The organism is Streptomyces sp. NPDC018000 (assembly GCF_044328025.1).
GTDB lineage: Bacteria > Actinomycetota > Actinomycetes > Streptomycetales > Streptomycetaceae > Streptomyces.
Map to the genome: position 1 here is coordinate 133002 of NZ_JBIRGM010000010.1, position 57262 is coordinate 190263.

Consider the following 57262-nt stretch of genomic DNA (forward strand, 5'->3'; position numbering starts at 1 on the left):
CGCTTCCACGGCGCCGACTTCGCCGCCCAAGCGGCCGGCCTCGGCGCGGCGACGATCCTCACCGACCCGGACGGCGCCGAGCGCGCAGCCGCCACCGGGCTGCCGGTGCTGGTCACCGAGGACCCGCGCGGCCGGATGGGCGAACTCGCCGCCGAGATCTACGGACGGCCCGGCGCCGACCTCCTCCAGATCGGCATCACCGGAACCTCCGGCAAGACCACCACCGCGTACCTCATCGAGGGCGGCTTCCGGGGCGCCGGGCGCGCCACCGGGCTGATCGGCACCGTGGAGACGCGGATCGGCGACGAGCGCATCAAGTCCGAGCGCACCACCCCCGAAGCCACCGACCTGCAGGCCCTGTTCGCCGTCATGCGCGAACGCGGCGTCGATTCGGTGACCATGGAGGTTTCCAGCCACGCCCTGGTGCTCGGCCGGGTCGACGGCTGCGTCTTCGACGTCGCGGTCTTCAACAACCTCAGCCCGGAGCACATGGAGTTCCACTCCGGAATGGAGGACTACTTCCAGGCCAAGGCGCAGCTCTTCACCCCGCTGCGCAGCCGGCAGGGCGTCGTCAACTTCGATGACGAGTACGGCCGCAGGCTGGTCACCGAGGCATCCGTCCCGGTCGTCACCTTCTCCGCCGAGGGCCATCCGGACGCCGACTGGCGCGCCGAGGACGTCGAAGTCGGGCCGCTGGGCTCCACCTTCACCGTCGTCGGCCCCAAGGACGAGCGGATCACCGCCAGGGCCCCGCTGCCCGGCCCGTTCAACGTCGCCAACACCCTCGCCGCGATCGTCACGCTCGCCGTCGCTGGCCTCGACCCGCAGACCGCGGCCGACGGTGTCGCCGCCGTTCCGGGCGTCCCCGGCCGGCTGGAACGCGTCGACGCAGGACAGCCGTACCTCGCAGTCGTCGACTACGCGCACAAGACCGACGCCGTCGAATCCGTGCTGCGCTCCCTGCGGAAGGTCACCGAGGGCAGGCTGCACATCGTCCTCGGCTGCGGCGGCGACCGCGACACCACCAAACGCGGCCCGATGGGCGCCGCCGCGGCCCGCCTCGCCGACACCGCCGTACTGACTTCCGACAACCCCCGTTCCGAGGACCCCCTCGGAATCCTCGCCGCAATGCTCGCGGGCGCCGCCGAGGTGCCCGTCCACGAGCGGGGCGACGTCCTGGTCGACGCCGACCGGGCCGCCGCCATCGCCACCGTGGTCGCCCGCGCCGAGCCCGGTGACACGGTGCTGATCGCCGGCAAGGGCCACGAGCAGGGCCAGGACATCCACGGCGTGGTACGCCCCTTCGACGACCGCGTGGTCCTGCGCGCGGCCATCGAGCGCTCCCTGGGGCACAGCGGCACCGAGAGTGCCACCCACCGCGCCCACACCCACGAGAACAACAGTCAGGGATGACCAAGTGATCGCCCTTTCCCTCGCCGAGATCGCCGAAATCGTCGGCGGGCAGTCATACGACATACCGGATCCGGCAGCGACCGTCAGCGGGCCTGTCGTCATGGACTCCCGAGAGGTGAAGCAAGGCAGCCTGTTCGTAGCCTTCACCGGCGAGCGGGTCGACGGCCACGACTTCGCGCAGGGCGCCGTCGAGGCGGGCGCGGCAGCCGTGCTGGCCGCCCGCCCCGTCGGTGTTCCGGCGATCGTCGTCGACGACGTCGTGGCCGCGCTCGGCGCGCTCGCCCGCGCCGTCGTCGGCCGCCTGGGCACCACCGTCGTCGCCCTCACCGGCTCCGCGGGCAAGACCTCCACCAAGGATCTCATCGCCCAGCTCCTCGAACGCAAGGGGCCCACCGTCTACCCGGCGGGCAACCTCAACAACGAGATCGGCCTGCCGCTCACCGCACTGCGCGCCACCGAGGACACCCAGCACCTCGTTCTCGAAATGGGTGCACGCTACATCGGCGACATCCGTTACCTCACCGGCCTCGTCCCGCCCCGGATCGGCCTCGTCCTCAACGTCGGCACCGCCCACATCGGCGAGTTCGGCGGCCGCGAGCAGATCGCCGAAGCCAAGGGCGAGATGGTCGAGGCACTGCCCGAGGACGGCCTCGCCGTCCTCAACGCCGACGACCCGCTCGTGCGCGCCATGTCCTCCCGTACGAAAGCCCGGGTGCTGCTCTTCGGCGAAGCCGCGGAAGCGGACGTACGGGGCGAGAACGTCCGTCTCACCGACGACGGCCGCCCCGCTTTCAAGCTCCACACACCCACCGGGTGCAGCGACGTGACCATGCGCCTGTACGGTGAGCACCACGTGTCGAACGCGCTCGCCGCGGCCGCCGTCGCCCATGAGTTGGGACTGTCCGCAGACGAGATCGCCGAAGGGCTCTCCGAGGCGGGCACCCTCTCCCGCTGGCGCATGGAGGTCACCGAGCGTCCGGACGGCGTGACGATCGTCAACGACGCCTACAACGCGAACCCCGAATCCATGAGAGCGGCGCTGCGTGCGCTGGCCGCCATGGGGAAGGGCCGGCGTACGTGGGCGGTGCTCGGCCCCATGGCCGAGCTGGGCGACGCCTCGCTCGCCGAGCACGACGCGGTCGGGCGGCTCGCCGTCCGGCTCAACGTCAGCAAGCTCGTCGCAGTCGGGGGCAGAGAGGCCTCCTGGCTGCAACTGGGCGCATACAACGAGGGTTCGTGGGGTGAGGAGTCGGTGCACGTGTCCGACGCACAGGCTGCGGTCGACCTGTTGCGCAGTGAACTGCGCCCGGGAGACGTCGTGCTGGTGAAGGCGTCCCGGTCGGTCGGCCTGGAGCAGGTCGCCATGGCACTGCTGGGGAACGCGTCCGAGGGCGAGGTCGCCGGCCGATGAGGCAGATCCTGTTCGCGGGGGCCATCGGGCTCTTCCTGACCCTGGTCGGAACTCCGCTGCTGATCAAACTGCTGGCCCGCAAGGGATACGGTCAGTTCATCCGGGACGACGGCCCGCGCACCCACGGGTCCAAGAAGGGCACACCCACCATGGGTGGTATCGCCTTCATCCTGGCGACGATCATCGCGTACATTCTCGCGAAGGTGATCACCGGCGAGTCGATGACGTTCTCCGGTGTACTGGTGCTCTTCCTGATGGCCGGGATGGGCCTCGTCGGCTTCCTCGACGACTACATCAAGATCGTCAAGCAGCGTTCGCTGGGCCTGCGGGCCAAGGCGAAGATGGCGGGCCAGCTGATCGTCGGTGTCGCCTTCGCGGTGCTCTCGCTCCAGTTCGCGGACTCCCACGGCAACACCCCGGCCTCCACCAAGCTGTCGTTCGTCACGGACTTCGGCTGGGCGATCGGCCCGGTGCTGTTCGTCGTCTGGGCGCTGTTCATGATCCTCGCCATGTCCAACGGCGTGAACCTGACGGACGGCCTCGACGGCCTGGCCACCGGCGCCTCGGTGATGGTTTTCGGCGCGTACACCTTCATCGGGCTGTGGCAGTTCCAGGAGTCCTGCGTCAACGCGGAGACCCTGACCAACCCCAACGCCTGTTTCGAGGTACGCGACCCACTCGACCTCGCCGTCGTCGCCTCCGCGCTGATGGGCTCCTGCTTCGGCTTCCTGTGGTGGAACACCTCGCCCGCCAAGATCTTCATGGGTGACACCGGCTCGCTCGCCCTCGGCGGCGCGCTCGCCGGTCTGGCGATCTGCTCCCGTACGGAGCTCCTGCTGGCCGTCCTCGGCGGTCTCTTCGTGATGATCACCATGTCCGTGGTCATCCAGGTCGGCTCCTTCAAGATGACCGGTAAGCGGGTCTTCCGGATGGCGCCGCTCCAGCACCACTTCGAACTCAAGGGGTGGTCCGAGGTCCTTGTCGTGGTCCGCTTCTGGATCATCCAGGGCATGTGCGTGATCGTCGGACTCGGTCTCTTCTACGCAGGATGGGCAGCCGAGAAGTGAGCAACCAGGACTGGCAGGGCAAGCGCGTCACCGTCGCGGGACTCGGAGTCTCCGGAATCCCGGCGGCCAAGGTGCTGCACGGCCTCGGGGCCGTCGTCACGGTGGTCAACGACGGGGACGACGAGCGTTCCCGTACGCAGGCCGCGGAGCTGGAGGCGCAGGGCATCACCGTGCGCCTCGGCGACGGGGCGACCCTGCCCGAGTCCACCGAGCTCATCGTCACCACCCCCGGCTGGAAGCCCGACAAGCCGCTCTTCGTCGCAGCCGCCGAGGCGGGCGTCCCGGTCTGGGGCGACGTCGAACTCGCCTGGCGGCTGCGCGGCCCCGATGCGGCACCCTGGCTCGCGGTCACCGGCACCAACGGCAAGACCACGACCGTACGGATGCTCGCCTCGATCCTGGAGGCGGCCGGGCTGCGCACCGCCGCCGTCGGCAACATCGGCGTCTCCCTCCTTGACGCCGTCCTCGGCGACGAGAAGTACGACGTACTCGCCGTCGAACTGTCCAGCTACCAGCTGCACTGGGCGCCCTCGCTGCGCGCCCACTCCGCGGCAGTCCTCAACCTGGCCCCCGACCACCTCGACTGGCACGGCTCCATGGAGGCGTACGTCGCGGACAAGGGCCGGATCTACGAGGGCAACCGCATCGCCTGCGTCTACAACGCGGCCGAGAGGGCGACCGAGGACCTGGTCCGCGAGGCAGACGTCGAAGAGGGCTGCCGCGCCATCGGCTTCACCCTGGCCACACCGGGCCCGTCCCAACTGGGCGTCGTCGACGGCATCCTCGTCGACCGCGCCTTCGTGCCGAACCGGCAGAAGCAGGCTCAGGAGCTCGCCGAGGTCACCGACGTCAACCCGCCGGCCCCGCACAACATCGCCAACGCCCTGGCGGCCGCGGCCCTGGCCCGCGCCTTCGGCGTCGAGCCCGCGGCCGTACGGGACGGACTGCGGGCCTTCCGCCCCGACCCGCACCGCATCGAGCATGTCGCGGACGTCGCCCAGGTCGCATACATCGACGACTCCAAGGCCACCAACACCCATGCCGCCGAGGCCTCCCTCGCGGCCTACGACCCGATCGTCTGGATCGCCGGTGGCCTCGCCAAGGGAGCCACCTTCGACGAGCTGGTGACCGGGGCGGCCGGGCGGCTGCGAGGCGTCGTACTGATCGGCCGCGACCGGGCCCTGATCCGCGAAGCCCTCGCGCGACACGCCCCCGAGGTCCCGGTGGTCGACCTCGACCGGACCGACACTGGGGCGATGGCCGAGGCGGTCCGCGAGGCGGCACGGCTCGCCCGGCCGGGGGACACCGTACTGATGGCCCCGGCCTGCGCCTCGATGGACATGTTCGTCAATTACAACAAGCGGGGCGAGGCGTTCGCGGACGCGGTCCGCGAGCTCGCCGCCGAGAGCGCCTGACGGGCCCGGCCCCCGCGCCGTACTGTCCCGGAGGACCAGGTGCGGGCGGCCGCGCCACGGGCCCCGGCCCTTGGCAGCAGCCCCGGGCACGAGCAGTGGAGGGGACAGCGACTATGCCGGCCGAAGAGAGCTCTGCCGCGCCCCGTGGGGACCGCTCACGGGCCACCGCAGCGATCAGCCGGGCGCTCACCCCGCCCCTGCTCGCGGGTGCGGGCTCCCCGGCGCTCCTCGGTCCCGCCCTGCGGGTCCGGTCGGTCACCGGCTCCCGGCGCCCCCCGGCGCCACGCTCCAAGGGGCGCTCCACCGGCAGCCCCCGCTCCCCCCGCGGCGGCGGCGTGCGGCGGATGTACGAGCAGGCACGCCGGACCTGGGACCGCCCTCTGACCGCGTACTACGTGATCCTGGGCGCCAGCCTGCTGATCACCGTGCTCGGCCTGGTGATGGTCTACTCCGCCTCGATGATCAAGGCCCTGGAGCTGGACAAACCCAGCACCTACTTCTTCCGTAAACAGTTCCTCGCCGCCGTCATCGGCGCCGGACTGATGGCGCTCGCTGCCCGGATGCCCGTCAAACTGCACCGGGCGTCCGCCTATCCGCTGCTGATGGGAACCGTCTTCCTGATGGTGCTGGTTCAGGTGCCGGGGATAGGGGTGTCGGTCAACGGCAACCAGAACTGGCTCTATCTGGGCGGCCCCTTCCAGCTCCAGCCCAGCGAGTTCGGGAAGCTCGCCCTGGTCCTGTGGGGCGCGGACCTGCTCGCCCGTAAACAGGACAAACGGCTGCTCACGCAGTGGAAGCACATGCTCGTGCCGCTCGTCCCGGTCGCCTTCATGCTCCTCGGGCTGATCATGCTCGGTGGTGACATGGGCACTGCGATCATTCTCACTGCGATCCTGTTCGGACTGCTCTGGCTGGCGGGGGCACCCACCCGGCTCTTCGCCGGGGTGCTCGCCTTCGCCGGAGCGATCGCCTTCGTACTGATCAAGACCAGCCCGAACCGGATGTCCAGGCTCGCCTGCATCGGCGCCAGCGAACCCGGCCCGGGGGATTCCTGCTGGCAGGCAGTGCACGGCATCTATGCTCTGGCGTCCGGCGGATGGTTCGGTTCCGGACTCGGTGCAAGTGTGGAAAAATGGGGTCAACTGCCCGAACCGCACACCGACTTCATCTTCGCCATCACCGGGGAGGAACTGGGGTTGGCGGGGACGCTGTCGGTACTCGCCCTCTTCGCGGCTCTAGGCTATGCGGGTATCCGCGTGGCCGGACGCACGGAGGATCCCTTCGTGAGGTACGCCGCGGGAGGTGTGACCACCTGGATCATGGTTCAGGCCGTGATCAACATTGGTGCGGTGCTCGGCCTGCTGCCGATCGCCGGTGTCCCGCTCCCGCTGTTCTCCTACGGAGGATCGGCCCTGCTGCCGACCATGTTCGCTGTGGGGCTGCTGATCGCGTTTGCGCGAGAGGATCCCGCCGCGAAGGCGGCCCTGGCCATGCGGAGGCCCGGGGTGAGATGGAAGACGATGAGACGGCGCGTCAAGAAGCGTCCGTCCGGAGAGCGGTGAATTTCGGTGCATGTCGTACTCGCCGGTGGGGGGACCGCCGGCCACATCGAGCCCGCGCTTGCCCTCGCGGACGCCCTGCGCAGGCAGGACCCGACCGTGGGAATCACTGCCCTCGGCACGGAGCGCGGACTCGAGACCAGGCTCGTACCCGAGCGGGGGTACGAACTCGCCCTGATCCCGGCCGTGCCGCTGCCGCGCAAGCCCACTCCGGAACTGATCACCGTCCCGGGACGGCTGCGCGGCACGATCAAGGCCGCCGAGCAGGTCCTGGAACGCACCAAGGCGGACTGCGTGGTCGGCTTCGGCGGCTATGTCGCCCTGCCCGGCTACCTCGCCGCCAAGCGGGCAGGTGTGCCGATCGTCGTCCACGAGGCCAACGCCCGGCCGGGCCTGGCCAACAAGATCGGCTCGCGGTACGCCCACGGGGTCGCCGTCTCCACCCCCGACAGCAAGCTGCGCGGTGCCCGCTACATCGGCATCCCGCTTCGCCGGACCATCGCCACCCTGGACCGGGCCCGGGTCCGCCCCGAGGCGCGTGCCGCCTTCGGCCTCGACCCCAACCTGCCGACGCTGCTGGTCTCCGGCGGCTCGCAGGGCGCCCGCCACCTCAACGAGGTGGTCCAGCGGGTCGCCCCGCTGCTGCAGCGCTCCGGGATCCAGATCCTGCACGTGGTCGGCCCGAAGAACGAACTGCCGCGCGTCGACAACATGCCCGGAATGCCGCCCTACATCCCGGTGCCGTACGTGGACCGGATGGATCTCGCGTACGCCGCGGCCGACATGATGCTCTGCCGCGCGGGTGCGATGACCGTCGCCGAACTCTCCGCGGTCGGGCTCCCCGCCGCCTACGTACCGCTGCCCATCGGCAACGGCGAACAGCGGCTCAACGCCCAGCCGGTGGTCAACGCCGGCGGCGGTCTGCTGGTGGACGACGCGGCGCTCACCCCCGAGTGGGTGCAGGGCAACGTCCTTCCGGTGCTCGCGGATCCGCACCGGCTGTACGAGATGTCCCGCGCGGCCGCCGAGTTCGGCCGCCGGGACGCCGACGACCTGCTCGTCGGCATGGTGTACGAGGCGATTGCCGCACGTCGTAACGCGTGAGGCGGACGGGTTCGGGGGCGATCGCCCCCGAACCCGGCGTAAGGAGCGAGCGTGGCCGGACCGACGACCGCCAAGCGCGGTGCAGCGCAGCAGAAGGGCACCCCGGCCCGCCCGCCGCGCCCAGGCTCCGAAGGGCGTAGGCGGCCCAGCCGCAGACAGCTGATCGTGATCGGCGTGCTCGTGCTGCTGCTCGCCTCCGGCGCCGTCTGGGCGCTCTACGGCTCCTCCTGGCTCCGGGCCGAACAGGTCAGGACCACCGGTGTCGACGTACTGACAGCGGCCGAGGTGGAGGCCGTCGCAGCGGTCCCGATCGGGGCCCCGCTGATCTCCGTGGACACCGACGCCATCGCCGACCGGTTGCGCCAGAAGTTGCCTCGTATCGACTCGGTGGATGTCGTACGGTCATGGCCGCACGGAATCGGACTCAAGGTGACCGAACGACAGCCGGTCCTGTTGGTGAAAAAGGGCACAAAATTCATTGAAGTGGATGCGAAAGGCGTGCACTTCGCAACGGTGGACAAATCGCCCGGACATGTACCTCTGCTGGAATTGACGCCTGATCAGTCCGCGAGTCTGCGCCGCTTCGGCAGTGCCCGGCTGGTGCGGGAAGCGGTCCGGGTCGCGGGCGAACTTCCGAGCAGCGTTGCCAGGGACACCAAGGTCGTACGGGTCACCTCGTACGACTCGATCTCCCTGGAACTCACCCGGGGTCGCACGGTGGTCTGGGGCAGCAGTGGAGAAGGTCCTGCGAAGGCAAGAGTCCTCACCGCTCTCATGAAAGCCGCTCCCAAAGCGGGACACTTCGACGTGAGTGCACCCACCGCCCCTGCGGTTTCGGGCAGTTGACGCGCATTTGGCCTGGCCAGCACCCTGGTTGGTCAGCGCTACGGTTGATCACATAGGGTGAAAAGAAAAACGGGAGGTTCGGCGTGTTCATTGAACGCGCACCACTTGTCGACTTAGTGTCCTGTTCGGAAGAGTCCACGAAGCAGACACACTGGTAACCCTAAACTTCAACGTTAGGGTTCGGGTCGGCGTTTCGGACCGTCCCAATCGGCATCCGTCGTCGCGGCGGTACTACCGCAGAGCGACGACACGTAACTCGAGGCGAGAGGCCTTCGACGTGGCAGCACCGCAGAACTACCTCGCAGTCATCAAGGTCATCGGTGTCGGCGGCGGTGGTGTCAATGCCATCAACCGAATGATCGAGGTCGGTCTCAAGGGCGTCGAGTTCATCGCGATCAACACTGATGCGCAAGCCCTGTTGATGAGCGACGCCGACGTCAAGCTGGACGTCGGCCGCGAACTCACCCGCGGCCTCGGCGCCGGGGCCAACCCGGCCGTCGGTCGCAAGGCGGCAGAGGACCACCGTGAGGAGATCGAGGAGGTCCTCAAGGGGGCCGACATGGTCTTCGTCACCGCCGGAGAGGGCGGCGGCACCGGCACGGGCGGCGCACCCGTCGTGGCCAACATCGCGCGCTCGCTCGGCGCCCTGACGATCGGCGTGGTCACCCGCCCGTTCACCTTCGAGGGCCGTCGACGCGCGAACCAGGCGGAGGACGGCATCGCCGAGCTCCGCGAAGAGGTCGACACCCTCATCGTCATTCCCAACGACCGGCTGCTGTCCATCTCGGACCGCCAGGTCAGCGTGCTCGACGCGTTCAAGTCGGCCGACCAGGTGCTGCTCTCGGGCGTCCAGGGCATCACCGACCTCATCACGACCCCGGGTCTGATCAACCTCGACTTCGCCGACGTCAAGTCGGTCATGTCCGAGGCTGGATCGGCACTCATGGGCATCGGTTCCGCCCGCGGCGACGACCGCGCGGTGGCAGCCGCGGAGATGGCGATCTCCTCGCCGCTTCTGGAGGCGTCCATCGACGGCGCCCGCGGTGTCCTGCTCTCCATCTCCGGCGGCAGCGACCTCGGCCTCTTCGAGATCAACGAGGCGGCCCAGCTGGTGAGCGAGGCCGCGCACCCCGAGGCGAACATCATCTTCGGTGCGGTCATCGACGACGCACTGGGCGACGAGGTACGCGTCACCGTGATCGCAGCGGGCTTCGACGGCGGGCAGCCGCCGGCCCGTCGGGAGAACGTCCTGGGCGCGAGCGCCACCAAGCGCGAGGAGCCGGCCCCGCCGGTCCGCGCTGCCGAGCCCGTGCGCCAGACCGGCGGGCTGGGCTCCCTGCCTCCGCGCGAGGAGCCCCCGGCCCAGGCCGAGTCCATTCCGGCGGCCAACGAGAGTCACCTGCCGCCGGTCGCTCCGCCGCACATCCCGCCGGCCCGTCCCTACCAGGACTCCCAGGCCGAAGAGCTGGATGTCCCGGACTTCCTGAAGTGATAGGTCCGCACCACGCAGTGCCCGCAGTGTCCTCCGTGGGGCGCGCACACTTCGCCTTCACCGACAGGTGGGGCGGGGTGAGCGCCGCTCCGTACGAGGAACTCAACCTCGGCGGCGCGGTCGGAGACGACCCCGTCGCCGTTCTGGCCAATCGCGGGCGCGCCGCACGGACCCTCGGTCTGGACCCGGCGCAGGTCGTCTGGATGAACCAGGTGCACGGGCGGGACGTCGCGGTCGTCGACGGCCCGTGGGCAGACGCTTCGGAGATTCCCGCGGTGGACGCGGTGGTGACCGCACGGCGCGGGCTCCCGCTCGCCGTCCTCACCGCTGACTGCACCCCCGTACTGCTGGCCGACCCGGTCGCCGGGATCGCCGCGGCAGCGCACGCGGGCCGTCCCGGTCTGGTCGCCGGAGTCGTCCCCGCCGTGGTCGAGGCCATGACCGGGCTCGGCGCCGAGCCTTCCCGGATCACCGCCCGCACTGGACCGGCGATCTGTGGACGGTGCTACGAAGTCCCGTCCCGGATGCGCGCCGAGGTCGCCGAGAGCGTCCCGGCCTCCTGGTCCGAGACCAGCTGGGGTACCCCGGCTGTGGATGTCACTGCTGGAGTCCACGCCCAGCTCGAAGCCCTCGGGGTCCAGGACCGGCAGGCATCTGCGGTCTGCACCCTCGAATCGGGCGACCACTTCTCGTACCGCCGCGACCGCACCACCGGGCGGCTCGCCGGATATGTCTGGTTGGACTGATAGGGCATGACGGACCGTAAGACTCAACTCGCCGAAAATCTGGCACGGGTGGAGGAACGCATTGCTTCCGCCTGTATCGCCGCCGGCCGCAAGCGGGAAGAAGTGACCCTCATCGTGGTCACCAAGACCTACCCCGCGAGCGATGTGCGGATTCTGCATGAACTCGGTGTGCGTCATGTCGCAGAGAATCGTGACCAGGACGCGGCACCCAAGGCAGCCGAATGTGCGGATCTGTCGCTCGCATGGCATTTTGTTGGTCAATTGCAGACGAACAAGGTTCGTTCTGTGGCGAGTTACGCCGATTTTGTGCAGTCGGTGGATCGGGCCAAATTGGTCACGGCTCTCTCGGCGGCGGCCGTGCGAGAGGGGCGCGAACTCGGCTGTCTCATCCAGGTCGCACTCGACGCGGAGAGCGGCGAGCGGGGCGACCGGGGCGGCGTCGCGCCGGACGGGATCGAGGAGTTGGCTGCCGCGGTCGAATCCGCGCCCGGACTGCGGCTCGGGGGTCTGATGACCGTCGCACCGCTCGCCGGACCGTACGCGGGACGGCAACGCGCCGCCTTCGACCGGCTGATGGAATTCTCGTCCCGCCTGCGCGGAAACCATCCGGCTGCGAACATGGTCTCCGCAGGGATGAGCGCGGACCTCGAGGAAGCGATTGCGGCCGGAGCGACACATGTGCGCGTCGGTACGGCGGTACTCGGAGTCCGACCGAGGCTCGGGTAACGTCGCCAAGCAAGTCGGACCACAGCAGAAAATATGGTCATTCCCGCCTTTGGCGGGCAGGCCTCAGTGGATCGCGGGGCACTTGGTGACAGATGCCGATCCACCACAGAGCGGAGGACTCAGAGCATGGCCGGCGCGATGCGCAAGATGGCGGTCTACCTCGGCCTCGTGGAGGACGATGGGTACGACGGTCCGGGGTTCGACCCCGACGACGAATTCGAACCCGAGCCGGAGCCCGAGCGTGACCGGCGGCGGCACCAGCCCGCGCATCAGGTGGAGCGGGACCGGGAACGGGACGAACCGGTGCGAGTGGCGCAGCCTCCCGCACAGCGGGAGCCGGTTCAGATCCCGGTGGAGAGGGAACGACCCGCCCGAATCGCACCCGTGGCATCCATCACACCCGAACGCCCGAACATGGAGAAGAACGCACCGGTGATCATGCCCAAGGTTGTGTCCGAGCGGGAGCCCTACCGCATCACGACGTTGCACCCCCGGACCTACAACGAGGCCCGTACCATCGGGGAACACTTCCGCGAGGGCACTCCGGTGATCATGAATCTCACTGAGATGGACGATACGGACGCAAAGCGACTTGTCGACTTTGCTGCAGGGCTCGTCTTCGGTCTCCATGGCAGCATTGAGCGCGTGACGCAGAAGGTGTTCCTGCTGTCGCCTGCTAACGTCGATGTCACGGCGGAGGACAAGGCCCGTATTGCTGAGGGCGGATTCTTCAACCAGAGCTGAGAACACGACACCGGGAACGACCCGGCCGTAGGGCCGGAGCTACGAGAGCCAGGGGAGAGGGAAGCGCGAAATGGGCGTCGCACTGCAGGTTGTCTATATCGCGTTGATGTGTTTCCTCATCGTGCTGATCTTCCGGCTGGTCATGGACTACGTCTTCCAGTTCGCACGTTCATGGCAGCCCGGCAAGCCGATGGTGGTCATACTCGAGGCCACCTACACGATCACCGATCCGCCGCTCAAGCTTCTGCGGCGGTTCATCCCGCCGCTGCGTCTCGGGGGCGTGGCACTCGACCTGTCCTTCTTCGTTCTGATGATCATCGTCTACATCCTGATCAACATCGTGATCAAGCTGTGAGCGATACGGTCTTGCCGACTGCCGACGACTACGTAGAGGTGAAGAAGAGATGCCGCTGACTCCTGAGGACGTGCGGAACAAGCAGTTCACGACCGTCCGCCTCCGAGAAGGCTATGACGAGGACGAGGTCGATGCCTTCCTCGACGAGGTCGAGTCCGAGCTGACCCGCCTGCTCCGTGAGAACGAGGACCTGCGCGCCAAGCTGGCCGCCGCCACGCGTGCCGCCGCGCAGAACCAACAGCAGCAGGGGATGCGCAAGCCGGAGCCGCAGGACCGGCCCGGGGCACCTGTGCCCGCCGCCATATCGGGTCCGCCGGTCCAGCAGCAGCCCCCGCAGATGGGCCCGCCCCAGCTGCCCGGTGGTGCTCCGCAGCTGCCCGCCGGTCCCAGCGGTCACGGTCCTGGTCCCCAGGGCCCGCACGGCCCCGGTCCGATGCAGGGCGGCCCCATGGGTGGCCCGATGGGCGGCCCCATGGGCGGTCACGCCCCGCAGCAGCAGATGCAGCAGCCGCCGCAGATGCAGCAGCCCGGTCAGGGCCCCGGTGGCGACAGCGCCGCCCGTGTCCTCTCACTCGCGCAGCAGACGGCCGACCAGGCGATCGCGGAGGCCCGTTCCGAGGCCAACAAGATCGTCGGCGAGGCGCGCAGCCGCGCCGAGGGCCTGGAGCGGGACGCGCGTGCCAAGGCGGACGCGCTGGAGCGGGACGCGCAGGAGAAGCACCGCGTGGCGATGGGCTCGCTGGAGTCGGCCCGCGCGACGCTGGAGCGCAAGGTCGAGGATCTGCGTGGCTTCGAGCGCGAGTACCGGACCCGGCTGAAGTCCTACCTGGAGAGCCAGCTGCGCCAGCTGGAGACCCAGGCCGACGACTCGCTGGCTCCGCCGCGGACCCCGGCGACCGCTTCGCTGCCGCCGTCGCCCTCGCTGGCTCCGGCCGGTGCGGGTGCCATGAGCCACACCATGGGCGGCAACCACGGCGGTCACGGCAACCAGCAGATGGGCGGCAACCCGTCCATGAGCGGTGCGCCCTCGTACGGTGGCCAGCAGCAGATGTCGCCGGCGATGACCCAGCCGATGGCGCCGGTGCGGCCGCAGGCGCCGCAGCCGATGCAGCAGGCTCCTTCGCCGATGCGTGGGTTCCTGATCGACGAGGACGACAACTGAGCCGGGCGCGCGCGGTGAGCGCGTAGCCGTCGGCAGGCTGAGGGCCGGGCCCCGGGATTTTCCCGGGGCCCGGCCCTTTTGCCGTGGGCGGCGGGTGGGGTGCGGGCGGGATGCCTGCGGCGGGCTTGTTCCCTTGCCCGCCCCTGTCCGTAACCGGGACTCTGCCCCCGGGCCGGACCCCTGCTTCTCAAACGTCGGAGGGGCTTGAGTGTGCGGGGTGGCTCGGGTTTGCCGGGAGGACGACGGAGGCCCGCCCGGAACACTTGTCCGGGCGGGCCTCCGCCGGGTTTGGGCTACTGCTCCGTCCGGCTACTGCTCCGTCTTGCGGAGCCGGAACGTCAGGGACAGGCCCTCGTCCTCGAACGGGGTGCCGTATGCCGTGTCCGCATCGCCCTGCGCGTAGTCCAGCGCCAGGACCTCGTCCGCGATCAGGGCCGCGTGTTCGGTCAGGGCCTCCACCGTGGCGGGGGAGGTGGACGTCCAACGGACGGCGATGCGGTCCGCGACGTCCAGGCCGCTGTTCTTGCGGGCCTCCTGGATGAGCCGGATCGCGTCACGGGCGAGGCCCGCGCGCCGCAGTTCCGGGGTGATCTCCAGGTCCAGGGCGACCGTCGCGCCCGAGTCGGACGCCACCGACCAGCCCTCGCGCGGAGTCTCGGTGATGATCACCTCGTCGGGGGAGAGGGTGACCGTCTCGCCGTCCACCTCGACCGATGCCGTGCCCGCGCGCAAGGCCAGCGAGAGGGCCGCCGCGTCGGCGTTCGCGACCGCCTTGGCAACCGCCTGGACGCCTTTGCCGAACCGCTTGCCGAGCGCACGGAAGTTCGCCTTCGCCGTCGTGTCGACCAGCGAGCCGCCGCCCGCTTGACCGGCGGAGGAATCAGTGAGCGAGGCCAGCGAGGAGACGTTCAGCTCCTCCGTGATCTGGGCGTGCAGTTCGGGGGAGAGGGACTCGAAGCCCGCCGCCGCGACCAGGGCCCGGGACAGCGGCTGGCGGGTCTTGACGCCCGACTCGGCGCGGGTGGCGCGGCCCAGCTCGACCAGGCGGCGGACCAGTGCCATCTGGGTGGAGAGTGTCGGGTCGATGACCGCGAGGTCCGCCTTCGGCCAGGCGGACAGGTGGACCGACTCGGGGGCGTCCGGGGTGACCGGAGCCACCAGGTCCTGCCAGACCCGCTCGGTGATGAACGGAGTGAGCGGGGCCATCAGCCGGGTCACCGTCTCGATGACCTCGTGCAGGGTGCGCAGCGCCGCCTTGTCGCCCTGCCAGAAGCGGCGGCGCGAGCGGCGTACGTACCAGTTGGACAGATCGTCGACGAACGCGGACAGGAGCTTGCCGGCGCGCTGTGTGTCGTAACCCTCCAGAGCCTGAGTGACCTGATCCACCAGCGCGTTCAGCTCGCTCAGCAGCCAGCGGTCCAGGACCGTGCGGTCCGCAGGGGCCGGGTCGGCCGCGGAGGGCGCCCAGTGGGACGTACGGGCGTACAGGGCCTGGAAGGCAACCGTGTTCCAGTACGTCAGGAGGGTCTTGCGGACGACCTCCTGGATCGTGTTGTGGCCGACGCGGCGCGCCGCCCACGGAGAGCCCCCCGCCGCCATGAACCAGCGCACCGCGTCAGCGCCGTGCTGATCCATGAGAGGGATCGGCTGAAGGATGTTCCCGAGGTGCTTGGACATCTTGCGGCCGTCCTCGGCGAGGATGTGGCCCAGGCAGACCACGTTCTCGTAGGACGACTTGTCGAAGACCAGCGTGCCGACCGCCATCAGTGTGTAGAACCAGCCGCGGGTCTGGTCGATGGCCTCCGAGATGAACTGCGCCGGGTAGCGGCTCTCGAAGATCTCCTTGTTCTTGTACGGGTAGCCCCACTGCGCGAACGGCATCGAGCCCGAGTCGTACCAGGCGTCGATGACCTCCGGGACGCGGTACGCCTCCAGCTGGCAGTTCTCGTGCGAGCAGGTGAACGTGATCTCGTCGATGAAAGGGCGGTGCGGGTCAAGACCGGAGAGGTCGGTGCCGGCGAGCTCGCTGAGTTCGGCGCGCGAGCCGACGCATGTGAGGTGGCTGTCCTCGCAGCGCCAGATCGGCAGCGGGGTGCCCCAGTAGCGGTTACGGGACAGCGCCCAGTCGACGTTGTTGTTCAGCCAGTCGCCGAAGCGGCCGTTCTTGACCGAATCAGGGAACCAGTTGGTCTTTTCGTTCTCTTCGAGCAGCCGGTCCTTGATGGCGGTCGTACGGATGTACCAGGACGGCTGCGCGTAGTAGAGCAGCGCGGTGTGGCAGCGCCAGCAGTGCGGGTAGGTGTGCTCGTAAGGGACGTGCCGGAAGAGCTTGCCGCGGGCGGCCAGGTCTTCGGTGAGCGCCTCGTCGGCCTTCTTGAAGAAGACGCCGCCGACCAGCGGCAGGTTCTCCTCGAAGGTGCCGTCGGGGCGGACCGGGTTCACGACCGGGAGGCCGTAGGCGCGGCAGACGACGAGGTCGTCGGCGCCGAAGGCGGGGGACTGATGGACCAGACCCGTACCGTCCTCGGTCGTCACGTACTCGGCGTTGACCACGTAATGGGCCTCAGCCGGGCTGCGTCCATCGCTTCCCTCGCTCACGCTCGGGCTGCGTCCATCGCTTCCCTCGCTCACGCTCGGGAAGTCGACCAGGGTGAACGGGCGCTCGTACTTCCAGCGTTCCATCTCGCGGCCGGTGAAGGTCTGGCCGGTGGTCTCCCAGCCCTCGCCCAGCGCCTTCTCGACGAGCGGCTGCGCGACGACGAGCTTCTCCTCGCCGTTGGTCGCGACGACGTAGGTGACGTCGGGGTGCGCGGCGACGGCGGTGTTGGAGACCAGGGTCCAGGGGGTGGTCGTCCAGACGAGGAGCGAAGCCTCGCCGGCCAGCGGGCCGGATGTGAGGGGGAAGCGTACGAAGACCGACGGGTCGACGACGGTCTCGTAACCCTGTGCCAGCTCGTGGTCCGAGAGACCGGTGCCGCAGCGGGGGCACCAGGGGGCGACGCGGTGGTCCTGGACCAGCAGGCCCTTGTTGAAGATTTCCTTCAGCGACCACCACACCGACTCGACGTACTCGGGGTCCATCGTGCGGTACGCGTCGTCGAGGTCGACCCAGTAGCCCATCCGGGTCGTGAGCTCGGTGAACGCGTCAGTGTGACGGGTCACGGACTCGCGGCACTTGGCGTTGAACTCGGCGATGCCGTACGCCTCGATGTCCTTCTTGCCGTTGAAGCCCAGCTCCTTCTCGACCGCGAGCTCGACCGGCAGTCCGTGGCAGTCCCAGCCGGCCTTGCGACCGACGTGGTAGCCCTGCATGGTGCGGAAGCGGGGGAAGACGTCCTTGAAGACGCGGGCCTCGATGTGGTGCGCGCCGGGCATGCCGTTGGCGGTGGGCGGGCCCTCGTAGAAGACCCACTCGGGGCGGCCCTCGGACTGTTCGAGGCTCTTGGCGAAGACCTTGCTCTCGTGCCAGAAATCGAGCACGGCGTGCTCCAGCGCGGGCAGGTCGACCTGGGCGGGTACCTGGCGGTACTGCGGCGATGTCATGGGCGGACTTCCTCCGGCGGACGTTTTCCACTTCCGTCGGAGGGACGAGAGCCTCATCGACTCCCGCGGTACCACCCTCCTTGGCCCCGGGTGTGCACCCGTGGCCCCCTCATTGGGTCGCGATGCCGGTTCTACTCGCCTTGCGGCTTTCTTCCGACGGCTCCGGGTGATCTTCACGACGCGCTCGCCCCCGGGCTCGCACCGTCCCCGGGTCGCTCCTGGCTGCGTACGACGCTACTCGTCCCATCCACGCCTCTCGCTGAGGCCAGTGTACGGGCCCGTACGGGCGACGGCCGACCGGTTTAACCCATGGGGCGGGGCATGACCCGAATGGGCAGACGCGGACGTACGCCTTCCGGCGGGGGGCCGGAAGGCGGATTACCCGGCGGGGAGCTGGGCACAACCGATTCAGGCACGTCGGTATCCGGACACGGGGAGGGGCGGTTCGGCGGCGTGCCCCGTTGCCGCGGGGCTGGTGTCGATTTATCGTCCCAGCACGATTCGCGTGCAAGATCACAATATGTGAAGGGGCCGCGGCCATGGTGGCGAAGAAGACCGCCGCAAAGAAGTCGGCGTCAGCGAGACCCACGGGTGCAGCGGCCGGGAGGACGAGCGGAGAGGCGGGTACGGAGGCCGTCCCCGAGGGTGGCCGGACGGTGGCGGCGAAGAAGACCGCGGCGAAGAAGACCGCAGCCCGGAAGCGGGCGGCGCCTGCCGAGCACGCGGCGCAGGCCAAGAAGGCACCTGCGAAGAAGATCGCGGCCAAGAAGGCTTCGAAAAGGGCCGCTGCGGCGGCCACGGTGGCGGCCGAGGCCGCCGAGCAGACGGGAGCCCACACGGTGGTAGCCAAGAAGAGCGCGGCCCGGACCCGCACGGCCGGCAAGGGCGCGGCGCCCGTGCCCCCGGCCCGCGGAACCGCCACGACGGCCTCCGGCGAGCTGGCGGTCCGGCCGGGTGAGGACCCGTGGACGCCGGAAGAGGTCGAAGAGGCACGGGCCGTGCTGAGCAGCGAGATCATGCGGCTGCGCAGCGAGCTGGAGGCCGCGAGTGCCGCACTCGCGGGGCTGATGCGCGACCCCGGCGACGGGGCGGGTGACGACGAGGCGGACACCGGCACCAAGAACATCACTCGCGAGCACGAGATGTCGCTCGCCGCCAACGCCCAGGAGATGCTCGACCAGACCGAACGCGCGCTGGCCCGGCTCGACGCCGGGACGTACGGACTGTGCGAGGTCTGCGGTAATCCGATCGGCAAGGCGCGGATGCAGGCGTTCCCCCGCGCCACGCTCTGCGTCGAGGACAAGCAGAAGCAGGAGCGACGCACTTGATCCGTGGCTGGGTGTCGTACTCTCGTCCTCAGTCAGGAACCTAGGTTGAGGGACTCACGTGGCAGACGCGGAGCGCATCATCGGTACGCCGGAAATCCCCGATGCTGAGGGGACCGAAGGAGGCGAGGCCGCGGACCGGGTCGAGGAGACGGCCCCGAGCACGGGCAAGCGGAAGGTCATGGTGCTCTTCGTCGTGGCCGTCGTCGCCTATCTGCTCGATCTGATCAGCAAGATAATCGTGGTCGAGAAACTCGAACACCACCCGCCGATCGAGATCCTCGGCGACTGGCTGAAGTTCGACGCGATCCGCAACCCGGGCGCCGCGTTCGGTATCGGTGAGGCCTTCACGGTCATCTTCACCTTCATCGCGGCGACCGTCATCGTCGTCATCGCCCGCCTCGCCCGCAAGCTCTACAGCCTGCCGTGGGCCATTGCGCTCGGCCTGCTGCTCGGTGGTGCGCTCGGCAACCTCACCGACCGCATCTTCCGTGCTCCCGGCGCCTTCCAGGGCGCGGTGGTGGACTTCATCGCCCCCGCGCACTTCGCCGTCTTCAACCTCGCCGACTCCGCGATCGTCTGCGGCGGCGTCCTGATCGTGATCCTTTCCTTCAAGGGCCTGGACCCCGACGGCACCGTGCACAAGGACTAGCGGGCGCAAGGCATACTCGACAGGTGAGTACGTATCCCGAGGTCCGCACCCTGCCCGTACCCGACGGTCTGGAGGGCGAGCGTGTCGACGCCGCCATTTCCCGGATGTTCGGTTTCTCCCGCACCAAGGCCGCCGACCTGGCAGCTGCCGGGAAGGTGCAGGTGGACGGCGCGGTGGTCGGGAAGTCCGAGCGGGTGCGGGGCGGCGCCTGGCTGGAAGTGGAGATGCCGCAGGCACCCGCTCCGGTGCAGATCGTCGCCGAGCCCGTAGAGGGTATGGAGATCGTGCACGACGACGACGACATCGTCGTGATCGTGAAGCCGGTCGGGGTCGCCGCCCACCCGAGCCCCGGCTGGACCGGCACGACCGTCATCGGCGGTCTCGCCGCGGCCGGGTACCGGATCTCGACGTCCGGCGCCGCCGAGCGCCAGGGCATCGTCCACCGTCTCGACGTCGGCACCTCCGGCCTGATGGTCGTCGCCAAGTCCGAGCGGGCCTACACCCTGCTGAAAGCGCAGTTCCGCGACCGGGTCGTCGAGAAGAGGTACAACGCGCTGGTGCAGGGCCACCCCGACCCGATGAGCGGCACCATCGACGCCCCCATCGGGCGCCACCCCAACCTCGACTACAAGTGGGCCGTCACGGCCGAGGGCAAGCCCTCCGTGACGCACTACGACCTCATCGAGGCCTACCGCGCCGCCAGCCTCCTGGACATCAAGCTGGAGACGGGCCGTACGCACCAGATCCGGGTGCACATGTCGGCCCACCGTCACCCCTGCGTCGGTGACCTCACCTATGGCGCCGATCCGACGATGGCCAAGCGCCTCGGCCTGACGAGGCAGTGGCTGCATGCCGTCCGGCTCGGCTTCGAGCACCCGTCCGACGGCAGCTGGGTGGAGTTCTCCAGCAACTACCCGGACGACCTCCAGCAGGCCCTGGACAGGGTCGCGGCGGAGAGCGAATGACCGGCACGTCTGCTCCGTGCACCACCCGTACCGTCGTCGAGGAGCAGGACCGCGCCGCCTGTTTCCAGCTCCGCAAGGAGGTCTTCGTCGGTGAGCAGAACGTGCCCGAGGAGCTCGAGTACGACGCCTACGACACTGACGCGGTGCATGTGATCGCCGTCGCGGCGGACGGCTCCGCGCTCGGTACGGGGCGGCTGCTGCACGGCCCGGACGCCGCTGCCAAAACCGGCGGCGACCTCACCGTGGGCTCGCTCGGCCGACTGGCGGTGATCAAGGAGGCGCGCGGTCTCGGCGTCGGCGTGGCGCTGGTGCGGGCCATCGAGGACGCGGCTCGTGAGCTCGGTCTGGCCGCCGTCGATCTGCACGCCCAGACCCATGCGCTCGGCTTCTACGAGCGGCTCGGGTATGTGGCGTACGGCCCCGAGATCCCGGAAGCCGGGATCTCGCACCGGGCGATGCGCCGCGCTCTGTAGCGAGGGGACAAGGCCGGATACCGGCCCGGCGGACGCAGTACGTTCGTCATCCCGTCGTTCTCCGTGTTTCCGGCCGTAGCTGGCACCATTGGCCCCATGAACATCATGCTTTTCCACTCGACGTACGGTCTGCGCCCCGCGGTGCACGCGGCCGCAGACCGGCTGCGCGCAGCCGGGCACGAGGTGCAGGTGCCCGATCTCTTCGAGGGGCGCACCTTTGAAACCGTCGAGGAGGGCATGGCCTTCAAGGAAGAGGTGGGCAAGGACGAGCTGCTCAGGCGTGCCGTGCTGGCGGCTGCGCCCTACTCCGACCGGGGCCTGGTGTACGCGGGTTTCTCTTTCGGGGCGTCCACCGCGCAGACCCTGGCGCTCGGTGACGAGAAGGCGCGCGGTCTGCTGCTGTTCCACGGCACCTCGGACATCGCCGAGAACGCCTCGGTGGACGAACTGCCCGTACAGCTGCATGTCGCGGACCCGGACCCGTTCGAGACGCACGACTGGCTGAACTCCTGGTATCTGCAGATGCAGCGGACCGGTGCCGATGTCGAGATCTACCGCTATCCGGGCGCGGGTCATCTCTTCACGGATCCCGAACTGCCGGACCACGACGCGGCCTCGGCCGAGCTGGCCTGGAAGGTCGCGCTCGGCTTCCTCGCCACGCTCTGACCGCGCCAAGGGCCCCGCCCGGTGCGGGGCCCTTCGGACGGACAGGGCGGATCAGCCCCGGTAGGCGATCCAGCTGTCGCTCATCCGCTGAACCTGGCCCGCGGTGAACTGGTACATGCACGAGTCGTACGTGTAGTCCATGAAGTTGTGAATCGGGTCGACCCCTGTCTTGTTGGTGCAGGTGTCGCGCCCGGTCGGGCACTCGAACGCCGCGCTCTTCTCGGCGGGAGTGTCGGAGACGTAGTCGCCGCTGCCGCTGCAGCCGCCCTGGAAGGTGTGGTAGAGACCCATCCAGTGGCCGACCTCGTGGGTGGCGGTGTCGCCCTCGTTGTAGTTGGCGGCGGAGCCGCCGGGCAGCGAGGCGTCGAGGATGACGACGCCGTCCATGCTCGGGCTGGAGGCGTACGAGCTGGGGAAGGTGGCCCAGCCGAGCAGGCCGCCGCCGAGGTTGGCGGTGTAGATGTTGAGCGCGTTCTTGCCGCCCCTGCGCAGCGTCGACTTCATCGACTTCTCGGCGGCGGAGCCCGATGAGAGGTTGTACCAGGTGGCGTTGTCCGTGTAGTCGGTGCCGGCCAGCGAGAACTGGAAGCCGGAATCGGTGTTGCCGGTGCCCTGGCCGCTGTAGGCCGCGTTCAGCACGTTCATCTGGCTGCTGACGTCGCCCGCGGTGAGCTTGCCGGTGGAGCCGGAGTGGATGACGTGGAAGTAGACCGGGATGGTCGCTCCGGCGGCGAGCGTGGAGCCGCTTCCCCGGCGGTCCGCGAGTCTCTCCTTGAGCTTTGTGTCCATGGCCTTGGCCTGGGACGCGGTGAGTTCATTGGGGTCTGCGGCGTGCTCGGTGCCCGAGGGGCGGGCCTCGCGCGCGGCGGCGTTGGTACCCGCCTCGCTCGCGCACTTCTCGGCGGACGCGGCGGACGTGGAGGAGGTGGACGCCTTTGCGGCGGCGGAGCCGGTGGAAGCGGAGAGCGGTGCCAGGGCCAGGGTTCCGGCCAGGACGGCGGTGCCGATCGCACGGTTACGTATACGCGGCGATATACGGGCAAGAGCGCGCACAGGGACTCCTCGCGGATGTGTGGGGAGGGATTTCCTCACCCGCCGCCCGGAGATTACGTGTGCATGTCATATCGGGACGAGAATCGATCAAGCCCAATCGATCGTGGGGCAAACCGGGGAAACGGGAAGAAATAATTCTGTGCGCTCCAGAGTTTGAGACGCGGACGTAACGTCCCGCGTTGCCCCGGCGGGCGGTCTGTCCCCATTGGGGCCGGGAGACGCACCACCCGCCGTAGCGATGTAATACACCGTCAACATGCACCGGATTGGCTGAAAATAGACCCTCAGCGCACCGGACGGTCCACCCGCTCGACTTTCTGCGTCCCACTGAGCGTCCGGTACGAACGCGTCCAGGTGGAGGTCGCGTCCCGCTTCCTCTTGTCGGAGACCGTGTAGTAGTCCATCTGCGAGCGCTCGGCGGTCACATCGAGGACGCCGTAGCCGTGCGAGTCCATGTCCACCCACTTCACATGGCGGTTGGCGGCCTTGACCGCCGTGGCGGCGACCACCGAGAGGGTCTGCGGCGCGACGTGCAGGACGTCGTCGAGATTGTCCGACGTCACCGACGTCACCACGAACTCGGTGGCGGCCGACGCCGAGAGGGGATACGTCGCCGCCTTCACCGGTACGTCATTGGCCCACGCCATGTGGATGTCGCCGGTCAGGAAGACCGTGTTGGTGATCGACCGGTCCCGCAGATGCGCGATCAGCTCCTTGCGGTCGTCCGTGTAGCCGTCCCACTGGTCGACACTGACGGCCAGACCCTCCTTGGGCAGCCCCAGCAGCTCGGCCAGTGGCTCCAGCAGATGCGCGGGTACGGAACCGAACGCGACCGGCGAGATCATCACCGACGTGCCGACCAGCTTCCAGGTGGCGTCCGAGCCGGCCAGGCCCGACTTCAGCCAGTCCAGCTGCGCCCGGCCGGTGATCGTGCGATCCGGGTCGTCGACCGAGCCGTTGCCGATCGTCGACTGCTGGGAGCGGAAGGTGCGCAGATCGAGGAGGTGGAGATCGGCCAGGTTGCCGAAGCGCAGCCGCCGGTAGACGGTGCCCTCGGTGGAGGCGCGGACCGGCATCCACTCGAAGTACGCCTGCTTGGCGCCCGCGACCCGGTCGGCCCAGGAGCCCTCCGTGTCCGGTGTGTGGTTCTCGGCCCCGCCCGACCAGGTGTCGTTGGCAACCTCGTGGTCGTCCCAGATCGCGATCACCGGGTGGGCGGCGTGCAGGGCCTGGAGGTCGGGGTCCGTCTTGTAGTTGCCGTGCCGGGTGCGGTAATCGGCGAGGGTCAGGATCTCGTGCTTGGGCTCGTGCGGTCGTACGACGTACTTCGCGTCCGGGAAAGTGCCCGATGCGTACTCGTAGATGTAGTCGCCGAGATGGAGGACCGCATCGAGATCGGCGCGGGCGGCGAGATGCCGGTACGGGGAGAAGAACCCCGACTCCCAGTTGGCGCACGACACCACGCCGAAGCGCACACCGGGCGTGGCAGCCCGGGCCGCGGGCGCGGTACGGGTGCGGCCCGTCGGCGAGAGGGTCTCCGTACCGTCGCCCGCCGAGAAGCGGAACCAGTACGCGGTGGCCGGGCTCAGCCCCCGCACATCGGCCTTGACGGTGTGGTCGGAAGCGGCCCTCGCGACGGTCGTGCCCCGGGCGACGACGCGGGCGAACTCCTTGTCCTCCGCGACCTCCCAGCGCACCGCCGTATCGGCGCCACGGCCGGAGCCGGGCACGGCGTCGGGGGTCGGGGTGACGCGGGTCCACAGGAGTATGCCGTCGGGCAGGGGGTCGCCGGAGGCGACGCCGTGCAGGAAGGCGGGCCCGTCCGCGGCACGCGCGGTGGTCGCGGCGCCCAGCACGGGGGCCGCAACCGCCGTGGCGGCAGCGGCCTTGACGACCGTGCGGCGGCTCGGGGCGGATATCGGCGAAGAAAGGTGTCGACTCGTCATGGAGGAGCACCCTACTGACCGGTAAGGCGAACGGGCAGGCGAATGAGGGAAGTTCGCCTGCCCGTCGGAGTTCCGCTGCCGGGAATTCGCCCTCGGTCAGGGTGTGTTTCGGGAGTCCTGTCCGGCCGGAGGCGTCCGGCACGCACGCTCCAGACGCCCCCGGGCCCCGCCCTGCGAGCGGACGACGCTACTTCGAAATACGCGCTAGCCCTTCAGCGCCTTGTCGATCGCGGTGTTGAATTCGGCCACCGTCGACGGCGCGTTCTTGCCGTCCGCGCCGGTGACCGTCTTGCCGTCCATCTTCAGCGTCGGGGTGCCCTGCACGCCGCTCTTCTCGAACGCCTCGGTCATCTTCACCACCCAGCCGTCGAACGTGCCGTCCTCGACGTCCTTCCGGAACTCCTTGTTGTTCTTCAGGGTGTCGACCGAGTCGGCGATCTTGAGCAGGTACGCGTCGTCCTTGAACTTGTCGTCGCTCTCCGCCGGGTGGAACTTCTCGGAGTAGAGCGCGGCCTTGTAGTCGAGGAAGGCATCCGGGCTGACATTGAGCGCCGCGCCGAGTGCGCTCAGCGCGTTCTTCGAGCCCTCGCCGGGGATGGCGTTGTCGAGGAACGTGGCTCCGACGTACTTGACCTTGTACTTCCCGGCTTCGAGGTCCTTGCGCATCGTCTCGCCGATGGACTGCTCGAGCGTGGCACAGATCGGGCACCGCGCGTCCTCGTACACTTCGAGGGTCTTCTTGGCGCTCGGCTTGCCGATCACGACGTTCGTGCCGTTGGGGCCCGACGTGTTCTTCGGCGCAGTGACGTTCTTCGCGTCCTTCGCCGCCTCCCACTGGTCGGGCTTGTTCATCTGCATGACACCCCAGCCGACACCGCCGGCGATCGCCAGCACGGCGACGATCGAGACGCCGACGACGATCTGCCTGCGGGTCTTTTCCTTCTTGGCCTGGCGCTCGCGCTCGGCGCGCAGACGCTCGCGGGCTGCCGTCTTATTGGCCTGGCTGTTGCGCTTGCTCATGTTTGTTTCTCCATGGAGTGGGTGGTACGTCGTCAGGGATGTGCGTGCTCAGGCGATGGCGCAGGCCGAGCGCGGCGGTCCCCTCCGTTCCACGGAGTGCACGAGCAGACGGGCGTGTACGAGCAGGTGCGGGCCATATCCGGCGGGGCGCACTTCGCGGTGTACGGAGCGGCGGGCCGTACCCACCACGGCGACCGCGATCAGCAGCGGCCGGAAAGCCAGGACGGCGACGGCGCCCAGCAGGCCGACGAGCGCGGACTCGCCGCGCCGGAGCCAGGCCGCGGCGAGCAGACCGACCGTCACATGGGCGGCGAGCAGCAGCCACGGCACCGCGGGGCCGGGGGAGGCCAGCAACTCGGCCGCCGTGTGTCCGGCGCCGGTCACCGAGGCGATCGGGGTTCCGGCGCCGCCGAGGTGCGCCGCATTGGCGCCGATGTCACCGCCGTCGCACAGCACATCGACGCCGACCGAGCGCAGCGGCCCCGCGATCGGGCCGCCTGCCGCGCCGTAACAGAGGTGCTGGCCGGTGGTGAAGACGGTGTCGGCGGCCAGCTCCATCGGAACCAGCAGGCCGGCGATCGCCCCGAAGCCGCGCTCCCGGCCGGCCAGCGCGTACGCCACGGCGAAGACCACGCCGGCCAGCAGGGCGACGACGGTCAGCGGCAGCGAGACCTGGGAGAGCAGCACATGGGACGCAGCGGAAAGCGTCACGACGAGCGCTGTGAAAAGCGCCGCGCGAACGACCCTGAGATGCGTCCCGGATATGTCCATCGTCGAGGAGTGTCGCATGCGAACCTGTAGATGGCCCCCGAAGGGGGCACACACAGGCCCGAGCGGTGGACTACAGCCCCGGAATGCGGCCGTTGCGGAAGAGGTCCACAAAGATCTGGTGATCGGCGCGGGCCCGGGCGCCGTAGCTGTGGGCGAAGTCCACCAACAGGCCGGCGAAGCCCTCCTCGTCCGCCGCTATTGCCGCGTCGATCGCCCGCTCCGTGGAGAACGGCACCAGCGAGTGGCCGCTCTCGTCGTCCGCCGCGGAGTGCATCGTCGCCGTCGCCCGGCCGAGGTCGGCGACGACCGCGGCGATCTCCTCCGGCTCGTCGATGTCGGACCAGTCCAGGTCGACCGCGTACGGAGAAACTTCGGCGACCAGCTGCCCGGCCCCGTCCAGCTCGGTCCAGCCGAGCCACGGGTCGGCGTGCGCCTGGAGGGCGCGCTGCGAGATGACCGTGCGGTGGCCCTCGTGCTGGAAGTACTCGCGCACGGCGGCATCGGTGATGTGCCGGGAGACCGCGGGGGTCTGCGCCTGCTTGAGATAGATCACCACATCGTTCTCCAGGGCGTCGCTGTTGCCCTCCAGAAGGATGTTGTACGAGGGCAGTCCGGCCGAACCGATGCCGATGCCGCGACGGCCGACGACATCCTTCACCCGGTACGAGTCGGGGCGGGTCAGGCTCGACTCCGGCAGCGTCTCCAGATAGCCGTCGAAAGCGGCCAGCACCTTGTAGCGCGTCGCCGCGTCCAGATCGACCGAGCCGCCGCCCGCCGCGAACCGGCGCTCGAAGTCCCGGATCTCCGTCATCGAGTCCAGCAGTGAGAACCGGGTCAGCGACCGGGCGTCGCGCAGCGCGCCCAGCAGCGGGCCCTGTGCCGTGTCCAGCGTGAAGGGCGGCAGCTCCGCCGTGTTGCCGCTCTTCACGCCCGCCGCCAGTGCGTGGATCCGCTCACGGTAGGCCGCCGCGTAGACCCGGACCAGCTCGGTGATCTGGTCGTCACCGAGCGCCTTCGCGTACCCGATCAGCGCGACGGAGGCGGCGAACCGCTTGAGGTCCCAGGTGAACGGGCCGACATACGCCTCGTCGAAGTCGTTCACATTGAAGATCAGCCGGCCGTTGGCGTCCATGTACGTGCCGAAGTTCTCCGCGTGCAGATCGCCGTGGATCCATACCCGGCCGGTCCGCTCGTCCAGGTACGGGCCGCCGTGCCGCTCCCGCTCCAGGTCGTTGTAGAACAGGCATGCCGTGCCCCGGTAGAAGGCGAACGCCGAGCCCGCCATCTTGCGGAACTTGACCCGGAAGGCAGCCGGATCGGCGGCCAGCAGCTCCCCGAACGCGGTGTCGAAAACCTCAAGAATCTGCTCCCCGCGCTGCGCTGCGCCGGTCTGCGCTTCCGACATCTCTGGGTGCCTCCTGGTACCTGACGTGCATGAAAAATGAGACGGTCGGTCTCAGCCCCTTCAACGCGCGACCCCACCGGGGAGTGCCCCTTGGTTGTCACCCCGGAGACGTAGACTTCCAGGCTGTCCCCCCAGTCCGTCATCGCCAGTTTTCCCGGAGGCCCGACGCCGTGACCAAGCCGCCCTTTACGCACCTTCACGTCCACACCCAGTACTCGCTGCTGGACGGTGCCGCGCGGCTCAAGGACATGTTCGCTGCCTGCAATGAGATGGGCATGTCGCACATCGCGATGACGGACCACGGCAACCTGCACGGGGCTTACGACTTCTTCCATTCGGCGCGGAAGGCGGGCGTGACGCCGATCATCGGGATCGAGGCGTACGTCGCTCCGGAGTCGCGCAAGCACAAGCGGAAGATCCAGTGGGGCCAGCCGCACCAGAAGCGGGACGACGTCTCCGGTTCCGGTGGTTACACCCACAAGACGATCTGGGCGTCGAACGCGACGGGGCTGCACAACCTCTTCCGGCTGTCCTCGGACGCGTACGCCGAGGGCTGGCTGCAGAAGTGGCCCCGCATGGACAAGGAGACCATCGCCCAGTGGTCCGAGGGCCTGATCGCCTCGACCGGCTGCCCCTCGGGCGAGGTGCAGACGCGGCTGCGGCTCGGCCAGTTCGACGAGGCGGTCCAGGCGGCCTCCGACTACAAGGACATCTTCGGCGAGGGCAAGTATTTCCTGGAGCTGATGGACCACGGCATCGAGATCGAGCGCCGGGTCCGTGACGGCCTCCTCGAAATCGGCAAGAAGCTGAACATCCCGCCGCTGGTGACCAACGACTCGCACTACACCTACGCGCACGAGGCCACCGCGCACGACGCGCTGCTGTGCATCCAGACCGGCAAGAACCTCTCCGACCCGGACCGCTTCCGCTTCGACGGCACCGGCTACTACATCAAGACGACCGAGGAGATGTACGGCGTCGACTCCTCCGACGCCTGGCAGGAGGGGTGCGCCAACACGCTGCTGGTCGCCGAGCAGATCGACACCGGCGGGATGTTCGAGAAGCGCGACCTGATGCCGAAGTTCGACATCCCGGACGGCTACACGGAGATCACCTGGTTCCAGGAGGAGGTCCGGGTCGGGATGAACCGCCGCTTCCCGGGCGGCGTCCCCGAGGACCGGCAGAAGCAGGCCGAGTACGAGATGGACGTCATCATCCAGATGGGGTTCCCGGGGTACTTCCTGGTGGTCGCCGACTTCATCATGTGGGCGAAGAACAACGGCATCGCGGTCGGTCCCGGCCGAGGCTCCGCGGCCGGCTCGATCGTGGCGTACGCGATGGGCATCACCGACCTCGACCCGATCGAGCACGGACTGATCTTCGAGCGGTTCCTCAACCCCGAGCGTGTCTCCATGCCCGATGTCGACATCGACTTCGACGAGCGCAGGCGCGTCGAAGTGATCAGGTACGTGACGGAGAAGTACGGCGCCGACAAGGTCGCCATGATCGGCACGTACGGCAAGATCAAGGCGAAGAACGCCATCAAGGACTCCGCCCGCGTCCTCGGCTATCCGTACGCCATGGGCGACCGGCTCACCAAGGCGATGCCCGCCGACGTCCTCGGCAAGGGCATCGACCTCAACGGCATCACCGACCCCAAGCACCCGCGCTACAGCGAGGCGGGCGAGATCCGGGGGATGTACGAGAACGAGCCGGACGTGAAGAAGGTCATCGACACCGCGAAGGGCGTCGAGGGCCTGGTCCGGCAGATGGGTGTGCACGCCGCAGGCGTGATCATGTCCAGCGAGCCCATCGTCGACCACGCCCCGGTCTGGGTACGGCACACCGACGGCGTCACCATCACGCAGTGGGACTACCCGCAGTGCGAGTCGCTCGGCCTGCTGAAGATGGACTTCCTCGGCCTGCGCAACCTCACCATCATGGACGACGCCGTCAAGATGGTGGAGAGCAACAAGGGCGTCAAGCTGGACCTGCTCGGCCTCCCGCTGGACGACCCGAAGACGTACGACATGCTCTGCCGCGGTGACACGCTCGGCGTGTTCCAGTTCGACGGCGGCCCGATGCGCTCCCTGCTGCGCCAGATGCAGCCCGACAACTTCGAGGACATCTCCGCCGTCTCGGCCCTCTACCGGCCGGGCCCGATGGGCATGAACTCGCACACGAACTACGCCGAGCGCAAGAACGGCCGCCAGGAGATTACCCCGATCCACCCGGAGCTGGAGGAGCCGCTCAAGGAGACCCTCGGCCTGACCTACGGCCTGATCGTCTACCAGGAGCAGGTGCAGAAGGCCGCCCAGATCATCGCCGGATACTCGCTCGGCGAGGCCGACATCCTGCGCCGCGTGATGGGCAAGAAGAAGCCCGAGGAGCTGGAGAAGAACTTCGTCCTCTTCCAGGCGGGCGCCAAGAAGAAGGGCTTCTCCGACGCCGCGATCCAGGCCCTGTGGGACGTGCTGGTCCCGTTCGCCGGATACGCGTTCAACAAGGCACACTCCTCCGCGTACGGCCTGGTCACCTACTGGACCGCGTACCTGAAGGCGAACTTCCCCGCCGAGTACATGGCGGCGCTGCTGACCTCGGTCAAGGACGACAAGGACAAGTCGGCGGTCTATCTCAACGAGTGCCGCCGCATGGGCATCAAGGTGCTGCCGCCCAATGTGAACGAGTCCCTGTCGAACTTCGCGGCGCAGGGCGACGACGTGATCCTCTTCGGCCTCACGGCCGTCCGGAACGTCGGCCAGAACGTCGTCGACTCGATCATCCGGTGCCGCAAGGCGAAGGGGAAGTACAGCAGCTTCCCCGACTTCCTGGACAAGGTCGAGGCGGTCGTCTGCAACAAGCGCACCGTCGAATCACTGATCAAGGCCGGCGCCTTCGACGAGATGGGCCACACCCGCAAGGGTCTGGTCGCCCACCACGAGCCGATGATCGACAACGTGGTGCAGGTCAAGCGCAAGGAGGCCGAGGGGCAGTTCGACCTCTTCGGCGGGATGGGCGAGGAGGAGAGCGACGAGCCCGGCTTCGGGCTCGACGTGGAGTTCTCCGACATCGAGTGGGAGAAGTCCTACCTGCTGGCCCAGGAGCGCGAGATGCTCGGCCTGTACGTCTCCGACCACCCGCTCTTCGGTCTGGAACACGTGCTGTCCGACAAGGCCGACTCCTCGATCTCCCAGCTGACCGGCGGGGAGCACGCCGACGGTGCCATCGTCACCGTCGGCGGCATCATCTCCGGACTGCAGCGCAAGATGACCAAGCAGGGCAACGCCTGGGCCATCGCCACTGTCGAGGACCTGGCCGGATCCATCGAGTGCATGTTCTTCCCCGCCACCTACCAACTGGTCTCCACCCAGCTCGTCGAGGACACCGTCGTCTTCGTCAAGGGACGCCTCGACAAGCGGGAGGACGTGCCCCGGCTCGTCGCCATGGAGATGCAGGTCCCCGACATCTCGTCGGCCGGCACCAACGCCCCCGTGGTCCTGACCATCCCCACGGTCAAGATCACCCCGCCCATGGTCAGCCGCCTCGGCGAGGTCCTCAGCAACCACCGGGGCGACACCGAGGTGCGGATCAGGCTCCAGGGCCCCCGCAAGACCACGGTGCTCCGGCTCGACCGGCACCGGGTGAAACCCGACCCGGCGCTCTTCGGTGACCTGAAGGTGCTGCTCGGACCGTCCTGCCTGGCCGGCTGAGCCGGTTCACGGCCGACGTACGAGGAGGGGCGCCCCGCGAAAACAGGAGCGCCCCTCTCGGGCATGCGGCCGGCGGCGCGACCGGAGACCTGTCCGGTCAGTTGTGGCCGAAGCGCCGCTGGTGCTTACGGGCAACATCAGCAGGGCTGCCCTGACCTTGCGACTGAGGCTGTGTCTGCGACTCGTAAGCAGTCGACTGGCCCTCTTCCGCACCGCGCTCCGGACCGGACGTGCGGTTCTGCCGGCTGCTCTGCTTGCGGTTCTTGTTCTTGGCCATGGTGTTCCTCCTACGGGGACTCTCGGGGCCAGGACCGCGTTCAGATTCACATAACGGGATAAAGCATGCATGTTGGATCATTACGGTGCGTAGTGAGGGAGGTATCATGCGCCGTTTTCCGGATCCGCCACGCCGATGATCGAGTTCCGGCCGTCAACCCCTGCGCGGTCGGGCAGACTCGAAGGAAACCCTTGGCAAAGACCACACCCGAACTTCTGGAAGAGGGTGGAACGCGTGGACCGTTGCGTTGTCCTGGTGGACGCCGGCTACTTGCTGGGCGCAGCCGCGAGCCTGCTGGCCGGGGAGCCCGCCCGTTCCCGCATCACCGTCGACCACGCGGCCCTCATCCGGGGGCTGCGCGAGCTGGCAGAGGCCGATACGAAGCAGCCGCTGCTGCGGATCTACTGGTTCGACGGGGCCCCCGACCGCGTACCGCAGCCCGAGCACCGCAGACTCCGTGTGATGCCCCGGGTGACCGTCCGGCTCGGCGCTCTCACCCGCAGCGACGGGCGCTGGGCGCAGAAGGGCGTCGACGCCGCGATGCACGCCGAGCTCACCGAACTGGCCAGGAACCGGGCCTGCTCCGACGTGGTGCTGGTGACCGGTGACGGCGATCTGCTGCCCGGCCTGATGTCCGCCAAGGAACACGGCGTCGCCGTCCATCTGTGGGCCCTCCAGGCCGCCGACGGCGACTACAACCAGTCCGAGGACCTGGTCGCCGAGGCCGACGAACGAAGGGTGCTCGACCGGGCCTGGATCACCCAGGCCGTACGGGCCAAGGAGACCGGCGGCGTCTGCGCCCCGCCGCCCGCGCCACGGCCGGAGATCGCCGCGATCCTCTCCGCACCGCTGCCCGAGGCGGCCCTGGCCGCATCCGCCGAGCGGGCATCGGAGGCCCAGGCGGCGGCCGACCGCAACGGTGCGGTCCCGCCGCCCGAGGAGAGTTCCACCGCCGACCGGCCCGGCCCCGGCACCAAGGGCGTCCCCACTCCCAAGGACCTGGCGGGCAGCCTGCGCGGCCCCGGCGCCCAGCCCGCCCAGCCGTCGCCCGCCGGCGCCACCCTGCGCTGGTCCTCCGACAAGGGCTGGATGGAGCGCGGCGGACCGCTGGGCGAGCCCGCCGAGACCGCGTCCCTCCCGACGCTGGCCCAGCTCACCAGCGCCGAGCAGCGCTGGGCGGACCGCGAGGAGGACATCACCACCGTCGGCGGCGACCCCTTCGAGGTGGGCCAGGTCTTCGCCCGGCGCTGGATGGAGCGGCTGCCGGAGACCGCCCATCTCCAGAAGCTGTCCAGCATGTATCCACGCATCCCGCACCGCATCGACGGCGAACTGCTGCGGTACGCGGCACGGTTCGGCCTGCTCGCACACAAGGACGACCAGATCGACGAACACGACCGCTACGCGATCCGGGCCGGATTCTGGCGGGAGATCGATGTACGGGCCGCGGCGGAACACACCCCCGCGGTGGAGCGAACGAGCCCGTACGGCGACTGACGGCACAGTGGTCCCGCGGTCGGGCGACCCGGCCGGCGACTGCGGCGTCGGTGCCCGACCGGCATGGCCCCGGGCACAATCCGGGGCATCCGACCCCGTACTCTCGTACCTCGTGAGTACGGGCACAGCACAGGCGCAGACGGCGACCGGGACCGTGTGCGCGGTGCGTGATCTGGTCAAGACCCATCCCGCAGCCCGCGGCCGCCGCGGTGCACCCGCCACACCCGAGGTGCGCGCCACCGACGGGATCAGCCTGGATGTGCGGCGCGGCGAGATCTTCGGACTTCTCGGCCCCAACGGCGCCGGAAAGTCAACGCTGGTACGGCAGCTCACCGGGCTGATGCGGCCCGATTCCGGCAGCGTCACCGTGCTGGGCCACGATCTCGTACGCCATCCCGAGCGGGCCTCCCGGCTGATCGGGTACCTCGGACAGGAGTCCACCGCACTTGACGAGCTGACCGTCTCGCTCGCCGCCGAGACCACCGGGCGGCTGCGCGGCCTCGCGGTACGGGACGCCCGCGCCGAGCGCGACGCCGTACTCGACGAACTCGGCCTCACCGAGATCGCGGGACGCCCCCTGAAGAAGCTCTCCGGCGGACAGCGACGGCTCGCCTGCTTCGCGGCCGCTCTGGTCGGCGAGCGGCCGGTGCTGGTGCTGGACGAGCCGACGACCGGCATGGACCCCGTCGCGCGGCGCGCCGTCTGGGCCGCCGTCGACCGGCGCAGGGCCGAACGCGGCACGACGGTGCTGCTCGTCACCCACAACGTCATCGAGGCCGAGACGGTCCTCGACCGGGTCGCCGTGATCGAACGCGGCAAGGTCATCGCCTGCGACACGCCCACCGGGCTCAAGGAACGTGTCGCGGGCGATGTCCGGGTCGAGCTGGTGTGGCGCGAAAGGGCGCCCCTGGACGTGCCAGAGGTGGCCGCGCTGCGCGGCCACGCCCAGGAGTCCGGGCGGCGCTGGGTACTGCGGCTCGGTCCGGACGAGGCACGGGCGGCGGTCGCCGCGATGACCGGCGGCGCGGCCTTTGCCGCACTCGACGACTTCACGCTGACGACGCCCAGCCTGGAGGACGTCTATCTTGCGCTCGGCGGGGACGCGACCAAGGGACTGGTGAAGTCATGACCGGGCGGGCGGGGCAACCGGGTGCGCATGCGTGACCGGGCAGGGAACGAACAGGAGCAGCGCCAAGTGACGAGCATGGTTCCCGCGCAGGCGGTGACCGGAACCGTCCGGACCGCCGATGACGGCCGTGCCGGCCACGAGGGGGCAGCTCCTGCGCCGCTCGCGCCGCGGGCCCGGCTGCTTCCCTCGCTCGCGGCCGTCTACCGCGCCCAGCTGTCCAGGGCCAGGGTCGCCCGTATCCCGCTGCTCTTCGTCGCGACCTTCCAGTCCGTCGGGATCATGGTGCTGATGCGCGGGGTCGTCGACGGAGGCTCCGAGGCGCGCGCCGTCGTCGCCGGATCCAGCGTCCTCGTGGTGGCCTTCGTCGCGCTCAACCTGCTTGCCCAGTACTTCGGGCAGTTGCGGGCCGGCGGCGGGCTCGACCACTACGCCACCCTGCCGGTGCCGCCCGCCGCGGTGGTGCTCGGTGCGGCCGGGGCGTACGCCTCTTTCACCGTGCCCGGCACGATCGTCACGGCAGTGGCGGGGAGCGTGCTGTTCGGGCTGCCGCTGGCGCATCTGTGGGTGCTCGTAGCCGTCATCCCGCTCTCCGGAGCGGCGCTCTCCGGGCTCGGTGCCGCGATGGGGCTGCTTGCTCCCCGCCAGGAGCTGGCCACGCTGCTCGGGCAGCTGGGCATGTCGGCGGCGTTGCTGCTCGGCGTCCTGCCGGCCGACCGGCTGCCCGCGCCGATGGGCTGGGCCCGCGATCTGCTGCCGTCGACGTACGGCGTCGAGGCACTCGCCCGGTCCTTCGACGCCCACCCCGACTGGGCGGTCGTCGCACTGGATCTCGCGGTCTGCGCCGTCGTCGGCGTCCTCTCGCTGGCTGCGGCCACCTGGGCGTACCGCAGGGCAGCGGTCCGGTGAGGCGCGGCACAGGGACGCCTGGCACGATGGCAACGTGACCGCACCGCTGACGCCGCCCCACCAGCCCTCGTCCAACGGCCCCTGGCAGACCCCGCCGGAATGGGGTGGTCAGGGTGGTACCGGTGGTACCGGTGGTACCGGTGGTACCGGCGGCCCGGGTGACCCCCACTCCGGCGGCGTGCCGGAGCCGCAGGAAGAGCGGGATCTGCGGTCGGAACTGCTGCGGGCCGCTGTTGTCACCGTTCTCGTCACCGTCGCGGGCATCGGGCTCGGACTTCTGTGGCTGTGGCTGGCGCCGAGGGTTCCGCTGATCTCCGACGGCACGGCCGTCTTCCTCCGCGACAGCGAGGGCGAGGAGGCGATCGGCGCCGACGGTACGTTCGTGCTGCTGGCACTGGCATTCGGTGCTCTCTCCGCAGCACTGGTCTTCCTGTTCCACCGACGTGGCGGAATTGCCCTGGTGGTGGGGCTGGCGTTGGGCGGACTGCTCGGTTCGGTGCTGGCCTGGCGGCTGGGGGTGTGGCTCGGGCCGGACCAGGACGTGGTCGCGCACGCACGAGCGGTCGGCAAGGGCGTGGTCTTCGATGCGCCGCTTCAGCTGCTGTCGAAGGGGGCGCTGCTGGCGTGGCCGCTGGGGGCGATGGCGGTTCATCTCGGGTTGACTGCGTTGTTCGGGCCGCGGGATCCGGAGCCGGAGTGGGGTGTGTATCCGGGGTGGGCCGCAGGCGGGCCTGTGCCGGGGCCGGGGGCTTCGGGAGCGGGATCGCCCGCGGGCGGGGGCGCGCCGCCGGTGCCGCCGACCGAGTCGTAGGCGGGTGCGGGTGCGGGTGCGGATGGGGCGGGTGCGGGCCGCTGCGCGGGCCTGTCCTACCCCCGGCCGATCTCCGCGAACACCGCCCCCGTGAGGGACGCCAGATCCGTGGGGGACAGTTCGACCTCCAGGCCGCGGCGGCCCGCCGAGACGCAGATTGTTTCGTGGGACCGTGCCGATGCGTCCACCACCGTACGCAGCCGCTTCCGCTGGCCCAGGGGGGAGATGCCGCCCCGTACGTAGCCCGTGGTGCGTTCCGCGGCTGCCGGGTCGGCCATGGCGGCTCGTTTGCCGCCCACCGCGGAGGCCAGGGCCTTGAGGTCCAGGGAGCCGGCCACCGGAACGACCGCCACGGTGAGTATGCCGTCGACGTCCGCGACCAGGGTCTTGAAGACCCGGTCGGGGGAGACGCCCAGGGCCTCGGCCGCCTCCTCGCCGTAGGAGGCCGACGCCGGGTCGTGGTCGTAGGAGTGGACGGTGAACGCCGTGCCGGCCGCGGTCAGCGCGACCGTTGCCGGGGTGCCGCCGGACTGCTGCTGCTTCTTCGGCTTCTTCGCCACGGGGAAGGGTCCTCGGGTCGGTTGTCAGTCAGTTGGGGTGGGTCGGGGCGCGCGTCAGGTCCACTGCGGGCAGGGACGGCAGATGCCGGATGACGGCGGTCTCGGAGCGCAGCAGCGTCAGCTCCTCGCGGAGCCGGGTCGCGGTGTCGGGTGCCTGGAGCAGCCGCTGCTTGCACGGGATGTCGAGTACGGCCGCCGCCGCGACCAGGTAGGAGACCACTGAGGGGTCGTCGGGCAGGTCCGCACCCGTCGTCAGGGAGCGTTCGCTCGCCCCGGCCAGCCGCTTCTGGTAGCCGCGGAACGCCCGCAGGACGCCCTCGGCGAGTGCGCCGGCCTCCTCGCCGGGTTTCTCGTCCAGCTCTTCCAGTTCGGCCGTCAGATAGGGGCCGCTCGCCTCGACGGAGAGCAGCTTGACCCGGGTGGTGCCGGTCGCCAGGACCTCGAAGCTGCCGTCCGGCCGTTCCCGGATCTTCGCCGCGTCGGCGATGCAGCCGACCCGGTGGAAGGCCTGGATCGGGTCGGGGCCGAAGCCGTCCGCAGGACCGCGATCGACCGGGGTGCTCACCGCTCCCGGCATTCCGGCGGCCGTCGGGGCGATCTCGCGGCCGTCGCGGATCGCGACCACGGCGAAGCGGCGGGGCTCGTCGGCGTCGGTCTTCAACAGCTCGCGCATCATGGCGCGATAACGCTCCTCGAAGACGTTCAGCGGCAGCACGAGGCCGGGGAACAGCACCGCGTTCAGCGGGAACAGAGGCAGGCGAGCGGTGGTCACAACGGTCAAGCGTAATGGCCGCGGGGCCGGCCTCGGCCGGCCCGGCCCGCGAAGGGCGTCGCGCAGGCCACCCGGAGCAGCACCTCGCTCCTCGCGTCGAGGAACCGGCCGAGCGGATCGTCGGAGACCGACGACCACGGGAACGACGCCGCATGAGGTCCGATCTGCCGGAACTGTTCCAGCGCCTCGTCCCAGCGGCCCCGCGCGATCAGCACGAACGCCAGCAGGTTGCGGACCTCGGCTGGCCAGGGATCGCCGGGCGCGAACGAGGCGGACAGCGTGATCGCCAGATCCGCCGCCGCGTCGATCCGTTCCTCCTGCACCGAAGTGGTCCGTACGCCCGGCCCCTCGATCAGCAGGGCGAAGGCGGCCCGCAGCGGCAGGGCCTGCACCAGCGAGCTGGACAGTGAGTCCTCGGCGGCCCGCTCGGCGAAGTCGAAGCACTCGCGGTGCGAGCCGTGCCAGGCGGCGGAGAGGTACCGCAGCGCCGCGACATGGCAGCCGTAGTGGTGCGAGGAGCGCTGGATCGCTTGTTCCCACAGCGCCTCGAACGTGGTGTGCGTGGCATGGGTGCCGCGCGCATGGTCGAGCGCGAGCCGCCACGGCACCGGGTCGCGGGGATCGCTCTCGGCCGCCGCGGTGATCAGCGGTCCCACCTCACGCAGCTGCTCCGCCCGGACGGGCGACTCCCAGGCCCGGCGGACCGCCAGCTCGGCCTTGACGAGCAGCGCGTCCGGGTCGCGCGGTGCGGCGGCGAGCCAGCCGGTCAGCCATCCGTCGCGGTTGCGGGCGAACGTGACGAGTCGGCCGAGGTAGCGGTCCCGGTTCTCCCACTCGGCGCCGTCCCGGGTGGTGGCGAGGAGTTTCGCGGCCGGTTCGTACTCCCCGAGGGCGGCGGCGACGAGCGCCGGGGAGAGCCGCTCGTCGGGGGCGTCGAGCAGCACCGCGTCGTCCGCCGGCAGTCCGGCGGACCCCTGTGGGGAGCGCCGGATCATGCGCGCGGTATGGAGCAGAGCGCGAAGGAATGACATGGTGCAGACCATTGAAAAGCGCTGGTCGGAAAGGCGCCAGAGGGGCGCTGTGAAGCTTTGGTGCCGAGTGAATGGGTTGTATCGATCAGGGTCAATAAAAGGTAAAGGAAAGCAGGGAATCTGGCTTGATTCTGCCGATCCGGGCGTCGGTCCGGCGATACTCCGGCCGTGACTCGGCAGGTCGTTCGACCAGGCCCTGCGGCCGCCGCGACGGCCACTGGGCAGAAGGACTTCGGCCGGCCGGACGGTCGGTCGTCCGGCCGGCCGTGGCCGGATTCCGGTCAGCCCCGGCGCAGCAACCGTGAGGCGCCCGCCGCGACCGTCGTGGCCAGTATCCAACCCAGCAGGACGAGCACGGCCGCCGCCCACTGCCAGCCGCCCTCCATCCGCCAGTAACCGTCCTGGCCGAGATCGATGACCGGCACCAGCAGATCGAGTGCGTACAGCGCCGGGTTCCACAGCGGATGCTCATCCTGTTTGATCGATGCCGGAACGTGCCGGGAGAAGGCCAGCGCACCCGCCGCCCACAGCACCGCCATCCACACCGCGGCCCGCCCCGGCCGGTATCCGTACGCCACCGTCCAGTCCTGGAGGAAGCCCCAGAGCTTCGCGGCGGCCGGCAGCGTCTCGCGGCGCCGCCGCTGCTTGGCCAGCAGCACTTCGCGGGCGTCCGCGTCCTCGCCGCAGTTGCGCAGCACGGTGGCGAGGCGTTCGTACGGCTCCGGTACGTACTCCGGGGTCGCCGCCGCCACCCACTCCAGGCGCCGGGAGAGCGGGAAGTGCCCGTACGGGACGAGGTTCTCGTACACGAAACCGCCCATCGCCAGACCGCCGGGGCCCGGCCAGCTGGTCGACACATCGATCAGCGTGACGACCTTCGCGCCGTTCAGCACGACCCGGCCCTCCTCCGGCCGCTCCGCGTTGAACCGCAGCTCCGGGGTGACGATCCGGCGCAGCGACAGCTCCTCGTGCCGGGCCAGTACGAAGCGTGCCTTGTGCAGATCGACCGCGTCACCGAACCGCCCGTCGTCCAGGCGTACCCCGCCGCGGCACTCGAAGATCTGCGAACGCGTACCGCGCGCCGGGGTCGGCGCCATGACGATGCCGTACGGGGGAGTGGTGCCCTGGTTCCCGGTGTCGATGCTCACCCACGCCTCGCTCATGTACAGCGTCCGCTCCACGGTCAGCTGAGGGGCGTTCAGGGCGCGCCGCCCCTCCCTGCCCCGCAGCCGGCTTCCGCGCAGGCTCAGCGAACCGCCGACTTTCGCCCCGCGCAGGCTCAGCTCGCCGCGCGCCTCGACCAGCTCCGCCTGAAGGTCCTGGGCGACCGCCAGCCCGTCAGCGGCCAGGGCGCGCCCGCCCCGGTCGGGGCCGATCTCGATCTGGTTGATCAGCAGGTCGGTGCCGATCTGGGCGTCGGTGAGCCGGATCCCGCGCTTGATGCGGCAGCGCGGCAGATGCAGATCGCCCTCGGTGCGCAGCCGGGCCGCCTCCAGCCGGGGCATCGCACAGCCGACGATCCGCAACGTCGTGAAATGGCATTCGGGCAGCACCACCTCGTTCTCGAAGCGGCAGCCGGTCAGCTCGACGTACGGCGCGACGCGCCCGCCCGCGAGATCAAGCGTCCCGGTGATCCGGACGCCCCGGAGCTTCAGCGCGGCGACCCGTCCGGGCCGCGGCGGCGGCCCGGACAGCAGCAGCCGGGCGACGATGCGCCCGTTCACACTGCGCTCAGGCCCCCAGACGTGCGGCGCGAACGGATCGTCCCGCGCCGGGTCGCGGGCGCGCAGATCGTAGGTACTGCCGTTCCGGAAGGCCTGCCACATGCCCAGCTCGGCCGCGCTGAGACCGTCCGGAAAATCGTCGTCGTGCGGTTCGGTCACGGGTGCCCCTTCCGCTCGGAGCTGTTCTTCCCCGTGAGTGACGGCGTGAACGCCATTGGTCAGCAGTGACGGCCGGGACATGTATCAGCCAGTGATACGGGCGACCGACGCCGGAGGTGGTCTGCGAGAATTGCGGTGTGATCTCTCGAATCGATCTGCGCGGCAACGCCCTTCCCGAGGGTGGAGCCCTGCGCGACCTGCTGCCCCGTGCCGAGTTCGACGTGGAAGCCGCCCTGGAGACGGTGCGGCCCATCTGCGAGGACGTACGCCATCGTGGCTCGGCGGCAGTGATCGAGTGGGGGGAGAAATTCGACGGCGTACGGATCGACTCGATCCGCGTTCCGGCGGCGGCGATCGCCGAGGCGCTGGAGCGGCTCGACCCCGCCGTACGGGCCGCCCTCGAGGAGTCGATCCGCCGCGCCCGCCTCGTCCACCGCGAGCAGCGCCGCACCACGCACACCACCCAGGTCGTCCCCGGCGGCACCGTCACCGAGAAGTGGGTGCCGGTCGAGCGCGTCGGGCTGTACGTGCCGGGCGGGCGCTCCGTCTACCCGTCGTCCGTCGTCATGAACGTCGTACCGGCCCAGGAGGCGGGCGTCGAGGGCATCGCCGTCGCGTCCCCGCCGCAGAAGGACTTCGACGGTCTGCCGCACCCGACCATCCTCGCCGCCTGCGCCCTGCTCGGCGTCGACGAGGTGTACGCGGCCGGCGGCGCCCAGGCCGTCGCGATGTTCGCGTACGGGACGGCCGAATGTCTTGCGGTGAACCTCGTCACCGGCCCCGGCAACATCTATGTCGCCGCCGCCAAGCGCCTCCTCAAGGGCCGGATCGGCATCGACGCCGAGGCCGGCCCCACCGAGATCGCGATCCTCGCCGACTCCACCGCCGACCCGGTGCACGTCGCCGCCGACCTGATCAGCCAGGCCGAGCACGACCCGATGGCCGCCGCCGTCCTCGTCACCGACTCCGAGGAGCTGGCCGCCGCCACCGAGGCCGAGCTGAAGCCGCAGGTGGCCGCGACGAAGCACGCCACCGACCGGATCGAGCCCGCACTGGCCGGCCGTCAGTCCGCGATCGTCCTGGTCAACAACCTGGAGGACGGCCTCAAGGTCGTCGACGCATACGCCGCCGAGCACCTGGAGATCCAGACCGCCGACGCCGCCGCGCTCGCCGACCGGGTCCGCAACGCCGGGGCGGTGTTCGTCGGCCCGTGGGCCCCGGTCTCGCTCGGGGACTACTGCGCCGGCTCCAACCACGTCCTGCCCACCGGCGGCTGCGCCTGCCACTCCTCGGGCCTGTCGGTGCAGTCCTTCCTGCGCGGCATCCACATCATCGACTACACGCGCGACGCGCTCGCCGAGGTCACCCACCATGTCGTGACCCTCGCCGAGGCGGAGGACCTCCCCGCTCACGGCGCCGCGCTCAAGGCCAGGTTCGGTGGAGAGGTTCCGCAGCAGTGACGCACAGCCACACCACCCCGACGACACGGATCGACGATCTCCCGATCCGCGACGAACTGCGCGGCCAGTCCCCGTACGGGGCGCCGCAGCTCGACGTACCCGTGCGGCTGAACACCAACGAGAACCCGTACCCGCTGCCCGAGGCACTCGTCGACCGGATCGCCGAGCGCGTCCGCGAGGCCGCCCGCGGCCTCAACCGCTACCCCGACCGGGACGCCGTCGAGCTCCGTACGGAACTGGGCCGCTACCTCAGCCGCACCGCCGGGCACGAAGTCACGCTCGCCAACGTCTGGGCGGCCAACGGCTCCAACGAGGTGCTCCAGCAGCTGCTGCAGACCTTCGGCGGCCCGGGGCGCACCGCGATCGGCTTCGAGCCCTCGTACTCCATGCACGCCCTCATCGCCCGCGGCACCGGCACCGGCTGGATCTCCGGACCGCGCAACGAGGACTTCACCATCGACGTCGAGGCCGCCCGGAAGGCCATCGCCGAGCACCGGCCCGACGTCGTCTTCATCACCTCGCCCAACAACCCCACCGGCACCGCCGTCGACGCCGAGACCGTACTCGCGCTGTACGAGGCGGCCCAGGCGGCCAAGCCGTCGATGGTCGTCGTCGACGAGGCGTACGGCGAGTTCAGCCACCACGCCTCGCTGCTCCCGCTGATCGAGGGCCGGCCGAACATGGTGCTCTCGCGCACCATGTCGAAGGCGTTCGGCGCCGCCGGACTGCGTCTTGGTTACCTCGCCGCCGACCCGGCCGTCGTCGACGCGGTCCAACTGGTGAGGCTGCCGTACCACCTGTCCTCCGTCACCCAGGCCACCGCGCTCGCCGCCCTGGAGCACACGGATACGCTGCTCGGATACGTCGCACAGCTCAAGAGCGAACGCGACCGGATCGTCACCCGGCTGCGCGCGCTCGGCTACGACGTCACCGACTCGGACGCCAACTTCGTCCAGTTCGGCCGCTTCGCCGACAGCCACACCGCCTGGCAGCGGATCCTCGACCGGGGCGTCCTGGTCCGGGACAACGGCGTACCGGGGTGGCTGCGGGTCTCCGCGGGCACCCCGGCAGAGAACGACGCGTTCCTCGATGCGGTACGCACGCTTGTAAATGAGATCGCCAAGAAGGAGCACGACGCATGAGCCCCCGCGTAGGCCGCGTGCAACGCACCACCAAGGAAACCTCGGTACTCGTCGAGATAAACCTCGACGGCACCGGCAAGGTCGATGTGTCGACCGGGGTCGGTTTCTTCGACCACATGCTCGACCAGCTCGGCCGGCACGGACTCTTCGATCTCACGGTCAAGACCGACGGCGATCTGCACATCGACTCGCACCACACCATCGAGGACACCGCCCTCGCGCTCGGCGCCGCGTTCAAGCAGGCCCTCGGCGACAAGGTCGGCATCCACCGCTTCGGCAACTGCACCGTCCCGCTGGACGAGTCCCTCGCACAGGTCACCGTCGACCTGTCCGGCCGCCCGTACCTGGTGCACACCGAGCCCGAGAACATGGCGCCCATGATCGGTGCGTACGACACGACGATGACGCGGCACATCCTGGAGTCCTTCGTCGCGCAGGCGCAGATCGCCCTGCACGTCCACGTGCCGTACGGGCGCAACGCCCACCACATCGTGGAGTGCCAGTTCAAGGCGCTCGCACGCGCCCTGCGGTACGCCTGCGAGCACGACCCGCGCGCTGCCGGAATCCTCCCCTCTACGAAGGGTGCGCTGTGACCGGCGTCAACACCATTCTGATCGTCGTCGGCCTCTTCCTGGCCGGCGGCGTCTACTCCTTCGCGAAGCAGAAGATGCCCACGGGCGTCATCGTGCTGCTCGGGATCGGCTCCGTGATGTGCCTGGCCGCAGGCATTTTGCGGATCGAGGGACTCTGGGACTGAGGGAGCGACCTGTGAGTGACCAGAAGAAGGTCGTCGTCTTCGACTACGGCTTCGGCAACGTCCGCTCCGCCGAGCGCGCCCTCGCCCGTGTCGGCGCGGACGTCGAGATCACCCGCGACTTCGACAGGGCGATGAACGCCGACGGACTGCTGGTGCCCGGTGTCGGTGCGTTCTCCGCCTGCATGGAGGGGCTGAAGAAGGCCCGCGGCGAATGGATCATCGGCCGCAGGCTCTCGGGCGGCCGCCCCGTCATGGGCATCTGCGTCGGTATGCAGATCCTCTTCGAGCGCGGCATCGAGCACGGCGTGGAGACGGAGGGGCTGGACGAATGGCCCGGCACCGTCGCCCCGCTGAAGGCCCCCGTCGTCCCGCACATGGGCTGGAACACCGTGCGGTCCCCCGAGGACTCCCAGCTCTTCGCCGGTCTCGACCCCGAGGCCCGGTTCTACTTCGTGCACTCCTACGCCGTGCACGACTGGAGCCTGGAGGTCACCAACCCCAAGATCCGCGCCCCCAGGGTGACCTGGGCAACCCATGGCGAGCCGTTCGTCGCGGCCGTGGAGAACGGCGCCCTGTGGGCCACCCAGTTCCACCCCGAGAAGTCCGGCGATGCCGGCGCCCAGCTGCTGACCAACTGGATTGAGACGCTGTAATGCCGAAGCTTGAACTCCTCCCCGCCGTCGACGTCCGCGACGGCCAGGCCGTCCGCCTCGTCCACGGCGAGTCCGGCTCCGAGACCTCCTACGGCGACCCTCTGCAGGCCGCCCTCGCCTGGCAGCAGGCGGGCGCCGAATGGCTGCATCTCGTCGATCTGGACGCCGCGTTCGGCACCGGTGACAACCGGGCGCAGATCGCCGAGGTGGCCCGCTCCATGAACATCAAGGTCGAGCTCTCCGGCGGCATCCGCGATGACGCCTCGCTCGCCGCCGCCCTCGCCACCGGCTGCACCAGGGTCAACCTCGGCACCGCAGCCCTGGAGACCCCTCAGTGGGTCGCCAAGGTCATCGCCGAGCACGGTGACAAGATCGCCGTCGGCCTCGACGTCCGCGGCACGACGCTGCGCGGCCGCGGCTGGACCCGCGACGGCGGCGACCTCTACGAGACGCTCGCCCGCCTCGACTCCGAGGGCTGCGCCCGTTACGTCGTCACCGACATCGCCAAGGACGGCACGCTCCAGGGCCCCAACCTGGAACTCCTGAAGAACGTCTGCGCCGCCACCGACAAGCCCGTCGTCGCCTCCGGCGGTGTCTCCTCGCTGGATGACCTGCGGGCCATCTCCTCGCTCGTCCCGGACGGCGTCGAGGGCGCGATCGTCGGCAAGGCGCTGTACGCGAAGGCGTTCACCCTCGAAGAAGCACTGCAGGTGGTCTCCGGATGACCGACTCCGTCAACCGCATCTCCTCCGACGCCCCCTGGGAGGACAAGTTCGGCTACTCCCGCGCGGTCGAGCTGCCCAACGGCCTTGTTCTGGTCGCTGGTTGCACGTCGGTGGTCAACGGCCAGATCTCCGCGGGCGGCCCGTACGAGCAGGCCGTCACCTCCTTCAAAGTCGCCTTCGACGCGCTGAAACAGGTCGGTCTGGGCCGTGAGGACGTTGTCCGCACCCGGATGTACCTCACGCACGCCCGGGACGTGGACGAGGTCGGCCGCGCCCACAAGGAGCTCTTCGACGACGTCCGTCCCGCCGCGTCTATGATCATCGTGTCCGGTTTCGTGGACCCGAGCCTGGTCGTCGAGGTCGAGGTCGAGGCATACCGGGCAGGTGCGCGGTGACTCTCGCGGTGCGCGTCATTCCGTGCCTGGACGTCGACAACGGCCGGGTCGTCAAGGGCGTCAACTTCCAGAACCTGCGCGATGCGGGCGACCCCGTCGAGATGGCGAAGCTGTACGACGCCGAGGGCGCCGACGAGCTGACCTTCCTGGACATCACCGCGTCCAGCGGCGACCGGGAGACCACCTACGACGTGGTGCGCCGCACCGCCGAGCAGGTCTTCATCCCGCTCACGGTCGGCGGCGGCGTCCGTACCGCCGACGACGTCGACAAACTGCTGCGGGCCGGCGCCGACAAGGTCGGCGTCAACACCGCGGCCATCGCCCGCCCCGACCTCATCCGGGAGATCGCCGAGCGCTTCGGCCGCCAGGTCCTGGTGCTCTCCGTGGACGCCCGGCGCACCCCCGCGGGCACCTTCGAGGTCACCACGCACGGCGGACGCAGAGGCACCGGCATCGACGCCGTCGAATGGGCGCACCGGGCCGCCGAGCTGGGCGCGGGCGAGATCCTGCTCAACTCGATGGACGCGGACGGCACCAAGGACGGCTACGACACCGAGATGATCGCGGCGGTACGGGAGCATGTCACCGTCCCCGTCATCGCCTCCGGCGGCGCGGGCCGGCTCGCGGACTTCGCACCGGCCATCGCGGCGGGTGCCGACGCGGTGCTCGCCGCGTCCGTCTTCCACTTCGGTGATCTGCGGATCTCCGAGGTCAAGGGTGCTCTCAGGGAGGCCGGACACCCGGTTCGCTGACCGCAACGCCATCGATCGCCGGGCGGAGCCGATTTTTTGGCTCCGCCCGGCGATCGGCGTTTCGAGGACCGGGCCGCCGGCCGGCTGCGAGGTACGGAACTCCCGCGCTGACCGGACCCGTACGCCCTACATCCCCAGCTCCGCCGTGTGCAGCCGGGCCACCGCCTCCTTGTCGCCCTCCAGTTCCACCGTCGCCGCGTCCTGCCGGCCGAACGCGAAGAGCAGCAGCTCGCCGGGCTCGCCGGTGACCGTCACCACCGGGGTGCCCTTGTGCGCCACCACCGTCTGGCCGTCCGGGCGGCGCAGCACCAGCCCCACGGGGGATTTGCGGCCCAGCAGCCGGGCCGTCCTCTCGGCGCGCGACCACAGCACATCGGCGAAGACCGGGTCCAGCTCCCGCCGTGACCAGTCCGGCTGGGCCCGGCGCACATCCTCCGCGTGGATGTAGAACTCGACGGTGTTGGCGGCCTCGTCGATCTGCTTCAGACCGAACGGGGACATCCGCGGCGGTCCGGTGCGGATCAGCTGGATCAGTTCCTCGTACGGCTTCGCCGCGTACTCCGCCTGCACCCGGTCGAGGCGGTTCTTCAGCACGCCCAGCACCACCCCTCCCGCCGCGTCCGGCCGGCGCTCGCGGACCACCACATGGGCGGCCAGGTCCCGGGCCGTCCAGCCGTGGCACAGGGTCGGGGCTTCCGGTCCCGCCGCCTCCAACAGGTCGGCGAGCAGAAGTCGTTCACGCTTCGCATGGGTCGACATGCCCGCCAGCGTACGGCCGCAGCAGGCGGTCCGCCCAGTGGACGCCACACAGAACCGCGTCCGCGACCACGGCACAATGGGCGCATGACCAGCGCGCCCACGCCCAGCACCCCGCCGCCGTCCGGCAACCTCGACCCGGCCATCGCCGCCCGCCTCAAGCGCGACGCCGACGGCCTCGTCCCGGCCATCGCCCAGCAGTACGACACCGGCGAGGTACTGATGCTCGGCTGGATGGACGACGAGGCCCTGCACCGCACCCTCACCACCGGCCGCTGCACCTACTGGTCGCGCAGCCGCCAGGAGTACTGGGTCAAGGGCGACACCTCGGGCCACATCCAGCAGGTCAAGTCCGTCGCCCTCGACTGCGACGCCGACACCGTCCTCGTCAGGGTCGACCAGACGGGTGCCGCCTGCCACACCGGCGACCGCACCTGTTTCGACGCCGACGTCCTTCCGCTCGGCCAGTAGGGTCAGCCGCCATGGATCTCGACACCTTCCGCAAGCTGGCCGTCGACCGGCGCGTCATCCCCGTCAGCCGCCGGCTCCTCGCCGACGGCGACACCCCGGTCGGGCTCTACCGCAAACTCGCGGGCGAGCGCCCCGGCACCTTCCTCCTCGAATCCGCGGAGAACGGCCGGACCTGGTCGCGCTACTCCTTCATCGGGGTACGCAGCGCCGCCACCCTCACCGCACGGGACGGACAGGCCCACTGGCTGGGCACCCCGCCCGTCGGCGTCCCCGTCGACGGCGACCCGCTGCAGGCCCTGCGCGCCACCGTCGAGACCCTGCACACCCCCCACGACCTGGTCGTCGACGACGGGCTGCCCCCGTTCACCGGCGGCATGGTCGGCTACCTGGGTTACGACATCGTGCGCCGCCTGGAGAAGATCGGCGACAGCGCCGAGGACGACCTCCACCTCCCCGAGCTGACGATGCTGCTCACCTCGGACCTGGCCGTACTCGACCACTGGGACGGCAGCGTCCTGCTGATCGCCAACGCGATCAACCACAACGACCTCGCGACCGGCGTCGACGAGGCGTACGCGGACGCCGTCGCCCGTCTCGAGGCCATGGAGCAGGACCTCTCCCGCCCCGTCGAGAACGCCCCCGCCGCCCTCCCGCCGTCCGAGCTCCCCCCGTACACCGCGCTGTGGGGCGGCAAGGCGTACCAGGACGCCGTCGAGGACGTGAAGGAACGCATCAGGGCCGGCGAGGCCTTCCAGGTCGTCCCCTCCCAGCGCTTCGAAACCCCGTGCACGGCAAGCGCATTGGACGTCTACCGGGTGCTGCGCGCCACCAACCCGTCGCCGTACATGTACCTCTTCCGCTTCGACGGCTTCGACGTCGCGGGCTCCAGCCCGGAAGCCCTCGTCAAGGTCGAGGACGGCCGCGCCATGGTCCACCCGATCGCCGGGACCAGGCACCGCGGCGCCACCCCGCAGGAGGACCAGACGCTCGCCGACGAACTCCTCGCCGACCCGAAGGAACGCGCCGAGCACCTGATGCTCGTCGACCTCGGCCGCAACGACCTGGGGCGGGTCTGCGAACCCGGCAGCGTCGAGGTCGTCGACTTCATGTCGATCGAGCGGTACTCGCACGTGATGCACATCGTCTCCACCGTCACCGGCCGCGTCGCCGAGGGCCGCACCGCCTTCGACGTCCTCACCGCGTGCTTCCCCGCAGGCACCCTCTCCGGCGCCCCCAAGCCCCGTGCGATGCAGATCATCGAGGAGCTCGAACCCACCCGCCGCGGACTGTACGGAGGCTGCGTCGGCTACCTCGACTTCGCCGGGGACTCCGACACCGCCATCGCGATCCGGACCGCCCTGCTCCGCGACGGCACGGCGTATGTCCAGGCCGGAGCGGGTGTCGTCGCCGACTCCGATCCGGTCGCCGAGGACACCGAGTGCCGCAACAAGGCCGCCGCGGTGCTCCGCGCGGTGCATACGGCCAACCGGCTCCACGGAGCGTGAGGCGGTAGGGGATAGTTGGGTACGTGAGTGCTGTCCCCGTACCCCAGCCCCGTGCCCGAGCCGCCGCCGCGTCCGATGCAACGGGAAGCCGCCGCAGCCTGGCCGCCGGCCTGCTCCTCGGGGCGGTCGGCGCCGCCGTCGTCCTGCTCGCCTCCGGCCAGACCTGGTCCGAGGGCCGGGCGGCCGTCGGTGGCGGCTCCCTGCCGCTGACCGCAGACGGCCGGGACGTCACCGGTCTTCCGGCGGCCCTCGCCATGGTCGGCCTGGCCGCCCTCGTCGCCGTCTTCGCCGTCCGCAGCGGCGGGCGGCTGATCGTTGCCGGGCTCCTCGCCCTCAGCGGCCTCGGTGCCGCACTGAGCGCCTGCCTCGGAGCCTCCGACAGCTCGGCGCTCGACGAGAAGGCCGCACAGACCAGCGGCGACGCCTCGGCGACCATCGACGCCCTCAGCCACACCGCATGGCCCTACGTCACCGCAGCCGGCGGCCTGCTGATCCTCCTCGCCGGGCTGCTCGCCCTTCGGTACGGGAAGCGCTGGCCCAGCATGTCGGGACGGTACGAACGGGACGGCACCCCCCGCCCCCGCAAGGCCGCCCGCACCGTCCCGGACCCGGACCGGCCGGAGGACCTGTGGAAGGCCCTGGACCGCGGCGAGGACCCGACGCGCGAGGCATGACCCCCCAGCTCACGTCCTACCCGCACGTACGGGACAATGAAGCCGAGCTTTCTGCACAGCGGCACCAGCTTTGCGTACAGCGATACCTACAGCGCATCACCAACAAGGAGCAACTCATGGCGGGCAGCAGCCACGGACACACCCCGGCCGCCTGGACCGGTGTCATCATCTCCTTCATCGGCTTCTGCGCCGCGGGCGTCTTCATGGTCGCGGCCAACCCGATCGGCTTCTGGGCAAGCATTGCCGTCATCTTCCTCGGCGGGATCGTGGGCCTCGGGATGAAGCTCGCGGGCCTCGGCATGCCGAAGGAGTCGCCGGAGATGGCCGCGGCCAGGGCCCGCGCCGCACAGGCCCAGATCTCCTGAGGCACGCACCACCCGTACGAATGTGAGGCGCAGCCCGGCCCGGGCTGCGCCTTTCCTCATCAGCGGGGACAATCACCGGGTGGACGCATCGCCTACTCCAGCCGCCGCATCGTCGGCGCCGGGCTCCATGCCCGCCCCCGGCCACCCGTCGCCCGGTCGGCCGTCCCCCCCGGTCTTCCGTCCGGCCCACGTCCCCGCCTCGCGCATCCGGCGGCTCGCCACCCCGGTGGGAGTGATGGCCGCCGTCGTCGTGGCGTTCGGCTACGTCGGTGCCGTCGACCCCAATCAGCCGGGCCACTACCCGCTCTGCCCACTGTTCCGGTTCACCGGCCTGTACTGCCCGGGCTGCGGCGGTCTGCGCAGTGCCCACGCCGTGGCGCACGGCGACATCGCCGCCGCCCTCGGCTCCAACGCGCTCGCTGTCGTCGGCTACGGGATCTTCGCCGTCCTCTGGTCGGTCTGGATGGCCCGCGCCGTCCGGGGAAGGCCCATGACCATCGCCGCGAAGCCCGTCGTCTGGTGGGGGACCGGGGCCGTGCTGCTGATCTTCTCGGTCATCCGGAATCTTCCGTTCGGATCGGTACTGGCGCCTTGAATGCCCAGGTAGTGGGACAGTCGGCGACTGGATTCGGGCCCTTTGGCCTCCTGCGGATAGCATTGTCATGGCTGATCCTGTTCCCTCATCACCCTCCCGGAAGGGGGCCTCTCGCGTGAGTGTGCTCGACGAGATCATCGATGGCGTACGCGCCGACCTCGCAGAGCGGCAGGCGCGGGTCAGCCTCGACGAGCTGAAGGAACGCGCGGCGCGCGCTCCTGCGGCCAAGAACGGAGTGGCCGCCCTGCGCGGCGAGGGCGTGACCGTCATCTGCGAGGTCAAGCGCTCGAGCCCCTCCAAGGGGGCACTTGCCGCGATCGCCGACCCGGCCGGGCTCGCCGCGGACTACGAGGCGGGCGGCGCGTCCGTCATCTCGGTCCTCACCGAGGAGCGCCGCTTCGGAGGTTCCCTCGCCGACCTGGAGGCCGTCCGCGCCAAGGTCGACATCCCGGTCCTGCGCAAGGACTTCATCGTCACCTCGTACCAGCTCTGGGAGGCCCGCGCCTATGGCGCCGACCTCGCCCTGCTGATCGTCGCCGCCCTCGACCAGGAGGCCCTGGTCTCCCTGATCGAGCGCGCCGAGTCCATCGGCCTGACGCCGCTGGTCGAGGCGCACGACGAGGAGGAGGCGGAACGCGCCGTGGATGCCGGAGCGAAGATCATCGGTGTCAACGCGCGCAACCTGAAGGACCTCACGGTCGACCGTTCCACCTTCGAGCGCGTCGCCCCCGAGATCCCGGACCACATCGTCAAGGTCGCCGAGTCCGGCGTCCGCGGCCCGCACGACCTGATCGCGTACGCCAACGCGGGCGCCGACGCGGTGCTCGTGGGCGAGTCCCTGGTCACCGGCCGCGACCCGCGGGCCGCTGTCGCCGACCTGGTCGCCGCCGGCGCCCACCCGGCCCTCCGGCACGGACGGGACTGACTCGCACCATGTCCGCCGCCCGTCCCGTGCCCGGCACCCGGCCGCGCCTGCGCCTGGCCGTGGTGACGGCTGCCCGGGACCCGCACGCGCCGCTGGCGCGCGGCTGCCGCCCTCGTGGCTGCCGCGCCCCCGCGCGCCGCGTGCACGGCCGGCGCGTGCGATATGTGATCGGCGACGAGCCCGGCCAGGTCAACGGCATGCGATGGCGCACGGGGTCCGCGCTGTAGCGAGCCCCGGCCGACGTACCTGCACCACTCCTGTCGTACGTCCGACCGCACCGTCCGACCGCTCCCGGTCGTGGCGGCGCTCCGCTCACGGCGCATACGGCGAACCCACCCATCGCAATGTCGAGGAGTACGTCGGATGTCATCTGACTTCTTCATCCCGGACCCGGAGGGTCTGATCCCCAGCGCCGAGGGGTACTTCGGCGCGTTCGGCGGCAAGTTCATCCCGGAGGCGCTCGTCGCCGCCGTGGACGAGGTCGCCGTCGAGTACGACAAGGCCAAGGCCGACCCGGCCTTCGCCGCGGAGCTCAACGAGCTCATGGTCAACTACACCGGCCGCCCCAGCGCGCTGACCGAGGTCCCGCGCTTCGCCGAGCACGCGGGCGGCGCCCGGATCTTCCTCAAGCGCGAGGATCTGAACCACACCGGCTCGCACAAGATCAACAACGTGCTGGGCCAGGCGCTGCTCACCAAGCGCATGGGCAAGACCCGGGTCATCGCCGAGACCGGTGCCGGCCAGCACGGCGTCGCCACCGCGACCGCCTGCGCGCTCTTCGGCCTGGAATGCACCATCTACATGGGTGAGATCGACACCGAGCGGCAGGCGCTGAACGTGGCGCGGATGCGGATGCTCGGCGCCGAGGTCGTCGCCGTGAGGTCCGGCTCGAGGACCCTGAAGGACGCCATCAACGAGGCGTTCCGCGACTGGGTCGCCAATGTGGACCGCACGCACTACCTCTTCGGCACCGTCGCGGGACCGCACCCCTTCCCCGCCATGGTCCGCGACTTCCACCGTGTCATCGGCGTCGAGGCCCGCCGCCAGATCCTGGAGCGGACCGGCCGGCTGCCGGACGCCGCCATCGCCTGTGTCGGCGGCGGCTCCAATGCGATCGGGCTCTTCCACGCCTTCATCCCCGATGCCCATGTCCGGCTGATCGGCTGCGAGCCCGCAGGACACGGTGTGGAGACCGGCGAGCACGCGGCGACCCTGACCGCGGGCGAGCCCGGCATCCTGCACGGTTCGCGCAGCTACGTCCTTCAGGACGACGAGGGCCAGATCACCGAGCCGTACTCCATCTCGGCCGGTCTCGACTACCCGGGCATCGGCCCGGAGCACGCGTACCTCAAGGACATCGGTCGCGGCGAGTACCGCGCGGTCACCGATGACGCCGCCATGCAGTCGCTGCGCCTCCTGTCCCGTACCGAAGGGATCATTCCGGCCATCGAGAGCGCCCACGCGCTGGCCGGAGCCCTGGAGGTCGGCAAGGAGCTCGGCAAGGACGGACTTCTCGTGGTCAATCTGTCCGGCCGCGGCGACAAGGACATGGACACGGCAGCCCGCTACTTCGGGCTGTACGGCGGGACCGACGGGGTCGTCGAGGCCGATGTGGCCGACGGGGAAGAGGAGGTCACCAAGTGAGCGGCAATGTGGAGTTGTTGAGTTCTTCCCTCGCACAGGCGAAGGCGGAGAACAGGGCCGCGCTCATCGCGTACCTCCCGGCCGGCTTCCCGACCGTCGACGGCGCGATCGCCGCAGTGAAGGCGGTCGTGGCGGGCGGCGCGGACATCGTCGAGGTGGGGCTGCCGCACAGTGACCCGGTGCTTGACGGCCCGGTCATCCAGACCGCCGACGACATCGCCCTGCGCGGCGGTGTGAAGATCGCCGATGTGATGCGTACGGTCCGCGAGGCGTACGAGGCGACCGGTGTCCCGATCCTCGTCATGACGTACTGGAACCCGATCGACCGGTACGGCGTCGAGCGCTTCACGGCCGAGCTCGCCGATGCGGGCGGCGCCGGATGCATCCTGCCCGACCTGCCGGTCCAGGAGTCCGAACTGTGGCGCGAACACGCCGACAAGCACGGTCTCGCGACCGTCTTCGTCGTCGCGCCGAGCAGCAAGGACGAGCGCCTCGCCACCATCACCGCGGCCGGCTCCGGCTTCGTGTACGCGGCCTCGCTGATGGGTGTCACCGGCACCCGCGAGTCCGTGGGCGAGCAGGCCCAGGACTTGGTCGCGCGTACCCGCGCCACGACGTCCCTCCCGGTCTGCGTCGGCCTCGGCGTCTCCAACGCCCGGCAGGCCGCCGAGGTCGCGGGCTTCGCCGACGGGGTGATCGTCGGTTCCGCCTTCGTCAAGGGCATGCTCGACGCGCCCGACGAGGAGGCGGGCCTGGCCGCGGTTCGCTCCCTGGCGGGTGAACTCGCCGAAGGCGTTCGAAAGCGCTGAATCGGGCGTAATCCAAACGGGTGGACCTCGACGCGGGGAAGCACGTACGTGCCTCCCCGCGTCGTTGCTGCGGTGTGAACGAGAAGAACGAACAGGGAAAAAGGGCCGCGCGAGACCGGCTTGTCCGGCAGCGGGAGCGCCAGAAGGCGCGCGAGCGCCGAAGGCGCATGCTGATCGTCGGCAGTGGCCTGGTGGCTGTGCTGGGGTTGGCCGCCGTCGTCGGCGTGATCGCCGCGAACACGGGCGGCAAGAGCAAGACGGCGGGCCCCGTCGCCGCGCCGTCCGGTGCGACCGGCAAGGACAGCCTGGCCATCCAGATCGGCGCGGACAACGCCCCGTCCACGCTCACCATCTGGGAGGACTTCCGCTGCCCGGTCTGCGCCCAGTTCGAGAAAGCGTTCCGGGACACCATTCACCAGCTGGAGCGCACAGGACAGATCAAGACCGAGTACCGCCTCGCCACGATCATCGACACCAATCTCGGCGGCAGTGGCTCGCTGCGGGCCGCCAACGCCGCGGCCTGCGCACAGGACGTCGGCAAGTTCTCCGCGTATCACGACGTCCTCTACCGCAACCAGCCGCCGGAGACCGACGACGCCTTCGGTGACAACGCCAAGCTGACCGAGCTCTCCGGAAAGGTCCCGGGACTCGACACCGCCGCCTTCCGCGGCTGTGTGGAGGACGGCAAGCACGACGGCTGGGTCGAGAAGTCCAACGCGGCCTTCCTGAAGGGCGGATTCGAGGGCACGCCGAGCGTGCTGCTCAATGGCGAGCTGATTTTCCCGAAGAAGGGGAACGAACCGCTCAACGTGGCGAAACTGAAGAAGTGGGTCGCCGAGGCCAACAAGGGCAAGAAGCCGGGCACGGTCACCCCGGCGCCGTCGGGCTCCTGAGCGGTGTCCGACAAGGGGAACATATGACCGGCCCGTTACCCAGACGTTGTCGGGTGGGTTGCCGTACGCCCCACCCGGCAGGGTAGCGTCGACCGTGCCATGGACCTTGCCTACATTCCCAGCCCGTCGACCGGCGTGATCTATCTCGGCCCGATCCCGCTCCGCGGCTACGCGCTCTGCATCATCATCGGTGTCTTTGTCGCCGTCTGGCTCAGCGACAAACGCTGGGTCGCCCGGGGCGGCAGATCCGGCACCGTTGCCGACATCGCCGTCTGGGCCGTGCCCTTCGGCCTCGTCGGCGGCCGGCTCTACCACGTCATCACCGACTACCAGCTGTACTTCGGCGAGGGCCAGAACTGGGTCGACGCCTTCAAGATCTGGGAGGGCGGCCTCGGCATCTGGGGTGCGATCGCGCTCGGTGCCGTCGGTGCCTGGATCGGCTGCCGCCGCCGCGGGATCCCGCTGCCCGCCTTCGCCGACGCGCTCGCCCCCGGCATCGTCCTCGCTCAGGCGATCGGACGCTGGGGCAACTGGTTCAACCAGGAGCTGTACGGCAAGCCGACCGATCTCCCGTGGGCGCTGGAGATCAGCGAGGGCCCCAACCGGGTCGCCGGTACGTACCACCCGACATTCCTGTACGAGTCGCTGTGGTGCATCGGCGTCGTCCTGCTGGTGATCTGGGCGGACCGCCGCTTCAAGATGGGACACGGCCGGGCGTTCGCGCTGTACGTCGCGGCGTACTGCGCGGGGCGGGCCTGGATCGAGTACATGCGGGTCGACGAGGCCCACCACATCCTGGGCGTACGGCTCAATGTGTGGACCGCGGGGATCGTGTTCGTGCTGGCGGTGACGTACATCGTGATCTCGGCGAAGGTACGGCCGGGGCGCGAGGAGATCGTGGAACCGGGCGCGCTGGACGCCGAAGGCGGCGAGGTCGCGGAGGGCGATGACGTCGGGGCCGGCACGGACGTCGCCGCCACTGGTGACGCGGACCGCGACATCGCGTCCGAAGCGGATGCGAGCCCTGACGCGGACGGTGACGCGGGGCGCGTCGAGGACAGTGCCGCCAAGGCGCCGGAGAAGAACGGCACCGCGGAAGCGGCGAAGAACGGCTGAGCCGTGCGCTCTTGACAGGTGGGGCCCGAACCAGTCTGGTTCGGGCCCCACGCTCTTTCTCCCACCCCCCATGTGCCGGTTGGTCTCAGACCGGCCTGCGGCCGTGCGTGTCCTTCGCCTTCCGCGCCAGCGCCAGCGTGCGGCGGGCCGATGCCACTACTGCCGCGTCGACGAATCGGCCGTCGGAGAGAGCCAGTGCGCCCCCGTCCGTCACGGCCGCCGCCATGATCTCCTCCGCCGCCTCGACCTCCTGCGCCGTCGGACGGAAAGCCCGCTCGATGACCGGGAGCTGGCGGGGATGGATCGCTGCCCGGCCCAGGAAACCCAGTGCCCGTCCATGCGCGCAGGACGCCCGCAGACCGTCCAGGTCCCGTACGTCCGGGAACACGGACTGCGTGGGCGGTGCGAGCCCGGCCGCGCGGGCGGCGACCACGACCCGGCTGCGCGACCAGTCGAGCCCGGCGTCCTCCCGTACCCCCAGCTCGGCTCGGAGGTCCGCCTCGCCGAGGGCGATGGAGCGGACCTGGGGATGGGAGGCGGCGACCGTGTACGCGTGCTCGATGCCGAGCGCCGATTCCAGCAGCGGACAGAGCGCGACCCCCGGTGCCACAGCCGCGATGTGATGGACGGACGCCGCGTGCGTGATCTTCGGCAGCCGGAGTTCGGCGAGGCCCGGCAGCCCGGCCAGGGCGAGGATGTCCACCTCGGTATGGACCCGGACATGGATCGGCACGGCCGACTCCTCGACCGCCTCGGACAGAAGCTCGGTGGTGGCGGACCGTGCGTACTCCTTGCGGTCCGGTGCGACCGCATCCTCCAGATCGACGATCACCGCATCCGCTCCCGAGTCACGCGCCTTGCGCACCACCTCGGGCCGGTCCCCGGGGACGTACAGCAGGGTGAGGGGGACCACCGCGGTCACAGGACGTGCTCCGCCCGCAGCGCGGTGATCTCCGAGCCCGGCAGACCCAGCCCGGTGAGGATCTCGTCGCTGTCCGCACCGTGCGGCCGGCCCGCCCGGCGGATCGCGCCCGGAGTCCCCGAGAGACGGAAGTCGCCGAGCATCGTGGCGGAGAGAGGCCGCGCGAAGAGCGTGGCGAGGCCGATGACCCGCAGTCCGGTCACAGGCGCCTGCGCGGTCGCGTTCATGCGGCGTCGATCTCGCTGCGGTACGGCATGGACGTCGAGGC

56 protein-coding genes and 1 pseudogene (2 of these 57 only partly in view) are annotated in these 57262 nt (G+C 69.9%); 42 read left to right on the forward strand and 15 right to left on the reverse strand.

Features of this window, described 5'->3' with window-relative positions; genetic code table 11:
• The 13 genes from ACH4EW_RS21460 to ACH4EW_RS21520 form a co-directional block, all read left to right on the forward strand.
• Nucleotides 1–1413 carry the 3' portion of a UDP-N-acetylmuramoyl-L-alanyl-D-glutamate--2,6-diaminopimelate ligase gene (locus tag ACH4EW_RS21460; protein WP_398259133.1) on the forward strand. Its footprint begins 315 nt before the window's first position, so the window shows 1413 of its 1728 coding nt (coding positions 316–1728); the start codon falls outside the window, past its left edge; its stop codon occupies nt 1411–1413.
• 4 nt (nt 1414–1417) lie between these two features.
• Nucleotides 1418–2824 carry a UDP-N-acetylmuramoyl-tripeptide--D-alanyl-D-alanine ligase gene (gene murF, locus ACH4EW_RS21465; protein WP_398259135.1) on the forward strand — a complete coding sequence of 469 codons (1407 nt, stop codon included), beginning with the start codon at nt 1418–1420 and terminating at the stop codon, nt 2822–2824.
• A complete protein-coding gene (gene mraY, locus ACH4EW_RS21470; RefSeq protein ID WP_398259137.1) occupies nt 2821–3891 on the forward strand; it encodes a phospho-N-acetylmuramoyl-pentapeptide-transferase in 1071 nt (356 codons plus the stop codon). Before murF ends, mraY begins: the two co-directional genes overlap by 4 nt.
• Nucleotides 3873–5306 carry a UDP-N-acetylmuramoyl-L-alanine--D-glutamate ligase gene (gene murD / locus ACH4EW_RS21475; RefSeq protein WP_398259139.1) on the forward strand — a complete coding sequence of 478 codons (1434 nt, stop codon included), beginning with the start codon at nt 3873–3875 and terminating at the stop codon, nt 5304–5306. Before mraY ends, murD begins: the two co-directional genes overlap by 19 nt.
• A gap of 113 nt (nt 5307–5419) precedes the next feature.
• A complete protein-coding gene (gene ftsW, locus ACH4EW_RS21480; RefSeq protein WP_398259141.1) occupies nt 5420–6868 on the forward strand; it encodes a putative lipid II flippase FtsW in 1449 nt (482 codons plus the stop codon).
• A 6-nt stretch (nt 6869–6874) separates the two neighbouring features.
• A complete protein-coding gene (gene murG / locus ACH4EW_RS21485) occupies nt 6875–7969 on the forward strand; it encodes an undecaprenyldiphospho-muramoylpentapeptide beta-N-acetylglucosaminyltransferase (RefSeq protein ID WP_266361976.1) in 1095 nt (364 codons plus the stop codon).
• Nucleotides 7970–8020: 51 nt separating this feature from the next.
• Entirely contained in the window at nt 8021–8815 is a 795-nt protein-coding gene (locus ACH4EW_RS21490; RefSeq protein WP_398259144.1) for a cell division protein FtsQ/DivIB, read from the forward strand.
• A gap of 277 nt (nt 8816–9092) precedes the next feature.
• Nucleotides 9093–10307, forward strand: coding sequence for a cell division protein FtsZ (gene ftsZ / locus ACH4EW_RS21495; RefSeq protein WP_398259146.1), 1215 nt, complete (start codon nt 9093–9095; stop codon nt 10305–10307).
• On the forward strand, nt 10304–11053 hold the full coding sequence (gene pgeF, locus ACH4EW_RS21500; protein WP_398259148.1) for a peptidoglycan editing factor PgeF: 750 nt from the start codon (nt 10304–10306) through the stop codon (nt 11051–11053). Before ftsZ ends, pgeF begins: the two co-directional genes overlap by 4 nt.
• Nucleotides 11054–11059: 6 nt before the next feature.
• Nucleotides 11060–11779 (forward strand): YggS family pyridoxal phosphate-dependent enzyme, encoded by a 720-nt coding sequence (locus tag ACH4EW_RS21505; protein ID WP_398259150.1) that lies wholly within the window; start codon nt 11060–11062, stop codon nt 11777–11779.
• A gap of 126 nt (nt 11780–11905) precedes the next feature.
• Nucleotides 11906–12523, forward strand: a complete 618-nt coding sequence (locus tag ACH4EW_RS21510) for a cell division protein SepF (RefSeq protein ID WP_398259255.1) — start codon at nt 11906–11908, stop codon at nt 12521–12523.
• Between the two features lie 70 nt (nt 12524–12593).
• A complete protein-coding gene (locus ACH4EW_RS21515) occupies nt 12594–12878 on the forward strand; it encodes a YggT family protein (RefSeq protein ID WP_398259152.1) in 285 nt (94 codons plus the stop codon).
• A 49-nt stretch (nt 12879–12927) separates the two neighbouring features.
• Complete coding sequence (locus ACH4EW_RS21520; protein ID WP_398259154.1) at nt 12928–14040, forward strand: DivIVA domain-containing protein; 1113 nt, start codon at nt 12928–12930, stop codon at nt 14038–14040.
• Between the two features lie 309 nt (nt 14041–14349).
• Here the strand turns inward: ACH4EW_RS21520 and ileS are convergent, their stop codons facing one another.
• Nucleotides 14350–17583, reverse strand: coding sequence for an isoleucine--tRNA ligase (gene ileS / locus ACH4EW_RS21525; RefSeq protein ID WP_398259156.1), 3234 nt, complete (start codon nt 17581–17583; stop codon nt 14350–14352).
• A gap of 539 nt (nt 17584–18122) precedes the next feature.
• On the opposite strand from ileS, the gene ACH4EW_RS21530 reads away from it, so the two are divergent.
• From ACH4EW_RS21530 to ACH4EW_RS21550, 5 genes are all read left to right on the forward strand, one after another.
• Entirely contained in the window at nt 18123–18911 is a 789-nt protein-coding gene (locus ACH4EW_RS21530; RefSeq protein ID WP_398259158.1) for a TraR/DksA family transcriptional regulator, read from the forward strand.
• Nucleotides 18912–18969: 58 nt separating this feature from the next.
• Nucleotides 18970–19560, forward strand: a complete 591-nt coding sequence (gene lspA / locus ACH4EW_RS21535) for a signal peptidase II (protein ID WP_398259160.1) — start codon at nt 18970–18972, stop codon at nt 19558–19560.
• A gap of 23 nt (nt 19561–19583) precedes the next feature.
• A complete protein-coding gene (locus ACH4EW_RS21540) occupies nt 19584–20525 on the forward strand; it encodes an RluA family pseudouridine synthase (RefSeq protein ID WP_398259162.1) in 942 nt (313 codons plus the stop codon).
• Nucleotides 20522–20998 carry a GNAT family N-acetyltransferase gene (locus ACH4EW_RS21545; RefSeq protein WP_398259164.1) on the forward strand — a complete coding sequence of 159 codons (477 nt, stop codon included), beginning with the start codon at nt 20522–20524 and terminating at the stop codon, nt 20996–20998. The genes ACH4EW_RS21540 and ACH4EW_RS21545 overlap by 4 nt, the downstream gene beginning before the upstream one ends.
• A gap of 96 nt (nt 20999–21094) precedes the next feature.
• Nucleotides 21095–21664, forward strand: coding sequence for a dienelactone hydrolase family protein (locus ACH4EW_RS21550; RefSeq protein ID WP_398259166.1), 570 nt, complete (start codon nt 21095–21097; stop codon nt 21662–21664).
• Nucleotides 21665–21715: 51 nt separating this feature from the next.
• Here the strand turns inward: ACH4EW_RS21550 and ACH4EW_RS21555 are convergent, their stop codons facing one another.
• From ACH4EW_RS21555 to ACH4EW_RS21575, 5 genes are all read right to left on the reverse strand, one after another.
• On the reverse strand, nt 21716–22717 hold the full coding sequence (locus ACH4EW_RS21555) for a zinc metalloprotease (protein WP_398259167.1): 1002 nt from the start codon (nt 22715–22717) through the stop codon (nt 21716–21718).
• A 284-nt stretch (nt 22718–23001) separates the two neighbouring features.
• Nucleotides 23002–24663 carry an alkaline phosphatase D family protein gene (locus tag ACH4EW_RS21560; protein WP_398259168.1) on the reverse strand — a complete coding sequence of 554 codons (1662 nt, stop codon included), beginning with the start codon at nt 24661–24663 and terminating at the stop codon, nt 23002–23004.
• Between the two features lie 204 nt (nt 24664–24867).
• Nucleotides 24868–25683, reverse strand: coding sequence for a DsbA family protein (locus ACH4EW_RS21565; protein WP_398259170.1), 816 nt, complete (start codon nt 25681–25683; stop codon nt 24868–24870).
• Nucleotides 25684–25731: 48 nt separating this feature from the next.
• A complete protein-coding gene (locus ACH4EW_RS21570; RefSeq protein ID WP_398259175.1) occupies nt 25732–26454 on the reverse strand; it encodes a hypothetical protein in 723 nt (240 codons plus the stop codon).
• Between the two features lie 70 nt (nt 26455–26524).
• Nucleotides 26525–27859, reverse strand: a complete 1335-nt coding sequence (locus tag ACH4EW_RS21575) for a DUF2252 domain-containing protein (protein WP_398259177.1) — start codon at nt 27857–27859, stop codon at nt 26525–26527.
• A gap of 170 nt (nt 27860–28029) precedes the next feature.
• Here ACH4EW_RS21575 and dnaE point away from each other — a divergent pair, with 170 nt between their 5' ends.
• Nucleotides 28030–31569 carry a DNA polymerase III subunit alpha gene (gene dnaE, locus ACH4EW_RS21580; protein WP_398259179.1) on the forward strand — a complete coding sequence of 1180 codons (3540 nt, stop codon included), beginning with the start codon at nt 28030–28032 and terminating at the stop codon, nt 31567–31569.
• Between the two features lie 97 nt (nt 31570–31666).
• On the opposite strand, the gene ACH4EW_RS21585 is transcribed toward dnaE, so the two are convergent.
• Nucleotides 31667–31846, reverse strand: coding sequence for a hypothetical protein (locus tag ACH4EW_RS21585; protein WP_398259181.1), 180 nt, complete (start codon nt 31844–31846; stop codon nt 31667–31669).
• A 225-nt stretch (nt 31847–32071) separates the two neighbouring features.
• Between ACH4EW_RS21585 and ACH4EW_RS21590 the strand changes: the two genes are divergently transcribed.
• The 4 genes from ACH4EW_RS21590 (at nt 32072) to ACH4EW_RS21605 (ending at nt 36189) form a co-directional block, all read left to right on the forward strand.
• Nucleotides 32072–33343 carry an NYN domain-containing protein gene (locus ACH4EW_RS21590; RefSeq protein WP_398259183.1) on the forward strand — a complete coding sequence of 424 codons (1272 nt, stop codon included), beginning with the start codon at nt 32072–32074 and terminating at the stop codon, nt 33341–33343.
• Between the two features lie 154 nt (nt 33344–33497).
• Entirely contained in the window at nt 33498–34472 is a 975-nt protein-coding gene (locus ACH4EW_RS21595; RefSeq protein ID WP_398259257.1) for an ABC transporter ATP-binding protein, read from the forward strand.
• A 66-nt stretch (nt 34473–34538) separates the two neighbouring features.
• Nucleotides 34539–35378 (forward strand): ABC transporter permease, encoded by an 840-nt coding sequence (locus ACH4EW_RS21600; RefSeq protein WP_398259185.1) that lies wholly within the window; start codon nt 34539–34541, stop codon nt 35376–35378.
• A gap of 34 nt (nt 35379–35412) precedes the next feature.
• Nucleotides 35413–36189 (forward strand): ABC transporter permease, encoded by a 777-nt coding sequence (locus ACH4EW_RS21605; protein ID WP_398259187.1) that lies wholly within the window; start codon nt 35413–35415, stop codon nt 36187–36189.
• 56 nt (nt 36190–36245) lie between these two features.
• Here the strand turns inward: ACH4EW_RS21605 and ybaK are convergent, their stop codons facing one another.
• The 4 genes from ybaK to ACH4EW_RS21625 all read right to left on the reverse strand — a co-directional run bounded on the left by ybaK (nt 36246) and on the right by ACH4EW_RS21625 (nt 40435).
• Entirely contained in the window at nt 36246–36749 is a 504-nt protein-coding gene (gene ybaK / locus ACH4EW_RS21610) for a Cys-tRNA(Pro) deacylase (RefSeq protein WP_398259189.1), read from the reverse strand.
• A gap of 28 nt (nt 36750–36777) precedes the next feature.
• Nucleotides 36778–37521 (reverse strand): LON peptidase substrate-binding domain-containing protein, encoded by a 744-nt coding sequence (locus tag ACH4EW_RS21615; RefSeq protein WP_398259191.1) that lies wholly within the window; start codon nt 37519–37521, stop codon nt 36778–36780.
• A 5-nt stretch (nt 37522–37526) separates the two neighbouring features.
• On the reverse strand, nt 37527–38564 hold the full coding sequence (locus ACH4EW_RS21620) for a hypothetical protein (protein WP_398259193.1): 1038 nt from the start codon (nt 38562–38564) through the stop codon (nt 37527–37529).
• Between the two features lie 269 nt (nt 38565–38833).
• The gene (locus ACH4EW_RS21625; protein ID WP_398259195.1) at nt 38834–40435 is read right to left on the reverse strand and encodes an oxidoreductase; all 1602 of its coding nucleotides are present in this window, start codon (nt 40433–40435) and stop codon (nt 38834–38836) included.
• 137 nt (nt 40436–40572) lie between these two features.
• Here ACH4EW_RS21625 and hisD point away from each other — a divergent pair, with 137 nt between their 5' ends.
• Genes hisD through hisF form a run of 8 tightly spaced genes read left to right on the forward strand, consistent with a single transcriptional unit; the run spans nt 40573 to nt 46319 of the window.
• Nucleotides 40573–41895, forward strand: a complete 1323-nt coding sequence (gene hisD / locus ACH4EW_RS21630; protein WP_398259197.1) for a histidinol dehydrogenase — start codon at nt 40573–40575, stop codon at nt 41893–41895.
• Complete coding sequence (locus ACH4EW_RS21635) at nt 41892–43037, forward strand: histidinol-phosphate transaminase (protein ID WP_398259199.1); 1146 nt, start codon at nt 41892–41894, stop codon at nt 43035–43037. The genes hisD and ACH4EW_RS21635 overlap by 4 nt, the downstream gene beginning before the upstream one ends.
• Nucleotides 43034–43630 (forward strand): imidazoleglycerol-phosphate dehydratase HisB, encoded by a 597-nt coding sequence (gene hisB, locus ACH4EW_RS21640; protein ID WP_398259201.1) that lies wholly within the window; start codon nt 43034–43036, stop codon nt 43628–43630. Before ACH4EW_RS21635 ends, hisB begins: the two co-directional genes overlap by 4 nt.
• On the forward strand, nt 43627–43794 hold the full coding sequence (locus ACH4EW_RS21645) for a hypothetical protein (RefSeq protein WP_398259203.1): 168 nt from the start codon (nt 43627–43629) through the stop codon (nt 43792–43794). Before hisB ends, ACH4EW_RS21645 begins: the two co-directional genes overlap by 4 nt.
• An 11-nt stretch (nt 43795–43805) precedes the next feature.
• Nucleotides 43806–44447 (forward strand): imidazole glycerol phosphate synthase subunit HisH, encoded by a 642-nt coding sequence (hisH, locus tag ACH4EW_RS21650; RefSeq protein WP_398259205.1) that lies wholly within the window; start codon nt 43806–43808, stop codon nt 44445–44447.
• The gene (gene priA / locus ACH4EW_RS21655) at nt 44447–45172 is read left to right on the forward strand and encodes a bifunctional 1-(5-phosphoribosyl)-5-((5-phosphoribosylamino)methylideneamino)imidazole-4-carboxamide isomerase/phosphoribosylanthranilate isomerase PriA (RefSeq protein WP_398259207.1); all 726 of its coding nucleotides are present in this window, start codon (nt 44447–44449) and stop codon (nt 45170–45172) included. The genes hisH and priA overlap by 1 nt, the downstream gene beginning before the upstream one ends.
• Complete coding sequence (locus ACH4EW_RS21660; protein WP_398259209.1) at nt 45169–45567, forward strand: RidA family protein; 399 nt, start codon at nt 45169–45171, stop codon at nt 45565–45567. Before priA ends, ACH4EW_RS21660 begins: the two co-directional genes overlap by 4 nt.
• Nucleotides 45564–46319: an imidazole glycerol phosphate synthase subunit HisF gene (gene hisF, locus ACH4EW_RS21665; RefSeq protein WP_266362031.1), complete on the forward strand. Its 756-nt coding sequence runs from the start codon at nt 45564–45566 to the stop codon at nt 46317–46319. Before ACH4EW_RS21660 ends, hisF begins: the two co-directional genes overlap by 4 nt.
• 126 nt (nt 46320–46445) lie before the next feature.
• On the opposite strand, the gene ACH4EW_RS21670 is transcribed toward hisF, so the two are convergent.
• Nucleotides 46446–47078 carry a TIGR03085 family metal-binding protein gene (locus ACH4EW_RS21670; protein ID WP_398259211.1) on the reverse strand — a complete coding sequence of 211 codons (633 nt, stop codon included), beginning with the start codon at nt 47076–47078 and terminating at the stop codon, nt 46446–46448.
• An 84-nt stretch (nt 47079–47162) separates the two neighbouring features.
• Between ACH4EW_RS21670 and hisI the strand changes: the two genes are divergently transcribed.
• The 11 genes from hisI to lgt all read left to right on the forward strand — a co-directional run bounded on the left by hisI (nt 47163) and on the right by lgt (nt 56072).
• Complete coding sequence (gene hisI / locus ACH4EW_RS21675; RefSeq protein ID WP_398259213.1) at nt 47163–47546, forward strand: phosphoribosyl-AMP cyclohydrolase; 384 nt, start codon at nt 47163–47165, stop codon at nt 47544–47546.
• An 11-nt stretch (nt 47547–47557) separates the two neighbouring features.
• A complete protein-coding gene (locus ACH4EW_RS21680; RefSeq protein ID WP_398259215.1) occupies nt 47558–49051 on the forward strand; it encodes an anthranilate synthase component I in 1494 nt (497 codons plus the stop codon).
• Nucleotides 49052–49074: 23 nt separating this feature from the next.
• Nucleotides 49075–49725: a TIGR02234 family membrane protein gene (locus tag ACH4EW_RS21685; RefSeq protein ID WP_398259217.1), complete on the forward strand. Its 651-nt coding sequence runs from the start codon at nt 49075–49077 to the stop codon at nt 49723–49725.
• A 116-nt stretch (nt 49726–49841) separates the two neighbouring features.
• Nucleotides 49842–50090: an HGxxPAAW family protein gene (locus tag ACH4EW_RS21690; protein WP_398259219.1), complete on the forward strand. Its 249-nt coding sequence runs from the start codon at nt 49842–49844 to the stop codon at nt 50088–50090.
• A 127-nt stretch (nt 50091–50217) separates the two neighbouring features.
• Nucleotides 50218–50685, forward strand: a complete 468-nt coding sequence (locus tag ACH4EW_RS21695) for a DUF2752 domain-containing protein (RefSeq protein ID WP_398259259.1) — start codon at nt 50218–50220, stop codon at nt 50683–50685.
• Nucleotides 50686–50800: 115 nt separating this feature from the next.
• Nucleotides 50801–51610, forward strand: a complete 810-nt coding sequence (gene trpC, locus ACH4EW_RS21700) for an indole-3-glycerol phosphate synthase TrpC (RefSeq protein WP_398259221.1) — start codon at nt 50801–50803, stop codon at nt 51608–51610.
• An 8-nt stretch (nt 51611–51618) separates the two neighbouring features.
• Entirely contained in the window at nt 51619–51837 is a 219-nt protein-coding gene (gene trpM / locus ACH4EW_RS21705) for a tryptophan biosynthesis modulator TrpM (RefSeq protein WP_398259223.1), read from the forward strand.
• A gap of 136 nt (nt 51838–51973) precedes the next feature.
• Nucleotides 51974–53254, forward strand: coding sequence for a tryptophan synthase subunit beta (gene trpB, locus ACH4EW_RS21710; protein WP_398259225.1), 1281 nt, complete (start codon nt 51974–51976; stop codon nt 53252–53254).
• The gene (gene trpA, locus ACH4EW_RS21715) at nt 53251–54063 is read left to right on the forward strand and encodes a tryptophan synthase subunit alpha (RefSeq protein WP_398259227.1); all 813 of its coding nucleotides are present in this window, start codon (nt 53251–53253) and stop codon (nt 54061–54063) included. The genes trpB and trpA overlap by 4 nt, the downstream gene beginning before the upstream one ends.
• Nucleotides 54064–54137: 74 nt before the next feature.
• Nucleotides 54138–54956 (forward strand): thioredoxin domain-containing protein, encoded by an 819-nt coding sequence (locus ACH4EW_RS21720; protein ID WP_398259229.1) that lies wholly within the window; start codon nt 54138–54140, stop codon nt 54954–54956.
• A gap of 99 nt (nt 54957–55055) precedes the next feature.
• Nucleotides 55056–56072, forward strand: coding sequence for a prolipoprotein diacylglyceryl transferase (lgt, locus tag ACH4EW_RS21725; RefSeq protein ID WP_398259231.1), 1017 nt, complete (start codon nt 55056–55058; stop codon nt 56070–56072).
• Nucleotides 56073–56157: 85 nt separating this feature from the next.
• On the opposite strand, the gene ACH4EW_RS21730 is transcribed toward lgt, so the two are convergent.
• The 3 genes and pseudogenes from ACH4EW_RS21730 to rbsK all read right to left on the reverse strand — a co-directional run.
• Nucleotides 56158–56994: an HpcH/HpaI aldolase/citrate lyase family protein gene (locus ACH4EW_RS21730; RefSeq protein WP_398259233.1), complete on the reverse strand. Its 837-nt coding sequence runs from the start codon at nt 56992–56994 to the stop codon at nt 56158–56160.
• A pseudogene (locus ACH4EW_RS21735) lies at nt 56991–57125 on the reverse strand (CoA transferase); the annotation flags it as partial. The pseudogene ACH4EW_RS21735 and the gene ACH4EW_RS21730, both read right to left, overlap by 4 nt.
• A gap of 92 nt (nt 57126–57217) precedes the next feature.
• Nucleotides 57218–57262, reverse strand: the 3' end of a protein-coding gene (gene rbsK / locus ACH4EW_RS21740; RefSeq protein ID WP_398259235.1) for a ribokinase. Its footprint extends 840 nt past the window's final position; only the last 45 of its 885 coding nucleotides appear in the window; its start codon lies off the right edge, out of view; its stop codon occupies nt 57218–57220.

Excerpts from the sequence above, each read along its gene's own strand:
- ACH4EW_RS21545 (WP_398259164.1), top strand. The coding sequence starts at position 20,522 with ATGACCGGCACGTCTGCTCCGTGCACCACCCGTACCGTCGTCGAGGAG.
- ACH4EW_RS21550 (WP_398259166.1), top strand. The coding sequence starts at position 21,095 with ATGAACATCATGCTTTTCCACTCGACGTACGGTCTGCGCCCCGCGGTG.
- trpM (WP_398259223.1), top strand. The coding sequence starts at position 51,619 with ATGTCCGCCGCCCGTCCCGTGCCCGGCACCCGGCCGCGCCTGCGCCTG.
- ACH4EW_RS21660 (WP_398259209.1), top strand. The coding sequence starts at position 45,169 with ATGACCGACTCCGTCAACCGCATCTCCTCCGACGCCCCCTGGGAGGAC.
- ACH4EW_RS21505 (WP_398259150.1), top strand. The coding sequence starts at position 11,060 with ATGACGGACCGTAAGACTCAACTCGCCGAAAATCTGGCACGGGTGGAG.
- ACH4EW_RS21510 (WP_398259255.1), top strand. The coding sequence starts at position 11,906 with ATGGCCGGCGCGATGCGCAAGATGGCGGTCTACCTCGGCCTCGTGGAG.
- ACH4EW_RS21670 (WP_398259211.1), bottom strand. The coding sequence starts at position 47,078 with ATGTCGACCCATGCGAAGCGTGAACGACTTCTGCTCGCCGACCTGTTG.
- ileS (WP_398259156.1), bottom strand. The coding sequence starts at position 17,583 with ATGACATCGCCGCAGTACCGCCAGGTACCCGCCCAGGTCGACCTGCCC.
- ACH4EW_RS21575 (WP_398259177.1), bottom strand. The coding sequence starts at position 27,859 with ATGTCGGAAGCGCAGACCGGCGCAGCGCAGCGCGGGGAGCAGATTCTT.
- trpB (WP_398259225.1), top strand. The coding sequence starts at position 51,974 with ATGTCATCTGACTTCTTCATCCCGGACCCGGAGGGTCTGATCCCCAGC.
- ACH4EW_RS21570 (WP_398259175.1), bottom strand. The coding sequence starts at position 26,454 with ATGGACATATCCGGGACGCATCTCAGGGTCGTTCGCGCGGCGCTTTTC.
- ACH4EW_RS21620 (WP_398259193.1), bottom strand. The coding sequence starts at position 38,564 with ATGGTCTGCACCATGTCATTCCTTCGCGCTCTGCTCCATACCGCGCGC.
- mraY (WP_398259137.1), top strand. The coding sequence starts at position 2,821 with ATGAGGCAGATCCTGTTCGCGGGGGCCATCGGGCTCTTCCTGACCCTG.
- priA (WP_398259207.1), top strand. The coding sequence starts at position 44,447 with ATGCCGAAGCTTGAACTCCTCCCCGCCGTCGACGTCCGCGACGGCCAG.
- hisB (WP_398259201.1), top strand. The coding sequence starts at position 43,034 with ATGAGCCCCCGCGTAGGCCGCGTGCAACGCACCACCAAGGAAACCTCG.
- ACH4EW_RS21560 (WP_398259168.1), bottom strand. The coding sequence starts at position 24,663 with ATGACGAGTCGACACCTTTCTTCGCCGATATCCGCCCCGAGCCGCCGC.
- ACH4EW_RS21520 (WP_398259154.1), top strand. The coding sequence starts at position 12,928 with ATGCCGCTGACTCCTGAGGACGTGCGGAACAAGCAGTTCACGACCGTC.
- hisI (WP_398259213.1), top strand. The coding sequence starts at position 47,163 with ATGACCAGCGCGCCCACGCCCAGCACCCCGCCGCCGTCCGGCAACCTC.
- murD (WP_398259139.1), top strand. The coding sequence starts at position 3,873 with ATGGGCAGCCGAGAAGTGAGCAACCAGGACTGGCAGGGCAAGCGCGTC.
- lgt (WP_398259231.1), top strand. The coding sequence starts at position 55,056 with ATGGACCTTGCCTACATTCCCAGCCCGTCGACCGGCGTGATCTATCTC.
- ACH4EW_RS21515 (WP_398259152.1), top strand. The coding sequence starts at position 12,594 with ATGGGCGTCGCACTGCAGGTTGTCTATATCGCGTTGATGTGTTTCCTC.
- ACH4EW_RS21565 (WP_398259170.1), bottom strand. The coding sequence starts at position 25,683 with ATGAGCAAGCGCAACAGCCAGGCCAATAAGACGGCAGCCCGCGAGCGT.
- ACH4EW_RS21680 (WP_398259215.1), top strand. The coding sequence starts at position 47,558 with ATGGATCTCGACACCTTCCGCAAGCTGGCCGTCGACCGGCGCGTCATC.
- ftsW (WP_398259141.1), top strand. The coding sequence starts at position 5,420 with ATGCCGGCCGAAGAGAGCTCTGCCGCGCCCCGTGGGGACCGCTCACGG.
- ACH4EW_RS21695 (WP_398259259.1), top strand. The coding sequence starts at position 50,218 with ATGCCCGCCCCCGGCCACCCGTCGCCCGGTCGGCCGTCCCCCCCGGTC.
- ACH4EW_RS21690 (WP_398259219.1), top strand. The coding sequence starts at position 49,842 with ATGGCGGGCAGCAGCCACGGACACACCCCGGCCGCCTGGACCGGTGTC.
- ACH4EW_RS21530 (WP_398259158.1), top strand. The coding sequence starts at position 18,123 with ATGGTGGCGAAGAAGACCGCCGCAAAGAAGTCGGCGTCAGCGAGACCC.
- ACH4EW_RS21585 (WP_398259181.1), bottom strand. The coding sequence starts at position 31,846 with ATGGCCAAGAACAAGAACCGCAAGCAGAGCAGCCGGCAGAACCGCACG.